General features: G+C 74.1%; 40 protein-coding genes and 1 pseudogene. 22 read left to right on the top strand and 19 right to left on the bottom strand.

Going from position 1 to position 42,528, the window contains the following annotated elements; all coding sequences use genetic code 11:
- Both ABD811_RS35320 and ABD811_RS35315 read right to left on the bottom strand, forming a co-directional pair.
- Positions 1-953, bottom strand: a 953-nt coding sequence (locus tag ABD811_RS35320) for an AAA family ATPase (protein WP_344956453.1), incomplete at its 3' end; no start/stop codon positions are given.
- A 116-nt stretch (positions 954-1,069) separates the two neighbouring features.
- Positions 1,070-2,224, bottom strand: a complete 1,155-nt coding sequence (locus tag ABD811_RS35315) for an exonuclease SbcCD subunit D (protein WP_344956452.1) — start codon at positions 2,222-2,224, stop codon at positions 1,070-1,072.
- Between the two features lie 134 nt (positions 2,225-2,358).
- Between ABD811_RS35315 and ABD811_RS35310 the strand changes: the two genes are divergently transcribed.
- From ABD811_RS35310 to ABD811_RS35270, 9 genes are all read left to right on the top strand, one after another.
- Positions 2,359-3,276 carry an MBL fold metallo-hydrolase gene (locus ABD811_RS35310; RefSeq protein ID WP_344956450.1) on the top strand — a complete coding sequence of 306 codons (918 nt, stop codon included), beginning with the start codon at positions 2,359-2,361 and terminating at the stop codon, positions 3,274-3,276.
- A gap of 69 nt (positions 3,277-3,345) precedes the next feature.
- Complete coding sequence (locus ABD811_RS35305) at positions 3,346-4,029, top strand: RibD family protein (RefSeq protein ID WP_344956448.1); 684 nt, start codon at positions 3,346-3,348, stop codon at positions 4,027-4,029.
- Positions 4,029-4,544 carry a cytidine/deoxycytidylate deaminase family protein gene (locus ABD811_RS35300; protein ID WP_344956446.1) on the top strand — a complete coding sequence of 172 codons (516 nt, stop codon included), beginning with the start codon at positions 4,029-4,031 and terminating at the stop codon, positions 4,542-4,544. The genes ABD811_RS35305 and ABD811_RS35300 overlap by 1 nt, the downstream gene beginning before the upstream one ends.
- Before the next feature lie 135 nt (positions 4,545-4,679).
- Positions 4,680-6,113 carry an aldehyde dehydrogenase gene (locus ABD811_RS35295; protein ID WP_344956444.1) on the top strand — a complete coding sequence of 478 codons (1,434 nt, stop codon included), beginning with the start codon at positions 4,680-4,682 and terminating at the stop codon, positions 6,111-6,113.
- Between the two features lie 61 nt (positions 6,114-6,174).
- Positions 6,175-7,380, top strand: a complete 1,206-nt coding sequence (locus tag ABD811_RS35290) for a hypothetical protein (protein ID WP_344956443.1) — start codon at positions 6,175-6,177, stop codon at positions 7,378-7,380.
- Positions 7,377-7,982 (top strand): hypothetical protein, encoded by a 606-nt coding sequence (locus ABD811_RS35285; RefSeq protein WP_344956441.1) that lies wholly within the window; start codon positions 7,377-7,379, stop codon positions 7,980-7,982. Before ABD811_RS35290 ends, ABD811_RS35285 begins: the two co-directional genes overlap by 4 nt.
- A complete protein-coding gene (locus tag ABD811_RS35280; RefSeq protein ID WP_344956439.1) occupies positions 7,975-8,697 on the top strand; it encodes a DprA-like winged helix domain-containing protein in 723 nt (240 codons plus the stop codon). The genes ABD811_RS35285 and ABD811_RS35280 overlap by 8 nt, the downstream gene beginning before the upstream one ends.
- Positions 8,694-11,831, top strand: coding sequence for a coiled-coil domain-containing protein (locus ABD811_RS35275; protein ID WP_344956437.1), 3,138 nt, complete (start codon positions 8,694-8,696; stop codon positions 11,829-11,831). Before ABD811_RS35280 ends, ABD811_RS35275 begins: the two co-directional genes overlap by 4 nt.
- An 88-nt stretch (positions 11,832-11,919) precedes the next feature.
- A complete protein-coding gene (locus ABD811_RS35270) occupies positions 11,920-13,551 on the top strand; it encodes a serine/threonine-protein kinase (RefSeq protein WP_344956435.1) in 1,632 nt (543 codons plus the stop codon).
- Here the strand turns inward: ABD811_RS35270 and ABD811_RS35265 are convergent.
- From ABD811_RS35265 to ABD811_RS35245, 5 genes are all read right to left on the bottom strand, one after another.
- Positions 13,487-15,412, bottom strand: a complete 1,926-nt coding sequence (locus ABD811_RS35265) for a bifunctional copper resistance protein CopD/cytochrome c oxidase assembly protein (RefSeq protein WP_344956433.1) — start codon at positions 15,410-15,412, stop codon at positions 13,487-13,489. The two genes, ABD811_RS35270 and ABD811_RS35265, sit on opposite strands and share 65 nt — an antisense overlap.
- A 79-nt stretch (positions 15,413-15,491) precedes the next feature.
- The gene (locus tag ABD811_RS35260) at positions 15,492-16,325 is read right to left on the bottom strand and encodes an ATP-binding cassette domain-containing protein (protein ID WP_344956431.1); all 834 of its coding nucleotides are present in this window, start codon (positions 16,323-16,325) and stop codon (positions 15,492-15,494) included.
- Complete coding sequence (locus ABD811_RS35255; RefSeq protein ID WP_344956429.1) at positions 16,322-17,377, bottom strand: ABC transporter permease; 1,056 nt, start codon at positions 17,375-17,377, stop codon at positions 16,322-16,324. The genes ABD811_RS35260 and ABD811_RS35255 overlap by 4 nt, the downstream gene beginning before the upstream one ends.
- Entirely contained in the window at positions 17,374-18,351 is a 978-nt protein-coding gene (locus tag ABD811_RS35250) for a substrate-binding domain-containing protein (protein WP_344956426.1), read from the bottom strand. The genes ABD811_RS35255 and ABD811_RS35250 overlap by 4 nt, the downstream gene beginning before the upstream one ends.
- 162 nt (positions 18,352-18,513) lie before the next feature.
- Positions 18,514-19,509: a Gfo/Idh/MocA family protein gene (locus ABD811_RS35245; RefSeq protein WP_344956424.1), complete on the bottom strand. Its 996-nt coding sequence runs from the start codon at positions 19,507-19,509 to the stop codon at positions 18,514-18,516.
- 142 nt (positions 19,510-19,651) lie between these two features.
- Between ABD811_RS35245 and ABD811_RS35240 the strand changes: the two genes are divergently transcribed.
- The gene (locus ABD811_RS35240; protein WP_344956422.1) at positions 19,652-21,157 is read left to right on the top strand and encodes a nitroreductase family deazaflavin-dependent oxidoreductase; all 1,506 of its coding nucleotides are present in this window, start codon (positions 19,652-19,654) and stop codon (positions 21,155-21,157) included.
- Positions 21,158-21,209: 52 nt separating this feature from the next.
- Here the strand turns inward: ABD811_RS35240 and lon are convergent, their stop codons facing one another.
- Complete coding sequence (lon, locus tag ABD811_RS35235; RefSeq protein ID WP_344956420.1) at positions 21,210-23,609, bottom strand: endopeptidase La; 2,400 nt, start codon at positions 23,607-23,609, stop codon at positions 21,210-21,212.
- Positions 23,610-23,738: 129 nt separating this feature from the next.
- Positions 23,739-24,014, bottom strand: a complete 276-nt coding sequence (locus ABD811_RS35230; protein WP_486303620.1) for a WYL domain-containing protein — start codon at positions 24,012-24,014, stop codon at positions 23,739-23,741.
- A 57-nt stretch (positions 24,015-24,071) separates the two neighbouring features.
- Between ABD811_RS35230 and ABD811_RS35225 the strand changes: the two are divergent.
- A pseudogene (locus tag ABD811_RS35225) lies at positions 24,072-24,533 on the top strand (epoxide hydrolase family protein); the annotation flags it as partial.
- Between the two features lie 37 nt (positions 24,534-24,570).
- The gene (locus ABD811_RS35220; protein WP_344956418.1) at positions 24,571-25,368 is read left to right on the top strand and encodes a methyltransferase domain-containing protein; all 798 of its coding nucleotides are present in this window, start codon (positions 24,571-24,573) and stop codon (positions 25,366-25,368) included.
- Positions 25,369-25,626: 258 nt separating this feature from the next.
- On the opposite strand, the gene ABD811_RS35215 is transcribed toward ABD811_RS35220, so the two are convergent.
- On the bottom strand, positions 25,627-26,808 hold the full coding sequence (locus ABD811_RS35215) for an MFS transporter (protein ID WP_344956416.1): 1,182 nt from the start codon (positions 26,806-26,808) through the stop codon (positions 25,627-25,629).
- A gap of 82 nt (positions 26,809-26,890) precedes the next feature.
- Here ABD811_RS35215 and ABD811_RS35210 point away from each other — a divergent pair, with 82 nt between their 5' ends.
- The 5 genes from ABD811_RS35210 (at position 26,891) to ABD811_RS35190 (ending at position 30,001) form a co-directional block, all read left to right on the top strand.
- Positions 26,891-27,331: a MarR family winged helix-turn-helix transcriptional regulator gene (locus ABD811_RS35210; protein ID WP_344956414.1), complete on the top strand. Its 441-nt coding sequence runs from the start codon at positions 26,891-26,893 to the stop codon at positions 27,329-27,331.
- Positions 27,332-27,475: 144 nt separating this feature from the next.
- Positions 27,476-28,378, top strand: coding sequence for a glycoside hydrolase family 5 protein (locus ABD811_RS35205; protein ID WP_344956413.1), 903 nt, complete (start codon positions 27,476-27,478; stop codon positions 28,376-28,378).
- Between the two features lie 70 nt (positions 28,379-28,448).
- The gene (locus ABD811_RS35200) at positions 28,449-29,330 is read left to right on the top strand and encodes an alpha/beta fold hydrolase (RefSeq protein WP_344956471.1); all 882 of its coding nucleotides are present in this window, start codon (positions 28,449-28,451) and stop codon (positions 29,328-29,330) included.
- A gap of 39 nt (positions 29,331-29,369) precedes the next feature.
- Positions 29,370-29,681 carry a hypothetical protein gene (locus ABD811_RS35195; protein ID WP_344956411.1) on the top strand — a complete coding sequence of 104 codons (312 nt, stop codon included), beginning with the start codon at positions 29,370-29,372 and terminating at the stop codon, positions 29,679-29,681.
- A gap of 131 nt (positions 29,682-29,812) precedes the next feature.
- Positions 29,813-30,001 carry a hypothetical protein gene (locus ABD811_RS35190; RefSeq protein ID WP_344956409.1) on the top strand — a complete coding sequence of 63 codons (189 nt, stop codon included), beginning with the start codon at positions 29,813-29,815 and terminating at the stop codon, positions 29,999-30,001.
- Between the two features lie 589 nt (positions 30,002-30,590).
- On the opposite strand, the gene ABD811_RS35185 is transcribed toward ABD811_RS35190, so the two are convergent.
- The 4 genes from ABD811_RS35185 to ABD811_RS35170 form a co-directional block, all read right to left on the bottom strand.
- A complete protein-coding gene (locus tag ABD811_RS35185; RefSeq protein WP_344956407.1) occupies positions 30,591-31,514 on the bottom strand; it encodes a bifunctional helix-turn-helix transcriptional regulator/GNAT family N-acetyltransferase in 924 nt (307 codons plus the stop codon).
- A gap of 86 nt (positions 31,515-31,600) precedes the next feature.
- Complete coding sequence (locus ABD811_RS35180; RefSeq protein ID WP_344956405.1) at positions 31,601-31,930, bottom strand: DUF3817 domain-containing protein; 330 nt, start codon at positions 31,928-31,930, stop codon at positions 31,601-31,603.
- Positions 31,931-32,043: 113 nt separating this feature from the next.
- Positions 32,044-32,406: a hypothetical protein gene (locus tag ABD811_RS35175; RefSeq protein ID WP_344956403.1), complete on the bottom strand. Its 363-nt coding sequence runs from the start codon at positions 32,404-32,406 to the stop codon at positions 32,044-32,046.
- A 61-nt stretch (positions 32,407-32,467) separates the two neighbouring features.
- The gene (locus ABD811_RS35170) at positions 32,468-33,739 is read right to left on the bottom strand and encodes a citrate/2-methylcitrate synthase (RefSeq protein WP_344956401.1); all 1,272 of its coding nucleotides are present in this window, start codon (positions 33,737-33,739) and stop codon (positions 32,468-32,470) included.
- A 144-nt stretch (positions 33,740-33,883) separates the two neighbouring features.
- Here ABD811_RS35170 and ABD811_RS35165 point away from each other — a divergent pair, with 144 nt between their 5' ends.
- The 4 genes from ABD811_RS35165 to ABD811_RS35150 all read left to right on the top strand — a co-directional run bounded on the left by ABD811_RS35165 (position 33,884) and on the right by ABD811_RS35150 (position 39,810).
- Positions 33,884-35,107, top strand: a complete 1,224-nt coding sequence (locus tag ABD811_RS35165; protein ID WP_344956399.1) for a homocitrate synthase/isopropylmalate synthase family protein — start codon at positions 33,884-33,886, stop codon at positions 35,105-35,107.
- A gap of 40 nt (positions 35,108-35,147) precedes the next feature.
- Positions 35,148-36,524 (top strand): SWIM zinc finger family protein, encoded by a 1,377-nt coding sequence (locus ABD811_RS35160; protein ID WP_344956397.1) that lies wholly within the window; start codon positions 35,148-35,150, stop codon positions 36,522-36,524.
- A complete protein-coding gene (locus ABD811_RS35155; RefSeq protein ID WP_344956396.1) occupies positions 36,521-39,169 on the top strand; it encodes a DUF7824 domain-containing protein in 2,649 nt (882 codons plus the stop codon). The genes ABD811_RS35160 and ABD811_RS35155 overlap by 4 nt, the downstream gene beginning before the upstream one ends.
- A gap of 98 nt (positions 39,170-39,267) precedes the next feature.
- Positions 39,268-39,810, top strand: coding sequence for a methylated-DNA--[protein]-cysteine S-methyltransferase (locus tag ABD811_RS35150; RefSeq protein WP_344956394.1), 543 nt, complete (start codon positions 39,268-39,270; stop codon positions 39,808-39,810).
- 15 nt (positions 39,811-39,825) lie between these two features.
- Here the strand turns inward: ABD811_RS35150 and ABD811_RS35145 are convergent, their stop codons facing one another.
- Entirely contained in the window at positions 39,826-40,110 is a 285-nt protein-coding gene (locus ABD811_RS35145) for a DUF3303 family protein (RefSeq protein ID WP_344956392.1), read from the bottom strand.
- A gap of 195 nt (positions 40,111-40,305) precedes the next feature.
- Here ABD811_RS35145 and ABD811_RS35140 point away from each other — a divergent pair, with 195 nt between their 5' ends.
- Positions 40,306-40,920, top strand: coding sequence for a TetR/AcrR family transcriptional regulator (locus ABD811_RS35140; RefSeq protein WP_344956390.1), 615 nt, complete (start codon positions 40,306-40,308; stop codon positions 40,918-40,920).
- Between the two features lie 49 nt (positions 40,921-40,969).
- On the opposite strand, the gene ABD811_RS35135 is transcribed toward ABD811_RS35140, so the two are convergent.
- The 4 genes from ABD811_RS35135 to ABD811_RS35120 all read right to left on the bottom strand — a co-directional run bounded on the left by ABD811_RS35135 (position 40,970) and on the right by ABD811_RS35120 (position 42,482).
- Positions 40,970-41,458, bottom strand: coding sequence for a glutathione peroxidase (locus ABD811_RS35135; RefSeq protein ID WP_344956388.1), 489 nt, complete (start codon positions 41,456-41,458; stop codon positions 40,970-40,972).
- Between the two features lie 134 nt (positions 41,459-41,592).
- Entirely contained in the window at positions 41,593-41,760 is a 168-nt protein-coding gene (locus ABD811_RS35130) for a hypothetical protein (protein WP_344956386.1), read from the bottom strand.
- A 178-nt stretch (positions 41,761-41,938) separates the two neighbouring features.
- A complete protein-coding gene (locus tag ABD811_RS35125) occupies positions 41,939-42,094 on the bottom strand; it encodes a hypothetical protein (RefSeq protein ID WP_344956384.1) in 156 nt (51 codons plus the stop codon).
- Positions 42,095-42,179: 85 nt separating this feature from the next.
- A complete protein-coding gene (locus ABD811_RS35120) occupies positions 42,180-42,482 on the bottom strand; it encodes a hypothetical protein (RefSeq protein ID WP_344956382.1) in 303 nt (100 codons plus the stop codon).
- Between the last annotated feature and the right edge of the window lie 46 nt (positions 42,483-42,528).

Genomic DNA, 42,528 nt, shown 5'->3' with positions numbered 1-42,528 from the left:
GCCTGCTCCTCCAGGGCGGCGCGGCGGCGCACCGCCTCGGCGTGCCGCTGCCGCAGCTCGTGCAGCGCATGGCCCCGGTCGGCGGCGGCGCGCGCGGCCGCCAGCCTCTCGCGGGTCTCGGCGAGCAGGCCCTCGGTGACCGCGAGCACGTCGCAGAGGTAGGCCTCCAGCTCGGCGGCCCACGCGGGCAGCATCTCGACGTCTTCGAGGGGCTCGGGGGCGGGTTCGCCCTGCCGGGGCGCGGGGACGATGGGACGCGCGGCCTGGCGCGGCGACGCCGAGCCGCTGATCTCGGCGACGCGGTCGGCGATCGACTCGGCGTCGGCGCGCAGGTCGGCGGCCTCGCGGTGGGTGTCGCGGCGGCGGTCGGCCAGCCACTTCTCCACCTGGGTGAAGACCTCGGCGGCGAACAGCCGTTCCAGCACCTCGCGGCGCTCGTCGGCCTTGGCGCGCAGGAACCCGGCGAACTCCCCCTGCGGCAGCATCGCCACCTGGCAGAACTGGTCGCGCGTCATGCCCAGCAGCCGCCCGATGAGGTCGCCCGCCTCGTCCAGCCGGGTGGACAGCGCCACCCACCGGCCCCGCTCGAACTCCTCCAGCGTGACCTTGGCCTGCTCGACCCGGGTGCCCTGGCCGCGCAGCTTGGGCCGCTCCCACCGGGGCGACCGGGTGACGCGCAGCCGCCGCCCCCGGATCGTGGTCTCCAGCACCACCTGCGGGGCCGTGCCGGGAGGGGCGTGGTCGCTGCGCAGGCCGGTGGCGTCGTTGCGGCTGCGGGCGCCGGGCACCTGCCCGTACAGCGCGAAGCACACCGCGTCCAGGATGCTGGTCTTGCCCGCGCCGGTCTGCCCCTGGATGAGGAACAGGCCCGCGTCCGACAGCGCGTCGAAGTCGATCCGCTCGGTGCCGGAGAACGGCCCGAACGCTGTGATCTCCAGCCGGTGCAGCCTCATGCCCCGCCCCCTTCGCTCACGCCGTGCCGTCCTCGCTCACGCCGTGCCCTCTTCGCTCACGCCGTGCCCTCTTCGCTCACGCCGTGCCCTCTTCGCTCACGCCGTGCCCTCTTCGCTCACGCCTGGGCCTCCTTCTGGCGGCAGGCTTCGAACGCCTCGTACAGCAGCGCGCGTTCGGCGTCGCCGGCCGGGGCGCCGGTCACCTCGGCCACGAAGTCGCCGGCGATGTCGGTCTCGGACTTCTCCCGCACCCGCTCGGACCAGGTGCGCTCGGGCCGCTCGTCGCCGCCCTCAGGGGCGTGGCCCAGCACCAGGACGTGCGGGAAGCGGCGGCGCAGCCGCTCCATGGCGGCGGCGGGGCGGTTCGGATCGGTGAGAGTGATCTGCAGCCAGTGGTCGCGGTAGGCGTCGTACCGCGGATCGGTCAGCAGGTCGTCGATGCGGGCGGGGGGCAGCCGCCTGAGGCGGCGCGGCACGGGCGCCTCGGCGAACTCGGCCGTCACCGTGCCGTCGTCGGCCAGGTCGACCAGCCAGGAGCCCTTGACGTGGTGCTCCTCGGAGAACGAGTAGGCCAGCGGCGAGCCGGAGTAGCGGACCCGCTCGGTCACCCGCTGCCGCCCGTGCAGGTGGCCCAGCGCCACGTAGTCGATGCCGTCGAACACCCCGGCCGGCACGTTCGCCGCGCCGCCCACCGAGATGTCGCGCTCGCTGTCGCTGGTCTCCGGTTCCGGGGCCTCGCCGCCGGTGACGAACGCGTGCGCCAGCACCACCGAGCGGGTGCCCGGCGCGCGCCCGGCCAGGTCGGCGCGGATGCGGCGCATCGCGGCGGTGAGCGCGGCGGCGTGCCCGCGCTCGTCCAGCTTCCAGTCGCCGCGCACCAGGTCGGGCTCCAGGTACGGGATGCCGTAGACCGCCACGCCGCCGATCAGCACCGGCTCGCCGACCGCCGCCGGGTCGGTCCGCAGGTGCACGCCGGCGGCGTCCATCAGCCCCGCGCCGAAGCCGAGCCGCCGCGCCGAGTCGTGGTTGCCGGAGATCAGCACCACGCGGGCGACCTCGCGCAGCCGCGACAGGGCCTCGTCGGCCAGCCGCACCGCGTCCACGGACGGCAGCGCGCGGTCGTAGACGTCGCCGGAGACCAGCACGGCGTCCACGCGTTCCGACCGCGCGGTCTCGACCAGGTGGTCGACGAACGTGCCCTGGGCGGCCAGCAGGTCCTCGCGGTGGAAGGATCTGCCCAGATGCCAGTCGGAGGTGTGGAGAAATCGCATGTCCCGGCCACCATAGGCGCCACCTCCGACACATCAGGCACAGAAACGCCGACAAACCCCAAAGGATCACCCCGTCACCGCCGGACGCGCGTAGCGTGGTCCCCGCGTGAGCCCGGCCTCGGCCCGAAGGAGCGATGATGCGCACGGCCCCGCCGCCCCGCCTGGAGGAGATCGCCGACCGGATCTACGCCTACCTGCAGCCGGACGGCACCTGGTGCCTGAACAACGCCGCGTTCCTCGTCGGGCCGGACGCGGTGACGCTGGTCGACACGGCCGCCACCGAGCGGCGCGCCCGCGGGCTGCGCGAGGCGATCGCCTCGGTGACCGCGCTGCCGCCGCGCACCGTCGTCAACACCCACCACCACGGCGACCACACCTACGGCAACGGGCTGTTCGCCCGGGACGCGGTGATCATCGGGCACGACGCGTGCCCCGCCGCCATGGGTGAGCAGGGGCTGCTGCTGACCCTGTTGTGGCCGCACGTCGAGTGGGGCGAGGTGGAGGTCACGCCCCCGACGGTGACGTTCCCCGACCGGCTGACCCTGCGGGTGGGCGAGCTGGAGGTCGAGCTGGTCTTCGTGGGGCCGGCGCACACCGACAACGACATCGTGGCGTGGGTGCCCGAGCACCGGCTGCTGCTGGCCGGGGACGTGGTGTTCAACGGCGGCACCCCGTTCGTGCTGTGGGGGTCGGTCGCGGGCAGCCTGGCCGCGCTGGACCGGCTGCGGGCGCTCGGCGCCGAGACCGTCCTGCCCGGGCACGGCCCCGTCGGCGGGCCGGAGCTGTTCGACCGCGCCGAGGCGTACCTGCGCTGGGTCCAGGGCGTGGCGCGGCGCGGCGCAGAGGCCGGGCTGTCGCCGCTGGAGGCCGCCCGCGAGACCGACCTGGGCGAGTTCGCCGGCCTGACCGACTCCGAACGGCTCGTCGGCAACCTGCACCGCGCCTACGCCGAGCGGCGCGGCGAACCGCCCGGCGCCCCCCTGGACACCATGACCGCCATGCTGGAGATGGTGGAGTACAACGACGGTCAGGCCCCCACCTGCCTGGCCTGACCGGCCGGGCGTCGCCGGGCGCGCCTCCGGTGGGCTCGGGGCCGCGGCGCCTGCCTTAGGGTTACCGGCGTGAGCGAGCGTCCCTACGTGCTGTTGAGCTGCGCGATGTCGGTGGACGGTTACATCGACGACGCGAGCCCGGACCGGCTGCGGCTGTCCACCGCCGCCGACTGGGACCGCGTGGACGCCGTGCGCGCCGGCTGCGACGCCATCATGGTCGGGGCGGGCACCGTGCGGCAGGACGACCCCCGGCTGCTCGTGCGCTCCGAGGCCCGGCGCGAGCAGCGGGTGCGGCGCGGCCTGCCGCCGGACCTGACCAAGGTCACGGTGACCGCCGGCGGCGACCTCGACCCGGACGCCCGGTTCTTCACCACCGGGGAGTCGCCCAAGCTGGTGTACGCGCCGTCAGGCATCGCGCCCGGGCTGGCCGAACGGCTGGCCGGACGCGCCGAGGTCGTCGACGCGGGCGACCCGGTGAGCCTCCCGGCCTTGCTGGGCGACCTGGCGCGGCGCGGCGTGCGGCGGCTGATGGTCGAGGGCGGGGGCGGCGTCCACACCCGTTTCCTGACCGCGGGGCTGGTGGACGAGCTGCAGCTGGTGGTGGCGCCGTTCTTCATCGGCGACCCGGCGGCGCCGCGGTTCGTCGGCGCCGGGGTGTACCCGCAGAGCCCGGCGGCGCCGATGCGGCTGGAGGAGGTCACCCGCATCGGCGACCTGGTGCTGCTGCGCTATCTGGCGGGCGGCGGCCGCTGATGGACGGCGCCGCTCCACCGGCCGCGCAGCCGCCCGCCACCCGGCGCGGGGACGACCTGCGCTGGCTGGCGCTGGCCTGCGACCTGGCCGCGCTGTGCCCGCCGTCGGCCACGGCGTTCTCGGTCGGCGCGGTGATCGTCGACGCGGACGGCCGGGAGCTGGCCCGGGGCTTCTCCCGGGAGGCCGACCCGCACGCGCACGCCGAGGAGACCGCCCTGGCCAAGCTCGGCGCCGATCCGTGGGCCGGGCCGCCCGCGCCGGTGAGGGCGCCGCTCGCCGGCGCGACCCTCTACAGCTCGCTGGAGCCGTGCGGGCGGCGCCGGTCCCGTCCCCGCACCTGCGCGGACCTGATCCTGGCGGCCGGGATCCCGCGGGTGGTGTTCGCCTGGCGCGAGCCGTCGCTGTTCGTCGAGGGCGAGGGCAGGGAGCTGCTGCGCGCGAAGGGCGTGCGGGTCGTCGAGTTGCCCGAGCTGGCCGGGCGCGCCCGCGAGCCGAACGCCCACCTGCTGCCGTAGCGCCCGCCATGACGCGGGCGTGAGTCGACGGGCGTGAGACGCGAGTCTCATCCGGCTCTTGCCAATCCCGGGGGGCGGCATGCGATGCTGTGACCAAGCAAGCATTCGGTCAACACCCCGCGGAGGTGCGGCGGCATGCGCGAGCACGATCGGCTGTTCATCGACGGCGACTGGGCCGCCCCGGCCGGCACCGGCACCATCGAGGTCGTCTCCCCGCACACCGAGGAGGTGGTCGGGCGGGTGCCCGAGGGCACCGAGGCCGACATCGACGCCGCCGTGGCCGCCGCCCGCCGCGCGTTCGACCACGGGCCCTGGCCGCGCATGACGCCCGCCGAACGCGCCGCGATCCTCGGCCGGCTGGCGGCGATCTACGCCGAGCGGCAGCAGGAGATGGCCGACCTGATCACCGAGGAGATGGGCTCGCCCATCCTGTTCTCGGTGTTCGGGCAGGCCGCCATGGCGCAGATGGTGCTGCAGTACTACGTGAACCTGGCCGACGGGTACGCCTGGGAGGACGAGCGCGCGGGCATGCTCGGCCCGGTCACGGTGACGCGCGAGCCGGTCGGCGTGGTCGCGGCGATCTACCCGTGGAACGTCCCGCAGTTCACGCTGATGCTGAAGCTGGCGCCCGCGCTGCTCGCGGGCTGCACCGTGGTGGCCAAGCCGTCCCCGGAGGCGCCGCTGGACGCCTACGTGCTGGCCGAGTGGATCAAGGAGGCGGGCGTCCCCGAGGGCGTGGTCAACATCGTCCCGGCGGGACGGGAGGTCGGCGCGTACCTGGTCGCGCACCTGGACGTCGACAAGGTGGCGTTCACCGGGTCCACCGCGGCCGGACGGCGGATCGGCGCGGTGTGCGGGGAGAACCTGCGGCGCGTCACGCTGGAGCTGGGCGGCAAGTCCGCGGCGATCATCCTGGAGGACGCCGACCTGGCCGCCACCGTCGAGGGCCTGAAGATGGCGTCGCTGATGAACAACGGCGAGGCGTGCGCGGCGCAGACCCGCATCCTGGCGCCGCGGAGCCGCTACGACGAGGTCGCCGACGCCCTGGCCGCCATGGTCGGCGGGCTGACCGTGGGCGACCCGGCCGACTACGGCACCGAGATCGGCCCGCTGGTGGCGCGGCGGCAGCAGGACCGGGTGGAGAACTACATCCGGATCGGCCAGGACGAGGGCGCCAAGATCATCACCGGCGGGCTGAACCGGCCGCACGACCGCGGCTGGTACGTGGCGCCCACGGTGTTCGCCGGCGTCCGCAACGACATGCGCATCGCCCAGGAGGAGATCTTCGGCCCGGTGCTGGCGCTGATCCCCTACGAGGACGAGGACGACGCCGTGCGCATCGCCAACGACAGCGCCTACGGCCTGGGCGGCTCGGTGTGGACGGCCGACGTCGACCACGGCGTCGAGGTCGCCCGCCGCATCCGCACGGGAAGCTGCGGCGTCAACCTCTACGTGCTCGACCCCAACACGCCGTTCGGCGGCTTCAAGGACAGCGGCCTGGGACGCGAGCTCGGCCCCGAGGGGCTGGAGGCGTACCTGGAGCACAAGGCCATCCCCCGGCCGTCCTGATTCCGGCGAGCCCGGCCGTCGATTCCACGTTCGGGGGACGGGGGCCGTACCGTAGTGCGCCGTGTCCCCCACCAACGATGCTCCGAGCCTGGACGACGTGCTCGTCGGCGAGGCGGTGCTGGGCGTCTACCGGCAGATGTTCGCCGCGCTGGCGCGTGACAGCGGCGCCGTCGTCGACGACCCCGAGATGGTGGACGTGGCGGAGACGCTCCTGGCCGCGTTCGCCGACGCCGGGGAAGAGGGGCTGAGCCGCGAGCAGATGCGGTACGTGTGCCGCCGCTACCCCACCGAGGTGTTCGAGAACCGGCTGCGCGTGCTCAAGGGCCTGGGCGCGATACGGGAGGTGTTCCCCAAGCCCAACCAGCTTCGCTACCGCGCGTCGTTCACCAGCGTGGTGGGGCTGATGTTCGTCCGGCGGATGATGCTGGACGGCGGCCAGAGCGAGATGCACCGGCTGCTGGCGCTGGAACAGCTCAACGTGGCCGACCCCCGGATGACGGCCGAACAGGCGCGCGCGGGGGCCGAGGGGCTGGCGCGCGCGTTCCGCCTGTGGAGCGTCGAGCTGGTCACGCTGACCAACGGGACCATCGAGGAACTGCGCGAGCAGGCGCCGAAGCTGTGGGGCACCGAGGAGATCCTGCAGCGGGCCGAGCGGCTGCACGGGGCGATCCTGCGGCGCTGGCCGCAGCTGGACCGCACCTGCACCGATCTGCGCGCCGCCATCTACGCCTACGGGGACGCCTCGCGACGCGCCGCGGCCCGGCTGTCGGATTCCGCGGGCACCACGCGCAACCTCACGCTGCTTCCGCCCGAGACGTGGCGGACGTTCGCGCGCACCGCCTCCCGTGAGGAGCTGGCGGCGGTGCTGAACGGATTCGTGTTCGACGCGCCGGCGCCCTGGCACGAGCCCGCCGCGGTGGTGACGGCCGTGGAGGACGGCCCCCGCACGACCCCGCCCCGTCCGGCGCCGCCCCGTCCGTCCGTGCCGGACCCGGGGCTGTCGGAGGACGCGGCGAGCGACGACGCCGCCGCCGAACGTCTTCGTGTCGTCGCCGAGCAGGTTCTGCGGGGACGCGAGCGGGTCGCCGTGGAGGAGGTGCTCGACCAGGACTGGACGGCCGCACGGCGTCTGCTGGCCGACCTGTCGTCGGCGCACCTGCACCCGGAGCTGCCCTACCGGCTGGTGTGGTCGGACGGGTTGGCGACGCGTCCGGACGGGTCGCCGACGTGGCTGTCCCCCGGCGTGTTCGAAAGGACAGGCCCGTGAACGCGCCCGTACCCCCGACCGTGCCCGCCGAGGTGCTCGCCCGGGCGCGGGCACGTCTGCTGGGCGCGCCCTCGATCGCGGTGTCGGACCCCACTCCGCCGGGGCTGGTCACGGCGGGCGACGGTTCGCGCGTGTGGCTGCTGCCCCCGTGGCCCGACGGCGCCACCCCGGCGCTGCTGGAGGAGTACGACATCGCGCCCATGCCGCTGGACCGTCCTGGCCAGGCGCGCCGTGTGCTGGCCGCCGCGTTGCGCTGCTGCTGGCCCCGCCTGGACGACGCGCCCTGGCCCGGTGAACGCGCCCCCGTCGGCGACGTGCTGGAGGTGTACGTGCGCATGTCGCGGGGCGACGCGGAACTGGCGCGCCGCTGGGCGACCGGTGAGCTGCGCCGCCTGCACGACACCGGGTGGCTGCTGCTGGACAAGGAGGCCGCGACCGTCCGGCCCGGCCCCCGCGTCGCCCTGTGGCCCGAGGGCTCGCTGGGCTCGTTGCGCGACCTGATCCGCCGTCTTCCCCAGCCGCCCGAGCCGCTGCCCCACGTCGACGAGCAGGCCGCCCCCGCGGGCGAGCCGGGCGAGCCCGTGGAGGATGCGGGTGAGTGAGCTGTTCGAGCCGCTGCTGCGTTCGTACGACGAGAAGCGGCGGGCGGAGCTGGTGGCCGCGTACATGGCGGTGGAGCACGCGGCCGAGCCGGTGCCCGAGGTGCGGTTCCCGGCGTTGCGCGAGCCCGCCCTGCGCCGCACCGTCGAGGAGATGCTCGCCCTGACCGGTCGCACGCTGGTGCGCACGGCCGTCAAGGGCGGCCCGTCGCGCTGGACGTCCGCCTACCGCGACGACGTCGCCGAGGCGCTGGCCGCCGACCCGGCGTGCGTGCCGCCGCCGGACGAACGCGCGGTCCTGACGCTGATCCTCATCCACTCCGTCGCGATCCCCCGCGCGACCGGCCTGCTGCCGGACGACTCGTGGCTGTCGCCGTACCCGACGCCGCTGGAGGAGCTGCGGCGCCGCTCGCAGCTCCCCATCGGCGAGCTGGAGGCCGCCCTGCGCCGCCTGCGCCTGGCGGGCCTGGTGTCGCAGGTGAAGGCGGGATCGGACGAGCAGGGCGGGTTCGTCCCGGGCCCGCAGTTCCACCGGCTCACCGAGGCCGCCCGCCGCCGCCTGCAGGAGGAGCTGATCCTGGCCGCGGGCCCCGACTCGCCGCTGGCCGCCACCATCCGCGCCCGCCGCCACAGCCGCGCCCGCGCCGCCTCGCAGCAGGCCGACGCCGCCCGGCAGGCCGGCGCCGCAGAACGAACGCATCAGGGGGAGAACGAATGACGGCCGTCCTCGAACCGTTGGTGCCCGGCCCCGCGCACGGGGCCGGGGACAACGAGAACGTCGTCGGGGACCGTGTGCTCATCGCCGTGCAGGCGGTGAACATCTCACGGCTGTCCACGCATCCGGTGCCGACCGTGCCGGGCACGCTGATCGTGGTGGCGGGGCAGGGCCCCAAGGACTCCAACGGCGCGGGCAAGTCGTCGTTCATCGCGGCCATCACCGCGCTGCTGGGCGACGAGCAGTGGCGGTTCGCGTCCGGCGCGCGCGCCGTGGCCGAGCTGCTGTTCAACGCCGAGCTGGCGGCGCAGGGCGAGAGCCAGTGGGCCAGCGCCGACCACGGCTACATCATCGGCGTGTTCGACCACGCCGACTCCCCCGAGGAGGACGGCGCGTCGGCGGTCACGGTGTGGCTGCGCGTCAACGCCGACGCCCCGCACCTGGAGATCCGGTGGCGGCGCGGGGTGCACCTGGCGTCGGCCCCGTCGGAGGCCGAGCGGGTGTCCATGGCCGACCGGCTGTGGGCGGGCCTGCCGCGCAGCGCGGGGCGCCGCGACTTCGTCGCCAAGGACCTGACCCGCGTGCTGTACGGCGGGCAGGTGCGGTGCGTGTCGTTCCTGTCCACGTCGGTGCGCTCCAAGGTCGCCACGAACCTGCTGTCGCAGCCGCTCAACGAGATCCCGCCGGAGCGGATCTTCAGCGCGATCGCCGCGCTGACCGGGCTGGACCGGGAGCTGGAGGCCGAGCGGGTGTCGCGGGCCGAGGAGCACCGGGAGCGGGCCAAGGCCGCCGAGGCGGCCGAGCGGCTGGCCGGCTGGGAGCGGGAGGCCGCGGCGCTGCTGAAGACCTTCGACCGCCGCGACCGGGCCCGCGAGCAGGTCGCGGCGGCGGTGCGGGACTGGCGGACGCGGCAGGCGCGGCTGCTGACCGACGCCGTGCGGACCGACGCGGCGCACGCCGCCGAGGTGGAGCGGCTGCACCGGGACGCCGCCGAGGCCGCCGAGGCGATCAAGGCGGCGGAGCGGGAGGTCGAGCAGCTCACCGGCGGCGCGCTGGACGCACAGCTGGCCGAGGCGGGCGCGGTGCTGGCCGACCTGAAGGGGCAGGCCGACACGCTCGGCGCGGACAAGGCGGTGGCCCGCAACGGGCTGGAGGAGCTGCGCCGCCAGGTGTCGGCGCTGGAGGACCGGCGCCGCGACGCCGACGGCCGCGACGCCGAGGCCGCGCGCCGCGAGCTGGCCGAGGCCGAGGCCCGGCGCGACGAGGCGCAGCAGGAGTTCGGCATGGCCCGGGGCGCGGTGTCGCGGGCCGAACGGGCGCTGGCCGAGGCCGAGGCCGGGGAGAGCAGCGCCCCGGCGCAGATCCGCGCGCTGGCGGCGGCGGGCGTCGCGGCGGTCGGGCTGCTGGACGCGGTGGAGCTGGCCGAGGACGTGCGCGAGCGCTGGGAGGCGGCGCTGTGGCCGTACCGGGAGGCCGTCGTGGTCGGCGCCGGCGACCTGGACGCCGCCATGAAGGCCCTGCGCGACCTGCCCGGGTCGATGATCGTCCCGGCGGACGGCGAACTGGAGGCGGACGCCGACGTCGCCCAGCGCGAGGGCCATCCGCCGGGGGTGCGGTGCGGCCTGCCGCTGGGGCGGTTCTTCTCCGCGCTCGACGACGGCGACGGCACGGGCGTGGTGATCGTCGGGGGGTTCCCCGAGCCGGTGACGGGGCGGGTGGCGCGCGTGCAGGCGGCGCGGGCGGCGCTGGAGGCGGCGCGGGCGGCCCTGGAGGCGGCCCGCGAGCGCACCGCGCAGGCCGCGGCGGACGTGGCGCAGGCGCAGCGGCGCCTGGCGGGCGCGCAGGCCGCCGCCGAGCTGGAGCTCGTCCGCGAGAAGATGACCGGGCTGCGCGAGCGCCTGGAGGAGCTGGCGGCCGGTGAGGCGCGGCTGGGGCCGCGGCTGGGCGCGGCCGAGCAGGCGCTGCGCCGCCTGCAGGCCAAGGCCGACACGCGCGCCCTGGAGGTGGACCGGCTGCGCGGCCGCCGCGAGGCGCACGAACGCACCCGCGACCAGATCCGCGCCAAGATCACCGAACTGGAGGGGCGCCGCGCCGCGCTGGGCGTGGCCGAGCTGGAGAAGGAGTGGGGCCAGTCGAGGGAGGCGGCGGCCGAGTGGCTGGACGCCCTCACCGACGACGAGCGGACCTGGACGCCCGACGAGTGGTGGCACACCGCCGAGAAGCACCTGTCGGAGGCGCTGCGCCTGGTGTTCCCCGACGGCGTGTCCGACGAGGACATGCCCGAGGAGATCCGTTTCCTGCTGCGTGAACGCGCCGAGGGCGAGGGCCGCCGCACCGAGCGCGAACGCTCGACGTTCCCCCGCCTCGTCCGGGCTCTGGAGACGTACCTGCGGCAGCAGGAGGACTACGAGCGGCACCAGCGGCGGCAGATCGAGGTGCAGATGGCCGCGCGCCGCGCCGACCTGGACAAGGCGCAGAAGGGCGCCGTGGAGGCGGCGGGCGCGGCCGAGGCGCACCGCACCGCGCTGACCGCCGCGATCCGCACGCGGCTGCAGCGCGTCGCCGAGGAGTTCGAGAAGCTGGACGTCGAGTACGGCGGGTACGGGGCGACGCTGGAGTTCCCCACGCCCGAGCCGCCCGCCGACCCCGAGCAGGAGTGGCGGTGGCGCGTCACGCCCAAGTGGCGGCGTTCGGACGGGCAGCGTTACGTCCCCTACAACCGGCGCGCCAACACCGCGCTGATGGACGAGAAGGCCGTCAAGCTGGTGTGCGCGGCGGCGCTGGCGTCGTCCGGCGGCGGCCGCCTGTGCCTGGTGCTGGACGAGCTGGGCCGCAACCTGGGCAAGGAGCACCGCAAGGAGGCCGTGGCGCTGTTCCGCGAGATCGGCGAGTCGCACGGCATCACGGTGATCGGCGCGCTGCAGGACGACATGGAGCCGTACGCGATCGACGCGTGCGGGCAGTACGTCAAGCTGCGCCGCTCGTCCGACACCATGCCGTACAACGAGCCGCCCGTCGTGGTCGGGTACGACCGGCACGAGGCGCGGGTGCGGGCGCTGGCCAAGCACGTCGCCGCGTCCCGTCCGCCCGCCGGTGAGCCCGACGCCGCCCGTGGCGCGGGCACGGCGTCCGAGTGAAGATCGACCAAACTTCCGCCGCGTCCGCCACGTCCAAATCCAGGACCGGGTGAGGCGTGGACAGCGGGACCGGGAGGAGCGGGCGGCCGTGACGCAGTGGCGGGTATCGGGCTTCGACGAGGTGCGCGAGCTAGGACGGGGCGCGCAGGGCCGGGTGGTCCTGGCGCGGCACTCCCGCGCGGGCACCCCCGTGGCGATCAAATATCTGGCCGCCGACGCCGACGCCCGCGTGCGCGAGCGGTTCCGGGAGGAGGCGCGCATGCTCGGCCGGGTCGACGACCCGCACGTGGCGCGGCTGTACCGGCTGGTCGAGACCGACGACGGCATCGCGATCATCATGGAGGCCGTCGACGGCGTCTCGTTCAAGGAGATCCTGGCGCGGCACGGGGCGCTGGCGCCGGAGGCGGCGCTGACCGCGCTGAAGGGCTCGCTGCTCGGGCTGGCCGCCGCGCACGACGCCGGGGTGGTGCACCGCGACTACAAGCCGGCCAACGTGATCGTCCCGGCGGACGGGCGCAGCAGGCTCGTCGACTTCGGCGTGGCGGTGCTCGCCGGGGAGTCCTCGGCCGCGGGCACGCCGCTGTACATGGCGCCCGAGCAGTGGCGCGGTGAGGGCGCCTCCCCCGCCACCGACGTGTACGCCGCGACGTGCGTGTTCTTCGAGGCGGTGACCGGGCGCCGCCCGTACCCGGCCGAGGGGCAGGCCGCGCTGCGGGCACGGCACCTGTCCGCGCCCGTCCCGGTCGAGGAGGTCCCCGGGCCGCTGCGGCCGCTCGTCGCGCGCGGCATGGCCAAGGACCCGGCCGACCGCCCCGCCGGCGCCCGCGCGTTCGTCGCCGAGCTGGACGCGGTGGCGCGCGCGGAGTACGGCCCGGAGTGGGAGTCGCGCGGCCTGCGCGTCCTGGCCGGGGCCGCCGTGGCGCTCGCCGCGCTGTTCCCGCTGGTCGCCGCCGGGCTGGCCCCGGCCGGCGCGGCCGTCGGCACGGCCGGTGCCGCCGGCGCTTCGGCGGCGTCGGCGGCGTCGGCGTCCGGCACGTCGGGTCTGCTGGCCGCGGTGGGCACCAAGACCGCCGTCGCCATCGCCGGGACGGCCGTGGTGGGCGCGGGGGTGGGCGGGGTCGGCGTCTACAAGGCGGTCGGCTCGGAGCCCGAGAAGCGTCCCGCCGCCGTGCGAAGCGCCGCGCCGACGCGGACGCTGACGCTCGGCGCGCTGCGCGTCAAGGCGCCGGTGGCCTGGAAGGCGCACCGTTACAACACCGAGGGCGCCAGCTACAAGGTCGAACTGCCGAACTCGTCCTGCACGCCGCTGGGCACCGCAAAGGATCCCCTGATGGTGGGGCGGGAGGACGAGTGCCCAGGGTTCGAGGTGCTCGACGAGTACGGCATGGGCTGGAAGCGCGAACGCGACGCCAGCTCCTATGTCCCCGGCCGGCCGTACATCCCGTCCAACGATCCCGGCCACGTATGCCCGCCCGCGCAGAAGAAGTACGCGATGGCCGTGCCCGCGGGCCGGAAGCAGCGGGTCGCGGCGAAGGTCGGAACGCGGGACGCCCAGCACGAGGAGTGGCGCTTCGAATGCATGGGCAATGACCTCAACGGCCACACCGGCGTCTTCTTCACGCAGCGGTTGTGGTACATCCCGCAGGCGAAGGTCCTCATTCTCGACGAGTGGGGGATGCCCGGCCTGGACCAGGTGCTGCGGGACGCGACCTGGCTCTGAGATGCCGGTAGGCGAGCACGGCCAGGAACAGCAGGGTCGCGGTCACTCCGAGCGTCCAGACGATCTCGCCGCCCGAGCGCTGGTCGTCGAGCGGGGAGACGCCCCAGGGCCGTCCCAGGCGGGTGAACCAGCCCGCGGCGAACGCGTCGTCGGAGCCCGTGAGGCGCAGCGCGAAGCCGGCGTGGAAGGGAAGGGACGCCGCCAGGAGCGCCATTCCGCGCAGGCACCGTCCGGGACTCGCGACGGCCCGCAGGTAGCAGTACCCGGCCGCCAGGAACACCGCCATGGCCAGCGAGTGGATCGCGTGGTTGCGCAGTGAGGACTCGAACAGCGACGTGAAATAGAAGCCGTAGAGGGTCGCGACGAACAGCGCCGGCGCCACGACGGGATGCGCGAGCAGCCGCGCGCCCCGGCTGTGCGCCGCCGCGTCGAGCAGTTCCCGGGGCCGCCCCTCGGGAAGCGCGCGCAGCGCCAGGGCGACGGGCGCGCCGAGCCACAGCATGACCGGCGCCAGCAGGGTCACCACCAGGTGCTGCACCAGGTGCGCGCTGAACAGCACCATGCTGTACCGGGCCAGCCCGCTGGACGTCGCGACCAGCACGATCGTCAGCCCCGCGTACCACGCGACGACGCGCGTCAGCGGCCAGGCGCCGCCGCGTCCGCGCAACCGCACGACGGCCGCCCCGTACAGGACGCCGCCGAGGACGACCAGCGTGCCGAACAGCGGGTCGGCCCACCAGTCCAGGGCGTAGGCGGACACGCTCGGCGGCCCGGGCAGCGGGAAGCCGAGCCGCAGCTCCACCGGGTCGAGCGTGTCGCTGACCGGTTCCGGCGGCGGCGTCCGCGACAGCCCGGTGGCCAGCGCCATGGCGGCGGCCATGACGGTGATCTCGACGGCGCCGACGCGCAGGAACGTCCCCGTGTCGCGCCGCGACCGCAGCCGCGGGATGCTCGCCCGCCGATGCCACCAGCCGAACCCGGCCAACGCCGCCAGCACGGCGATCTTGGCGGCGACCAGCGTGCCGTACCGGGAGCCCACGTCGAAGCCGCCCAGCCGGATCCACGCGTTGACCGCGCCGCTCACCGCGACCGCCGCGAAGCACACCAGCGCCACGGCGCTGTAGCGGGCGACGGCCTCGGCCGCGTGCTCCCCGTCCCACCGCGCCACCACGGCGAGCGCGACCAGCCCGCCCGCCCACACGGCCGCGCCGAGGACGTGCGCGGCCAGGCTGTAGACGGCCAGGGCGTGGAACGAGGCGTCCGCCGCGTGCCCGGTGAAGATCGGCGGCAGCAGCCCGGCCAGCGCCAGGACCAGCGGGTATCCGGCGGCCTGCGGCGTGCGGGCCAGGGGCGCGGTGACCGCGACGGTGGCGGCGGCCACCGCGACGGCGGCCAGGGCCCGTCCCTGCGGCAGGTCCAGCAGGAACGTGGCGAGCAGGTTCCCCGTGACGTGCCCGGCCGGGACGCCGAACAGGTCGCCCACCGAGAACGCGACCACGGCGAGAGTGGCCAGCGTCCAGGCCAGCGCGCTCAGCGACGCCGCCCGCAGGCACCGCTCCAGGTGACCGGACGCGGCGGGCAGCAGCACGGCGGCGAGCAGCAGCCATCCCACGGTGAGCGTCCCGGCGGCGTTCATCGCCAGCTCCGACAGGGCCAGGGCGCCCTTGGTGAACGCCCCCGCCTGGGTCAGCCCGGGCGCGGCCTGCTCGCTCATCGAGCCGCCGAACCGGACGACGACCGCCAGCACCACCAGCGCCGCGGCGACGGCGCCGAGCCCGGCCTGCGCGGGCCCGACCGCCGCCGGCCCCGGCGACGCCATCAGGACGGCCCGCCCGTCTCCGTGGGAATGCGCGCTGTTCACACCTTCCCTGTACGGCGCCGCGGCCCGCCCCGTTCAACCGAACCTTTCCGGGGCGGGCCGGGCCGTCAGCCGTGCCGCTCTAGGGGGCGCCTTTGTCCATCCCCCCGGGCCGGTCGGTGAGCTCCTCGGCGACGGAACGGGACGTCGACTCCAGCTCGTGCGCGAGCTGCCGGAGTTCGGCGCCGCCCGCCATGAGGGCGGTGAGATCCTCCCGGGTGATCTCGTCCTTGGTGTGGTAGGCCATGCCGCGGCCCCGGTTGAGGATCAGGAAGCGGTCCCCGACCGGGTAGGCGTGGTGCGGGTTGTGGGTGATGAACACCACGCCGAGGCCGCGCTCGCGGGCCTGGACGATGTAGCGCAGCACCACCCCGGCCTGCTTGACGCCCAGCGCCGCGGTCGGCTCGTCCAGCACCAGCACCTTGGCGCCGAAGTACACGGCGCGGGCGATCGCCACGCACTGCCGTTCGCCGCCCGACAGCGTGCCGATCGGCTGGTCGACGTCGCGCAGGTCGATGCCCATGCGCATCAGCTCGTCCTTGGTGGTGCGGCGCATGAAGTCCACGTCGAGCACGCCGAGCGCCCTGCGCTTCTCCGAGCCGAGGAAGAAGTTGCGCCAGACCGGCATCAGCGGCACGACCGCCAGGTCCTGGTAGACGGTGGCGATGCCGCGGTCGAGCGCGTCGCGCGGCGAGGCGAACGCCACCGGCTCGCCCTGGACCTCGTAGGTCCCGCTGTCGTGCCGGTGCAGCCCCGCGATGATCTTGATGAGGGTGGACTTGCCCGCCCCGTTGTCGCCGAGCACGCAGGCGACCTCCCCGGCGTGCACCTCCAGGGACACCTCGCGCAGGGCGATGATGTTGCCGTAGTTCTTGCCGACACCGTCCAGCCGCACCAGCGGCACCCGTTCGCTCATCGCGCCCGCTCCACCCTGCGCCGGACCACCAGGTTGACCACGGTGGCCACCAGCAGCATCGCGCCGAGGAAGAACTTGAACCAGTCGGGGTTCCACTCGGCGTACACGATGCCCTTGTTGGTCATGCCGAAGATGAACGCGCCGATGGCGGCGCCGACCGCCGAGCCGTACCCGCCCGTGAGCAGGCAGCCGCCGATCACCGCGCAGATGATGTAGAAGAACTCGTTGCCCACGCCCTCCCCCGACTGCACGGTGGCGAACGCGAACACCAGGTGCATGCCCGACAGCCAGGCGCAGAACGCCACCCCCATGAACAGCCCGATCCTGGTGCGGTCGACCGGGACGCCGACCGCTCGGGCGCTGGCCGGGGCACCGCCCACCGCGAAGATCCAGTTGCCGATCCGGGTGCGCAGCAGGATCCAGGTGGCGACGGCGACCAGCAGCAGCCACCAGAACACGGTGATGTTGACGTTGACCCCGGCGATGTCGACGTCCGAGGCGAACACCGCGCGCGCCGAGGAGAAGCCGTCCATGTCGCGCACCGAGTCGCTGGCCACGTTGCCGGTCACCGCCTTGGTGACGCCCAGGTTGCCCCCGGCCAGCATGAAGAACGTCGCCAGCGTGATGATGAAGCTGGGCAGCCCGGTCCTGACGTACAGCAGGCCGTTGAGGAACCCGAGCGCGAGGGTGACGACGAGGGACAGCGCCACGCCCACCCACAGGTTCAGCGTGAGCTGGTAGCTGACCAGCGCGGCCACCAGCGCGGAGGTCGTCACCATCACCCCGGCGGACAGGTCGAACTCGCCGCCGATCATCAGCAGCGACACCCCGACCGCCATGATCCCGAACGTCGACCCCGCGTACAGGACGGTGGAGAAGGAGTCGGCCCGCAGGAACGCGTCGGCCACCAGGGAGAAGAACACGAACACCGCCACGGCGCCGAGCAGCGCCCCCAGCTCGGGACGCGCCAGCAGGCGGCGCGCCCACGACCGCCGCGCCAGCCGTTCGTCGGCCGCCGGCGCGGGCGGCCCCGCCACCGCGTGCCCCGTCAACGCGTCCCCCGGTCGGCGTACGCCTCGATCCGCGCCGCGGCGTCCCTGGTGACGATGGCGGGCCCGGTCAGCACGGGGCGTCCGCCGCCGAGCACGTTGCCGTTGGTGCGGTACAGCCACACCTCGTCGACGGCCTCGTAACCCTGCAGGTAGGGCTGCTGGTCGACGGCGAACTGCACCGACCCCGCCTTCATCAGCCCGACCAGGTCCTTGTTGAGGTCGAACGTGGCGACCTTGGCCGGCGAGCCGCTCTCCTTGACCGAGTCGACGGCGGTCGCGGCGACCGCGGCGTTCAGCGTCAGCACGCCGTCGATGCCGTCGTCGGCCTGCAGCTTGGCGGTGATGGACGACTTGACCTGCGGCATGTTGGTGCCCTGGACGAACAGATCCTGCATCTGCCCGCCGAAGGTCTTCTTCGCCCCGGCGCAGCGGTCCTCCAGCCCGACGTTGCCCTGCTCGTGGATCACGCACAGGGCCTTCTTCGCGCCGATCCTGGCCAGCTCGCGCCCGGCGGCCTCGCCCGCGATCGTCTCGTCCTGCCCGAAGTGGGCGATCGCGCCGTACCGGGCGGACACGTCCGCCCCGGAGTTGATGGACACCACCGGGATCCTGGCGGCGACGGCCCGCGCCACCACGTCCCGGAGCGCGTCCGGCTTGGCGAAGGTGACGATGATGCCGTCCACCTTCTTGTCGATCGCCGACTGGACGAGCTGGGCCTGCTTGCCGCCGTCCGGGTCGGCCGAGTAGAGGAACTTGGCGTTGTGCTTGGCGGCGGCCGCCTGCGCGCCCTTCTGCACGATGTCCCAGAAGGCGTCGCCCGGGCCGGAGTGGGTGATCATCGCGATGGTGAGCGGCGGCCCGCCCGCGGTGGCCTTCTCCTCGGCCTTCTTGCCGCCCGACTCACTGCACGCCCCCAGCGCCAGTGCTGCCGCGGCGCCCAGGGCCACCAGGGCCATGGTCCGTGTGCGCTTCATCGGCGGTCTCCGTTCTCCCCGAGAGGGTGGGTGGGTTGCCCGTGCCGGCGTCCTCCAGACTCCGGATGATCGCGCAGATGTCAACGTTCCCGCGTCGCGGCGGCCGGTACACTCCCGTGCCGCGGCGCGGCGGCGGCCCCGTCCCCGCCCTGGTCCGCTACCTCATCGCCGCACCTCCGCCACGTCCACGATCCGGTTCTCCCGCCGGGCCAGGTCGCACGCCTCGGCCAGGTAGAGCGCCTCCAGCGCCTCCTCGGGCGGGCAGGGGTTGCCGTGCCGGCCCGCGACGAGGCCGATGAAGGCGCGCAGTTCGGCGTCGTAGGCGTCGGCGAAGCGGTCCAGGAAGCCGGTGTAGGGACGCCGGGGGGACGCGCCGTCGGGCAGCCCGGTGGCGGGGGTGCGCTCGTCCAGGCCGGCCACGACGCTGTCCTTGGAGCCGAACAGCTCCAGCCGCACGTCGTAGCCCGCGGCGTTGTAGCGGGTGGCGGCCAGCAGGCACAGCGTCCCGTCGTCGAGGGTCAGCAGGGCGGCGCCGGTGTCGACGTCGCCGTGGCGGCGGAAGACCTCCTCGCCCCTGTTGGCGCCGACGGCGGCCACCCGGACGACCTCCCGGCCGGTGACGTACCGGATCGAGTCCAGGTCGTGGATGGCGCAGTCGCGGAACAGGCCGCCGGAGCCCGGCACGTACGACGGCGGCGGCGGCGCGGGGTCGAAGCTGCAGGAGCGGACGGTGTGCAGCCAGCCGAGCCGCCCGCTCGCGACGGCCTCGCGCGCGGCGACGTACCCGGCGTCGAAGCGGCGCTGGAAGCCGACCTGCACGGGAACGCCCGCGGCGGCCGCGGACCGCACTGCCTGGAACGTTCCATCAAGGTCCGGGGCGAGGGGCTTCTCGCAGAACACCGGTACCCCGGCCGCCACGCCGCGGGCGACCAGGGCCGCGTGGGCCTCGGTGGCCGCGGCGACCACCAGGCCGTCCAGGCCGGCCTCGAACAGCTCCCGCACCGAGTCGGCGGCCCGCACTCCCAGGCCGGCGGCCAGGTCCCGCGCGCGTCCCGCGTCGGCGTCGGCCACCACCAGCGAGTCGACCTCGGGCATCTCCCGCAGCGCGGCGGCGTGGCGCGCCCCGATGCGCCCCGCGCCGGCAAGTCCGATCCTCATGCGTTCTCCCGGTCGGCGGTTGGGTGGGCCCCGAGTGTGCTGGAGCGTTCCACGAGCGTCAACGCCCCGGACTTCTCGCCGCGGCATATAAAGGTGTCCGAAACGAGACCACCGACGGGCTAGCAAGCGCTAGGTTGTCATCATGCGGGTCCTCGTCACCGGCGCGTCCGGGTTCGTCGGCTCCCACACCGTGCGCGCGCTGCTGGCGGCGGGCCACCGCCCGCGCGCGCTCGTGCGCGACCCGGGACGCGCCGCCAAGGTCCTGGCGGCGTTGGACGTGCCGGCCGAACGCGTCGAACTGGTCCCCGGCGACATGCTCGACGACACCTCGGTCGCCGAGGCGCTGGACGGCTGTGACGCCGCAGTCCACGCGGCCGCCGCGGTCGGCGTCACCGGCCCGCCGGCCGGCCTGGTCGACGTCAACGTGACCGGCACCCGCAACGTCGTCGGCGGTGCCGTCGCGCGCGGCCTGGACCCGGTGGTGTACGTGTCGACCGTCGCGGTGTTCGTCCCGCCCTCCGGCCCCGTCATCACGGCCGACGGCCCGCTGGCCGCGCCCCGCACCGACTACGGCCGCTCGAAGGTCGCCGCCGAACGCTACGTCCGCGAGCTGCAGGACGCGGGCGCGCCCGTCACCATCGTCTACCCGGGCGGAGTGTGCGGCCCGCACCAGCCCAGGCTGGACTCGCTCATGGAGGGCCTGGCCGGCGCGCTCGGCAAGCTGTGGCCGATACCGCCCGGCGGCGTGTCCGTGCTCGACGTGCGCGACCTGGCCAGGGTGCTGACCCGCGCCGTCGTGCCCGGCCAGGGCCCGCGCCGCTGGATGCTCGGCGGCCACTACCTCACCTGGCCGCAGCTGGCCGACCTGTGCGACGACCTCACCGGCGTGCGCTGCCGCCGCCTGCCCGTGCCGGCCGGCGTCATGCTCGGCCTCGGGGGCGCGCTGGACGCGGCCAAGCGCGTACGCCCCTTCGACTATCCGCTGACCAGGGACGCCGCCGAGTTCATGGTCACGCTCGTGCCGACCGACGACCGTCCCGCCCTCGACGCCCTCGGCCTCACCCTCCGCCCGCCCCGCGAGACGGTCGCCGACGCGCTGGCCTGGCTGGCCGGCTCCGGCCACCTGCCCGTCCGCCGGGCCGGGCGGCTCGCCCCCAGAAAGGATCAGCCGATGCCGGGTCTGACCCGCCGCACCGTCCAGCGCGTCTCGGGCTCCCCCTGGTTCGCCAAGGTCGGCCCCAAGATCGTCCCGCCGCTGGACAAGGCGCTGCACCGGCTGACCGGCGGCCGGTTCCTGCTCGGCCAGGCCATCGTGCCCAGCCTGGTGCTGACCACCACCGGCGCGGTGTCCGGCCTCCCCCGCCGGGCGCCGCTGGCCTGCATGCCCGAACCGGACGGCTCCTGGATCGTCGTCGGCTCCAACTTCGGCCGCGAGAAGCACCCCGCCTGGAGCGGCAACCTCCTGAAGAACCCCGACGCCGAGGTCAGCTTCCGCGGCCGCACCGTCCCCGTCACCGCGCACCTGCTCGACGACGCCGAACGCGCCGAGATCTGGCCCCGCCTGCTGAAGACCTGGCCCGTCTACGCCCGCTACGCCGACCGCGTCACCCGGCAGCTGCGCGTCTTCCGGCTCACCCCCCGCGCGTAGCGCGACGCCCGCGCCGGACGCTCTCCGGCGCGGGCGTCGGCAGGGGCCGTCGTCACGCGGCGACGGCGGTGCCGTTGGTGGCGGGTTCCAGGGCCAGTTCCAGGACCTCGCGGACGTCGCTGACGGCGAACACCGTCAGCTTCTCCAGCACCTCGGCCGGGACGTCCTCCAGGTCCGGCTCGTTGCGCTTGGGCACGATGGCCGTGGTGATGCCCTGCCGGTGGGCCGCCAGCAGCTTCTGCTTCAGGCCGCCGATGGGCAGCACCCGTCCGGTCAGCGACACCTCACCGGTCATCGCCACGTCCGCCCGCACCGGACGGCCCGACAGCAGCGACGCCAGCGCGGTGGTCATCGTGATGCCCGCGCTCGGCCCGTCCTTCGGGATCGCCCCGGCGGGCACGTGGATGTGCACGCCGCGGTCCTTCAGGTCGCCGACCGGCAGCTCCAGCTCGGCGCCGCGCGAGCGCAGGTAGCTGAGGGCGATCCGCGCCGACTCCTTCATCACCTCGCCCAGCTGGCCGGTCAGTGTCACGCCGGTGTCGCCGGTCTCCGGGTCGGCCAGCGACGCCTCGATGTAGAGCACGTCGCCGCCGGTGCCGGTGACCGCCAGCCCGGTGGCCACGCCGGGCACCGCGGTGCGCCGCTCGGAGCGGCTCAGCTCCACCTCGGGGGTGTGCCGGGGCCGTCCCAGGTACTGCTTCAGGTCGTCCGCGCCGACCGTGACCGGCAGCGTCTCGCGGCCCAGCGCCACGTTCGCGGCGACCTTGCGGAGCACCCGGGCGATCGAGCGGTCCAGCGACCGCACGCCCGCCTCCCGGGTGTACTCGGTCGCCAGCCGCCGCAGCGCCGCGTCGTCGAAGGCCACCTCGGACGCCTCCAGCCCGGCCTTGTCCAGCTGCCTGGGCAGCAGGTGGTCGCGGGCGATGGTCACCTTCTCGTGCTCGGTGTAGCCGTCGAGCCGCACCAGCTCCATGCGGTCCAGCAGCGGCCCGGGGATGGCCTCCACGACGTTGGCGGTGGCCAGGAACAGCACGTCGCTCAGGTCGAGCTCGACCTCCAGGTAGTGGTCGCGGAAGGTGTGGTTCTGCTCGGGGTCCAGCACCTCCAGCAGCGCCGCGGTCGGGTCGCCCCGGTAGTCGGCGCCGACCTTGTCGACCTCGTCCAGCAGCACCACCGGGTTCATCGAACCCGCCTCGCGGATGGCGCGCACGATGCGGCCCGGCAGCGCGCCGACGTAGGTGCGCCGGTGCCCGCGGATCTCCGCCTCGTCGCGCACGCCGCCCAGCGCGACCCGCACGAACTTGCGCCCCATGGCCCGCGCGACCGACTCGCCCAGCGAGGTCTTGCCGACCCCGGGCGGGCCGGTCAGCGCCAGCACCGCGCCGCTGCGCCGCCCGCCGACGACGCCGAGGCCGCGGTCGGCGCGCCGCTTGCGCACCGCCAGGTACTCGACGATGCGCTCCTTGACGTCGTCCAGGCCCGCGTGGTCCTCGTCCAGGACGGCGCGGGCGCCCGCGATGTCGTAGGCGTCCTCGGTGCGGGTGTTCCACGGGATGTCCAGCACCGTGTCCAGCCAGGTGCGGATCCAGCCGCCCTCCGGGGAGGCGTCGGACGCCCGCTCCAGCTTGTCGACCTCCTTCAGCGCGGCCTCCCGCACCTTCTCCGGCAGGTCGGCGGCCTCGATGCGGGCGCGGTAGTCGTCCTCCTCGCCCGCGGGCTCGCCGTTCAGCTCGGCCAGCTCCTTGCGGATGGCCTCCAGCTGCTGCCGCAGCAGGAACTCGCGCTGCGTCTTCTCCATGCCCTCCTGGACGTCCTTGCGGATCGTCTCCGCCACGTCCAGCTCGGCCAGGTGGTCGCGCGCCCAGCCGATGACCAGGGTGAGCCGCTCCACCACGTCGGTGGTCTCCAGCAGCTCGATCTTCTGCTCCTGCGACAGGTACGGCGCGTACCCGGCGTTGTCGGCCAGCGCCGACGGGTCGTCGATCCGCTGCACCACGTCCACGACCTGCCAGGCGCCCCGCTTCTGCAGGATCGCGCTCACCAGGCCCTTGTACTCCTTGGCCAGCTCCTGCGCGCGCCCGTTGGCGGGCGGCTCCTCGATCCGGGTGCCCTCGACCCACAGCGCCGCGCCCGGCCCGGTCGTCCCGGTGCCGATGCGCACCCGCGCCACACCGCGCACCACCGCGCCCGGCCCGCCGTCCGGCAGCCGTCCCTCCTGCTCCACCACGCCCAGCGTCCCGACCGCCGCGTACCGCCCCTCCAGCCGGGGCACCAGCAGCACCCGCGGCTTGGGCGCCGACCGTATGCCCGGCCCGGTCGTCCGCGCCGCGGCCCGCGCCGCCTCGACCGCCGCCCGCACCTCGTTCTCGGACAGGTCGAGGGGGACGACCATGCCGGGCAGAACGGCCCCGTCGTCCAGGGGCAGCACCGGCAGCGTCAGGGTCTCGCTCATGCTCCGCTCCAAGTCCATATCAGCGTCGGCCCCCGTCCCCCGGGAACCGCCCTGCGGGACCCAACAAGGTTGAGTCACTCTCACTCAAGAAAACGGAGCAAGATTTTGTTTCCTCTGCAACGTTCGCTCTCAGCGATCACCGCCCTGCCGCCCCGTCCGGGCGCCCCCTGGGGCCTGGGCGGCGCGGGTGGCACGGGCGCCCAGGGCGCGCAGATACGCCACCAGCTCTGGCGGCTCGTGCACCTCGAACTCGCAGCCGAGCATGAGCAGGCGTGACGCGGTCCACTCCAGGGTGTCGGCCGGTCCACGCAGGCGGCAACTGCGGTCGTCGATCGGTTCGATGTCTCCGGCGGCGGCGCCGAGCCGGCGCTCCACCTGGCCTGCCGGAAGCCGCAGAGTCGCCACCACCTCGTACGTGGGCGCGAGCGAGTACAGCTTGCCGGTGACGAACGCCGCCGCGTCCTGTTCGGGCGGTACGCGGGCGGGGACCCGTATCCCGGCGATGGCTGGAGCCGCGGCGTTCCCGTCGCCGACCTCCGGGAGCTCGCCGGCTACTGGCGCAACGAGTACGACTGGCGCCGGCACGAGGCGCGACTGAACGAATTCACGCAGTTCGTGACCGAGATCGACGGTCAGGAGATCCATTTCCTGCACGTACGCTCGGCCGAGCCCGACGCCCTGCCGCTCGTCCTCACGCACGGTTGGCCGAACTCGTTCGTGGAATTCGCCGATCTCATCGGCCGCCTCAACGATCCCCGCGCGCACGGCGGCGATCCCGCCCAGGCGTTCCACGTCGTCGTGCCCTCCGTACCGGGCTTCGGCTTCTCCGCACCGCCACGCGGCACCGGCTGGACCGCGGCACGCGTGGCACGAACCTGGACGGAGTTGATGCGCCGTCTCGGCTACGAGCGGTACGGGACGAAGCCCGCCCTGGGCAGCCGGGACATGCGACATTGGGAGCATGTCCCACGACCGTCGGCTGCGAACCACCTTCGACAGAGCGGCTGCCCTCTATCAAGGCGCGCGCCCCGGCTATCCGGCCGAGCTGTTCTCCGACCTGGTCGCGGTCACGGGGATCGAACCACCCGCGCACCTGCTCGAAGTCGGTTGCGGCCCGGGGACGGCCACGCTGCCGCTGGCGCGGATGGGCTTCAAGATCACCGCGGTCGAACTCGGCGCCGCCCTGGCGGCGGAGGCACGGGACAACCTCGCGGATTTCCCCGACGTCTCGGTGATCACGTCGTCCTTCGAGGGCTGGGAGCCACCGGCCGGCGTCCTCTTCGATCTCATCTACGCGGCCACCGCCTGGAAATGGGTGGACCCGGAAGTCAAGTACGCCAAGGCCGCCGCCCTCCTCGCCCCAGACGGCCACTTGGCCGTCTGGGGCGCCGGGCATGCCTTCCCCGAGGGCTTCGACCCGTTCTTCACCGAGATCCAACACGTCTACGACGAGATCGGCGAAGGCGACGGCGGCTCCTGGCCACCACCGCCACCCGAGGACCAGCCGGACGCCACCGCCACCGAGTTCGAGACGTCCGGCCACTTCTCACTCGTCGCGACGCGGCGCTACGTCTGGGCCCGGCGCTACACCGCGGACGAGTACATCGCGCTGCTCGACACCTTCTCCGGCCACATCGCGATGGAGGCCGCCAAACGCGAACACCTCTACCGCGAGATCCGCCGCCGCCTCGCCGCCCGCCCAGACGGACGACTCACCCGGCACTGGTCCGCCGTCCTAACGATCGGCCGACGCCTCTGACGACGGGGACAAGCGGGTCGCTCTGGTCGGCGCGGTGGGCGGTGGCGCGCGCCCGCGCGTTCGATGGCGGTGACCACGTCGCCGGCCTTGCCGGCGGAGGCGGTGTAGCTGATCGCCACTGCGGCGCCGTCTGCTGCCGGCGCGCGGGCGGTTGCCGTGCCGGTGTCGCGCGATCCGCCGGTGACCAGGGCGACCTTGCCGCTCAGCGGCCGTGCCGTCGTATCCATGGATTCCTCGTGTGATCGCCAGGGGTGGGCGTCAGGGGTGGGCGGCCGGTTCCTGGGGGGCGGGTGTGGCGGCGGGACGGCGGTCGCTTCGCAGCGCGTGGAGCGCGATGAGCAGGCCCGCGACGGTGAGGGCGGCGGCGACGGGGTAGATCGAGCGCGGTCCGGGGCCGTCGATGAGCCGTCCGCCGAGCCATCCGGCGAACGCGGCGGCGAGCTGGAAGCCGGAGGCGTTGACGGCGACGGCCAGGGTGGGGGCGGCCTGGGCGGTGGCCACCACGCGGGTCTGCATGCCCGGAATGATGGCGAACGCCAGGACACCCAGCAGGAACCACAGCACCGCGGCGGAGACCCGATGGCCACTGGCCGGCCAGCCCACCGCGAGCGCGCCCGCCAGGACGGTCAGCAGACCGGCCAGGGAGGGCATGAGCGCCTTGTCGGCCAGCCATCCGCCCAGGAAGTTGCCGAGGACGGCGCCGGTTCCGTACACCAGCAGCAGCAGCGGCACCGCCTCGTCGGAGAACCCGCTGACATCGGTGGCCAGTGGTGCCAGGAAACTGAAGACGGTGACGACCCCCAGGTTCCCCGCCGCGGTGAGGGCGATGGCCAGCATGACGTCCCGTCCGGTGAACACGCGCAGCTCGCCCACCAGCGAGCCGACGGCCGGGGCGGGCTGGTCGGGCATCGACCGCAGCACCAGGGCCAGGGCGGCGGCGCTGAACGCGGCGACCGCCGCGAAGGTCGCCCGCCAGCCGAGGTTGTGACCGATGAAGGTGCCCAGCGGAGTTCCGGCGACGATCCCCAGGTTCATGCCCAGCGTCAACCGCGCCACGGTGGAGGCCTGCCTGCCGGCGGGGGCGGTGGAGACGGCGGTGGAGATCGCGACGGCGAAGAAGGTGGCCACCACGAGACCCGCGAGGAAACGCGCGGCCAGCAGGACCGGGTAGGTGGGTGCGAGGGCCGAGGCGGTGTTCCCCACGATGGAGGTGGCGACGAGCCCCGCGATGAGCGGTCGGCGGGGCAGCCGCGCGGTCAGTGTGGTGACCACCGGCCCTCCGACGATCATGCCGAGGGCGTAGGCGCTGACCAGCAGTCCCGCCGCCGGAACGGACACCGACAGCTCGCGCGCCACGTCCGGCAGGATCCCGGCGATGACGAACTCCCCGGTGGTCAGGCCGAAGACCACCAGCATGAGAGAGAAGACCAGAAGCGGCATGGCATCGCCCCAATATAATTCGAACTCGTATGTTCCGAGTCATAACTATCATGACTCGAAACAGTCCGACTAGACTGACGGCATGGCGGAGCGACGTGACGCGGTGGCGGATCCGGTGGCGGAGGGGCAGATCGACCGGGACGTGTGCAAGCTCGTCCACCGGTTCACCCAGAAGCTGGACGTTCACGTGCGCGCCGTCGCCGACGAGCTGGGCCTGACCCCCACCCAGGTGATCGCGCTGCGAGAGCTGTCGGACCCGATCACGGCGCGGGAGCTGGCCAGGCGGATGGTCTGCGAGGCCTCCAACGCCACATTCGTTCTCGACCGGCTGGAGCACCAGGGTCTGATCGAGCGGCAGCCTCACCCGACCGACCGACGCGCCAAGCGGATCGTGCTCACACCCGCGGGCGAACGCCGCCGGGCCAACGTCCTGGAACGGCTGAACGCCCACTCGCCGCTGGCCGCGCTCAGCCCCGCGCAACAGGAATCCCTGCGCGACCTGCTCCAAGCCCTCGTCACCTGAACACGGCGGCCGACCCGCTCCCGCCAGGACGGGTGCAGCTTGCCCGCGGGGACCTCGCGAGCTGGGCGGGCGGCTCACTGCAAACGAACCGCGACCGGCCGCGGACTGGCCTGGTCCGCGCCCCCGACGGAAAGGCGGCAGCCCGTGCGCGGGATCAACTTCGGCAACGTCCTGGACCACCTCGGCGACGACTCACCGCGGCTGCCCCTGAGGGACGAGCACTTCGACTCGGTGCGCGCGGCCGGATTCGACACCGTCCGCCTGCCGGCGCGGTGGTCCGCGCACGCCGGACACGCCGCCCCCCACACGATCGAACCGGGTTTCTTCCGCCGCGTCGACCAAGCCGTGGACGCGGCTCTTCGGCGGGGCTTCACCGTCGTGCTGAACGTGCACCACTACCACGAGCTGCAGGAGGCTCCGCAGGAGCACGCGACGCGTTTCGTGGCCCTGTGGCGGCAGATCGCCGAACACTACGCCGGTCACGACGCGCGGCTGCTGTTCGAACTGCTCAACGAGCCGCGCGACGCGCTGACGGCCCGGCTGTGGAACCAGCTGCTGCGGGAGGGACTCGCTGCCGTACGCGCCCACGACCGGGAACGCACGGTGATCGTGGGGTCGGCCCGGATGAACGACGTCGACGCCCTCCCCGAACTCGCCCTGCCCGCCGACGAGCACCTGATGGCCACCGTCCACTACTACGCGCCGTTCGAGTTCACCCACCAGGGCGCGCCGTGGGTGCCCGGGGCCGCTCGTTGGCTGGGCACCACCTGGGGCGACGACGCCGACCGTCAGCGCGTGCGGGACGACCTGGAGAAGGCGGCGCGCTGGGCGGACGAGCAGGGCGTCTCCCTGTTCATCGGGGAGTTCGGCGCCTACATGGAGGCCGACGAGGAGTCCAGGGTGCGGTGGACGTCGTTCGTGCGCGCGGAGGCCGAACGGCTCGGATCGGGCTGGTGCTACTGGGACTTCGGCACCGACTTCGGGGCGTTCGACCCGCGCAGCGGCACCTGGCGCGAGCCGCTTCTGCGGGCCCTGCTCCCCTCGTGAGGCCTCGCCCAACGGACCACGCCGGCGGTGCCGTTTGCCTGGAGCGTCTGGGGGAATCCGGCATGTCATGATCTTCGAGGGTTTCACGCTGGAGCGGGTGGACGTCGGCGAGGCCGAGCTGCGGGTGCGGCACGGCGGCTCCGGGCCCGCCCTCCTGCTGCTGCACGGCCATCCGCGCACGCATGCGACCTGGCACAAGGTCGCGCCGCTGCTGGCCGAGCGGTACACCGTGGTGTGCCCGGACCTGCGCGGCTACGGCCGGTCGTCCAAACCGCCGACCACGCCCGACCACGCGCCGTACTCCAAGCGCGCGATGGCCGCCGACTGCGTGGCCCTCATGCGCGCCCTCGGCCACGAACGTTTCGCGGTGGCCGGGCACGACCGGGGCGCCTACGTGGCGACCCGTACCGCGCTGGACCATCCGGACGCCGTGTCGGCGCTGGTGGTGATGGACGCGGTGCCGATCGGGGAGGCGCTGGCGCGCTGCGACGCGAGGTTCGCCGCCTCCTGGTGGCACTGGTTCTTCTTCGGCCAGACCGCCAAACCCGCCGAGCAGGTCATCAACGCCGATCCCGACGCCTGGTACACCGCGACCGACGCGCACATGGAACCCGAGGCCTGGGCCGACTACAAGGCCGCGATCCACGACCCTGAGACGGTGCACGCGATGATGGAGGACTACCGCGCGGGCCTGGGGATCGACCGGGCCCACGACGACGCCGACCGCGCCGCGGGCCGCCGCGTCACCGCCCCGACCCTGGTGGTGTGGGCCGCCAAGGACGACATGGAGGAACTGTACGGCGACCCCCTCGCCATCTGGCGGGACTGGGCGACGGACGTGCGCGGAACGGTCATCGACTGCGGCCACCACATCGCCGAAGAGGCCCCGCACGACCTCGCCGCCGCCCTGACCGCATTCCTCGACGGCCGTCACCCCCTCCCCCGCCATTGACGGTTGCGGGATGGGGGCGGAGGGGGCAGGCTCGAAGGCATGGATCTTGGATTGGCGCCGCACACTGTCGTCATCGTCGTGGCGGTCGCGCTCGTCGGGATCGTGGGGTTCCTGCTGGCGATCCGGCAGGAGCAGGCCGAGCGCCGAGGTCAGCAACTGGTGTCCGCCGAGGTGGGAAGCCTGGAGCTTCCGGAGATACGGCGCCTGCTGCAGCAGAACCTCATGACGCCGCACCAGCAGTTCTGGCAGGTGATGGAGGAGGGCCTCGTCAGGTTCCGGCCCCGTGACCGCCAGGAGGAGCTCCAGCGGCAGAGGCTGCTCCAAGAAATCCGGCTGCGGCTGCTGCCGTGAGTCGCCGGCGCGGCTCCCGGCAGGGGGCGGCGCCTTGCGAGGACGAACCGGGCGCGGCGCGTGGGCGTAACGGGCTCGCCGCCGGCCCGTTCGGGTTCTGATCCGGCCTGTGCCGCGTCTTCTCATTCGGCATGCGCCGCGTCTTCTATTTCGGCCTGTGCCGCGTCGTCGTGCTGACCGCGTGCGCCCGGCGCGGCGTGGGCGAGCACGTCATCGCCGCCGCGCGCACGGCGGCGTCCGATCACAGATCTTCCCAGGGCGGCGTTTACGAGGCCATGACCTGGGGGTACGTACCGCAACGAGATCGTGACAGCGAGTGAAGGTCAACCCTCCGGGCCGGTAAAGGCCCGACCCGGTGGATCGAGGAGGGGTCACATGCCGCACACGGCGAGGGTCAGCGCACCCCTTCCGTCCGCCCCGTCGCACGACCTCGTCCGGACGGCCGAGGACCGTCCCGGCGCGTCGGCCCGCACCCGGCATCGCCCCCTTGCGCGTTCGGGTGCCCGCGGTGCCTGCGCCCGGCGGCACGCCTCGGGCCCTCGGCCGCTCCGGGCCGAAGGCGGGCCTGTCGCCGCAGGAGCGCGGTGCGGCGGCAGGCTCCCGGACGACGGGCGCCCGGCCCACGGCCGGGCGTTCCCCCGGGCGCCGGTGCCGTACGCCCCCGCGGCACCGGCGCCCCCCGTCCGCACCGACCATCACACGGGCGCGTCACGCGATCATGCGTGCGGCCGTTCCCCGCACGGCCGTACGGCCGTCCCCGAAGGGAGGTGAGTGGCACAGGCAAGCGATCAGCAGGGCGGTCCGGCACCCCTGTCCCGACCCCGTTCCCGGGCCGTCCGCACAGATGAATCGAGTACCGCTGCGGTACCAGGCCCGCGGAGACCGCCCGTCTCCGCGGGCCGTCCCGTGTCAGAGCCGGCGGCGCCAGTACTGGCCGTGGATGCGCGTGCCGAACCGCTCGACGGGCTCCTCCTCCAGCTCCAGCTCGAACCCGGCGCGCTCGTAGACGCGGCGGGCGGCCTTCTGCAGGGCCGTGGTCCACAGCATGATCTCCCGGTAGCCCGCGGCGGCGGCGAAGCGCAGGCACTCGTCCACCAGGGCCGTGCCGACGCCCATCCCGCGCGCGCTCGGCTCGACGTGCAGCAGCCGCAGCTGGGCCACGCGGTCGTCGCGGCGCACGCAGAACACGCTGCCGACCGGCTCGCCGTCGGCCTCGGCGATCCAGGCGTTCTCCCGTTCGGGGTCGTGGCCGTCGACGTAGTCGGCCACGACCTTGGCGACCAGCGCCTCGTAGGTGCGGTCCCAGCCGCACTCGGCGTCGTAGAGGGCGCCGTTGCGCTGCACCACCCAGCCCAGGTCGCCGGGACGCAGCGGGCGCAGCGCGACGGTGCGCGAGGGGGCCTCGCCGTCGAGGATGCCGCGGATCGTCCGCATGGCCGTGACGAGCCGCCCCCGCTCGTCGTCCGGGAGCCGCTCCAGCATGTCGCGGATCTCGGCGACGGACCGCTCGTCGAGCATGGCGAACACCTCGCGGCCCTGCCGGGTGAGCCGGACGATCTGGCGTCGGGCGTCACCCGGGGAGCGTTCGCGCAGCACCAGGCCGTCGCTTTCGAAGCGGGCCAGCATGCGGCTCAGGTACCCGGCGTCCAGGTCGAGGGTGCGGCGCAGGTCCAGCACCTCGGTGGCGTCCCGCTGGGCCAGCTCGAAGATCACCCTGGCCTCGGTCAGCGAGTACGGGGTGTGCATCAGCCCGTCGCCGAGCACCCCGATGACGCGGGTGTAGAAGCGGTTGAACGAGCGGACCGTCGACACGTCCTCCGCCGAGATCGTCATGCGCCACCTCCAGAACGTTTGACTCAGTCAAACATATCTGCGGGGGCGAGGTCCAGCCGGAGGGCGGCGCGGGCCGCGGCGCGGGCTCAGACCTCGGCGACCGGCTGCTCGGCGGCGCGCGCCACCGCCCGCGCCTCCCGGACGATCCGCCGCTCGATGAAGAAGGCCAGGAAGGGCACCAGCCCCGCCGACACCATGAGCACCATCTGCTTGAGCGGCCACTGCGCCCGGCGCCACAGGTCGTAGGCCATCGCCAGGTAGACGATGTACAGGGCGCCGTGGATCGGGGAGATGATCGACGACGGGGTGCCGTTGCCGCCGATGTACCGGATCGGCATGCCGACGAAGACGACCATCAGCAGCATCACGCCGACGACGATCGCCAGGATGCGGTACCGGTTGATGGCCGCTTCCACAGATCACACCTTTCTCAGCGAGTCCTGGTAGGACGACGCCGCCGCGGGTGCCGCGGCGGCGTGAGGGTGCCGGGCTCGGGGGTGCGCAGGCGGCGGACGGCTCCCGGTGACGGTCAGTCGGGGCGGCCCGCCTGCGCGTTCAGCCGCGCCAGGTAGCGGTTGTAGGCCGCCAGCTCCGGGTCCTCTTCCTCCTGCCGGCGGATGATCTCCTGCTTCACCTTGGCCTCGGCGGGCTCCTCGATGACCTTCGGCGCGCGGGTCGAGGGATCGCCCTTGAGCTCGTCGCGGATCATCTTGATCCACATGACGATCACGAAGCAGGCGAAGATCGGCCATTCGAAGGTGTAGGCCCAGCTGCGGTCGTTGCCCGCCTGGGCGCGGTCGAACTGCCACCACCCGAAGCCGAGGAAGGCCACGAACAGCACGATCGCCAGGGCGTGCAGCCCAAGCCATCCGGGGGTGAAGAACCTTCGCACGTCACCGAGCCTACCCCGGGGTCCGCCAAGGCCGTGACCGCCCCCGGTCATCGACGTTTCATCAGGTCGGGGGCGGTCCGGTGTAGACGGCGCGGGGCCGCAGGGGGCCGCTGCGCCCGTACTCCTCCAGCGCGTGCGCGATCCACCCGGCGGTGCGCGCCACCGCGAAGACGACCTCCCCCGCGCCCGGGACCATCCCGGCGACCGAGGTGAGGGCGGCCAGCGCCATGTCGCTGTTGGGGGCGGGCAGGCGCCGCCGTTCGGCCTCGGCGAGGACGGCGGCGACGACGTCGAGCCGGCGGTGGCCCGGCGCCGCGTCGCACACGAGCTCGTAGAGGCGGGTGAAGCGGGCGTCCCCCGCCTTGTAGACGCTGTGCCCGAGCCCGGGGATGCGCTGGCCTCCGCGCAGCCGCTCGCCTATCACCCGGGACGCCCGGCCCGGCTCGCCGATCTCGGCGAGCATCAGCTCGGCGCCGTAGGAGGCGCCCCCGTGCAACGGCCCGCTCAGCACGCCCAGCCCCGCGGCGACCACCGCGTACGGGTCGGCGCGGACGGAGGCCGCCACCCGTGCGGCGAGCGTGGAGGCGGCCAGTTCGTGGTCGGCCATCAGCACGAGCGCCGCCTGCAGCGCCCGCATCAGCCCCGGCGACGGCGGCGCGCCGCACAGCCGCCCCCACAGCCGCTCGGCGATCGTCCCCTCGCCCTCGCCTCCGGCGGGCGCGCCGCCCCCGCCGGCGGGCGGCGCGACGGACGGCGCGGCGGGCTCCACGCGGGGCAGCGCGTCGACGAGGCCGGCGATGAGGGCGCGGGCGGTGGCGATCACGCCGGGACGGTCCAGGTGGAAGCGCAGCGGGTCGGTGGCGGCGAGCGCCGTGGTGATCACCTGGAGGCGGTCGAGCGGGAGCAGGTCGGCGGGCAGGCCGGACTGGGCGGCGACCGCGGCGGCCAGGCCCTCGCGGGACGCCCGCCACCGCCCCGCCTCGCCGGACCCGGGCTCGCCCGTCCACAGCCAGGCGGCGACCGCCTCGAAGGGCCGTTCACCGGCCAGTTCGAGGGCGTCGCGGCCGCGGTAGTACGGGCGGTCGGCGCCCAGCGCGGTGACGGACGACTCGATGACCAGCTCGGCCGGGCCCGGCGGGCGGCGGGGCCGGCCGCGCCGCGCCAGCTCCTCGACCTCGGCGGCGTCGAACAGGCTGCGCCGCCCGTCCGGGTCGCGCCGCCGGCGCAGCACGCCGCGGCTGACGTAGGCGTACAACGTGGCGGGCTTCACACCGAGTCGGCGCGCGGCCGCCGCGGCGTCGATCCACTCCCCCGCCTGCGCGTTCTCCGCCATCCCTCGCCCCTCATGTTGATTTTCGTCAATATTGATACATGTGGACGGCAGTGTCAATCTGGGGCGACGGGCTCCCCCGGCGAGCGGCTCCCGGCGAGCGGCTCCCGGCGCAGCGATCCCCCGATGAGCGAAAGGCGGCGTGTCATGCCCCGGATCCACTTCCTCGACGTCACCAACCGGGACGGCGTGCAGACGGCCCGCACCGGGCTGTCGAAGTTCGGCAAGACGATGGTGAACTTCTACCTGGGACGTCTCGGCGTGGCGCAGTCGGAGATCGGCTTCCCGTTCCTGTTCCACGAGGCGCCGTACGTGCGCGCGCAGGTCGCGCTGGCCGAGGCGGGCGCGTTCGGCGGGCTGCGGCTGTCGGGCTGGTGCCGCGGGGTCGCCCGGGACGTCGAGCAGGCCCTGCCCCTCGGCCTGGCGCACTACAACCTGTCCATCTCGACGTCCGACTACATGATCGCCAACAAGTTCCGGGGACGCCTGGACCGCGCCGCGATCATCCGGGAGATGACCGAGGCGGTCCGCACCGCCAAGGCCGGCGGGGCGCGCACCGTCGGGGTGAACGCCGAGGACGGCTCGCGCACCGACGACGGCTTCCTCACCGAGTTCGCGCTGGCCGCCAAGGAGGCGGGCGCCGACCGCGTGCGCTACTGCGACACGATCGGCGGCGACACCCCCGACCGGATCCGGGAGCGGTTCGCCAAGCTGGCCGCCGCGACCGGGATGCCGGTCGAGACGCACTGCCACAACGACCTCGGCATGGCGGTGGCGAACTCGGTGTCGGGCGCACTGGGCGACCTGGAGGCGGGGCAGGACGCCTGGGTCAACACCTGTGTCAACGGGATCGGCGAGCGGGCCGGCAACGCCGACCTGCTGTCGACGATCCTGGCCTTCCGGCACGGCTTCGGGCTGGGCGGACGCGCCGAGATCGGCGATCCGCTCGACCTGTCGTGGGCGCGGCGGTTCGCGCTGTGGGCGAGCTACGCGCTCGGCCAGCCGCTGCCGTACAACCAGGTCGGCGTCGGGGCGAACGCGTTCGCGCACGAGTCGGGCATCCACGCCGACGGGGCCCTGAAGGACCACGGCAACTACGAGCTGTACGACGAGGAGACGCTCGGCCCCTTCCCCGAGGACTGGCACGCGCGGCGCGGGCGGGTCGTGCTGACCGGCGAGTACGGCGGCCGCGCCGGGTTCCGGCACGTGCTGGACGGGCTGGGCGTGGAACCCGCGGACGAGGAGACGGCGTTCAGGCTCGTCCAGTTGTGCAACGCGATGACGGGCCGTCCGCTGACCGACGACGAGCTGCGCCTGATCGCGACCTACCCGCACGAGCTCGCGCTGCTGTTCCCCGGCGGGCTGGACTGATCCGGCGGAAATTGTCGCATCCGCCGTCTAGGTTCCTGCCATGGCGATCACGGCGACGGCGGGACCGGCGCAGACATACAGCTACCGGCGGCCCTCGGGGCTGTCCGGCGGGCTGCTGGGGCTGTCCACCTCGGGCGGCACCACGGCGGCCGGGCCGCAGGCCCACCCGTACTTCTTCAGCGGGCTGCTGACGCAGGCGGCGCCCGCGGCGGCGGCCCTGCTGGGGCTGGCGGACGTGGCGCAGACCCGCTACCACCGTCCGATGCCGACGGCGTTCCGCGACCCGGTGGTGACGTGCAACGGCGACCGGCTGCGGCTGGAGTCGTTCTCGGCGTGCGGCGGCGTGTACGCGCGGCTGGACGTGCTGCAGCAGGCGCTGGACGGCGAGGTCCACGAACGCGGCACCACCAACGTCGACGTCAACGGGCCGTTGCGGGAGGCCCTGGCGCGCGTGGGCGGCGCCGACCCGCTGCATCTGGCGGTCGGCGCCGATGAACTGGCCGTCACCACGCTCGACGGCGCGGTGGTGGAGAAGAAGGTGCCGCTGCCCGACCGCTGGCTGCGGGGTTTCGCCGAACTGCAGGTCATCACCGCCGGGTTCGACCTGCGCGCCGAGCTCGCGAAGGCGGAGGCGGTGCGGTTCCTGCGCGGCCTGCCGCAGGCGGCGCGCGGCACGATGTGGGCGGTTCCGGCGGGGCGGGGGCTGCGCCTGACGTCCCGTCCCGCCCCGGGGGCGGTGTGCCTGTCCGGGCCGGACCGGTTGCGGACGATGCTGCCCCTGCTGCGTTTCGCCCGGGCACTGCGGGTGTACGGGCCCGCCGCCTCGCCCGGCGACGCGTCCCCGTTGTCGAGCGCGTGGGAGCTGGAGCTGCCCGGCATGCGGTACGTGCTGACGCTGTCGCCCGAGCCGTCCCGCGGTTTCTCCGGCGAGGGCGCGGTGCTGGACGCGCTGGCCACCGACCAGGCGGCCGACGACGCCGAGATCGTGGGCGCGCTGCTGGACTTCGAGCCGCGCGTCGAACCGGACCTGCTGGCCGACCGCGCGGGCCTGGACCTCGTACGGGTGCGGGCGGCGCTGACCCAGCTCGGCACCGCCGGACGCGTCGGGTACGACACGGCCGAGGCGGCGTTCTTCCACCGTGAACTGCCGTACGCCCCCGAACGCGTCACCGCCCTCAACCCCCGGCTGCGCGACGCGCGCGCTCTGGCGGACGGCGGGCACGTGCGGTTCACCGAACCGGGCGTCGCCGTCGTCACCACCGGCGGCGGGGAGCGCCGGGTCCGGTTCGCCGGCGACACGCAGGAGGCCTCCTGCACCTGCCCGTGGTGGGTGGAGTATCGCGGCGGCCGCGGCCCCTGCAAGCACGTGCTGGCCGCGCGGATGGTCCGCGACCGTCGGGCGGAGGCCGCGCGATGAGCGGGGAGACGATGAGCGGGGAGACCAGGGCCGACCGGGCGTGGCGGATCGTCAGCACGCAGATCCGCGAGGGCAATCCGGCGAACGTTGCCGCCAAGCTCGCGCTGCTCCGCGAGGACGAACGGCGGCTGGTCGGCGGGCGGCTGCCCGACCTGTTCAAGGAGATGCGGGGCGAGCGGTGGAACATCTGGGGCGCGGACGCCGCCCGGGCGAACGCCCTCAAGGTCGCGGGCGCCGGCTGCCTCGGCGGCGCGGCGGCGGTGGCGACCTGGCTGTGCCGCTCGGACCTGCGGACGTTCTCCTTCCACGCCTCCGCGGCGCCCGTCGTCGACCTGATCGCCGAGGTCGTCGCCGACCGTCCCGCCGCCTGGCGCGCCGAGGTGGCGCGCAGGATGGCCGCGCGGCTGCCCCTCAACGACAACGACAGGGGCGTCGCCTGGCGGATCACCGAGCGGCTCGCGCGCGACTCCGGCGAGCCGCCTCCGCTGGACGACGGTTTCGTGGCGGGCTGGATCAGGTGGACGTTCCCGGGGGAGATCGACCCCGGCGACCCGTTCTTCCGCGCTCTGCTGCCCGGGCTGTTCGAGATGGACGCGGCGGGCCGCCTGCTCGACCCCGGCGGCTGGAGCGTCGACGGCTGGGTCCACAGCCTCGTCCGCATGGCCGCCGCCGGGCAGGTCGACCGTTCGCTGTTGCTCGACGGATGCGTGCGCCGTCTCCTGCGCGGCGGCGCCGTCCAGGATCTGCGCTGGTACGGCGTGCTGCACGACGCGCTGGAGCCGACCGTCGCCGAGAGCACGGCGCGGCTGCGCGACTACCTGCGGCTGCTGCCCGCCGCCCCCGCGCGCGTCGCCGAACTGGCGCTGGAGCAGGTCCGCCGCGTCGACGAGGCGGGTGCGCTGGAGGAGGCCGCGTTCACCGAGGCCGCCGAGGCGCTGCTGTTCCGTCCGGAGAAGAAGCTGGTCCGGGCCGCGCTGACCTGGCTGGACCGCACCGCGCGTCCCCGCGACCGGGTCGACGCCGCGTTGACCGCGCTCACGGTCGCGTTCGGGCAGGAGGCCCTCGACCTCCAGGAACGCGCCGCCAGGATCGCGGCCAGGCATGCGGGCAGGGCCGGGGACGAGGCGCGCGAGGCCGTCCGGCAGGCGGCCGGCGCCCTGCACGGCCAGGCCCGCGACCTGCTCGCGGCGGCCGTCGGGCCGGTGGAGCCGCCCGACCCGCAGCCGTCCGTCCCGATCCCGCTCGCTCCCCCGGCGCCCGCCCCGCGTCCCCTGCCCCCGCCGATCGGGTCCCTCGCCGACCTGGAGGAGGCGGCGCGGACGGGGCTGCGCGGCGACGCGAACATGGCCGACGGCGAACGGTTCCTGGCGGGCGTGGTCGCCCTGGCCTACCGCGATCCTGAGGGGGCCCGCACCACGCTGCGCCGGGTGGCCTACGGCGTGGCGCCGTGGCTGGAGTTCCACTACAACATTCGGACCGGCCACCCGGTGACCTGGATCTCCTCCGCCATCCGGCCGCTGGTGCCGCCCCGCCACAAGGTCCGCGGCCATCGGGCGTCCGGCGCCTCGATCGACCGGTGGCCCGCCGCGAACCGCGTCCTGCTGCGACGCGCGCTGGAGACGGCCGAGGCGATCGGGCGGGTGCCGCTGCTGCTGGCGACCCCCACCGAAACGTCCGGCCACATCGACCCCGAGGTGCTGGTCGAGCGTCTCGAACGCCTTGAGAAGGAGAACCTGGAGCCAGGACCGGTCGACCTCGACCAGGCCCTGTTGAGGCTCCCCCGCCGGATCGACGCGGACGTCGTCTCCCGGGCCCGCCGCCTGACCTCCCCGGCCGGACGCGCCGCCGCGTCCCGCATGGCCGGCGGCCTTCCCGACCCGTCCGTGACCTGCACCGTCCACCACGCCCCCGACCGCGCGGTGTACTTCGAGAGTGCGCAGAGTTCCACGACCGACTTCCTGCTGTCGACCGTGTCGGCCCCGGACGCCGAGGGCCCGGTGGCCCGGCTCCTGCTGCGCCACTCCCCCCAGGAGGCCGTCGACTCGGTCTACGACGTGGCGTTGCTGTCCTGGTGGCCGTCCCTGCTGCCCTCGCACCGGGAGGTGGTCGCCGCGCACCTCCTCACCTACCTGGTCCTCATGACCGAGTCACGGGAGGGGCAGGGCGAGGTGCTGCTGGCGCTGGCCGAGGCGGACGGCCCGGCCGGAGCGGCCACCGCGTCCGCGCTGGCCCTGGGCCTGTCCATGCTCCCCAAGGAACGTGTCGGCGCGGTGGACGCCCTGCTCGCCCTGTGCGGCCGGCGCCGGCTCCCCGCGGCCGCCATGGGCGAGGCGATCGGCACCCTGGCAGGGCTCGGCCACATCAAGCTCAAGCGCGTCACCGACTCGCTGGCCGAAGCCGCACAGGCGGGCGCCCGCCAGGACGTCTTCGCCGTCCTGACCGCCGCCCTGCCCGGCCTTCTCCCGCCACCGGGCCGGCGCGCGCCCGTCGCCCTCCCCGACCTGATCGCCCTCGCCACGCAGACGGCCGAGACGATCGGCGCGAGGGCCGACATCCCCGGCCTGGCGGAGGTGGCCGCGCGCGGCGGCAGCAGCCGCCTGGTCCGCGAAGCGGCCCGCCTCCACCGCCTCCTGACCACCTCATGACCCGCGTCCCGAGAGGGTGCGCAGAGGCGAGACGATGGGGAGGTGCAGGTATTCGTCCATGGCGGTAGGGCCGCGGTGAGCGGAGAGATGGAGGGCCGATGACGCGGACACTGGCGTTCGGCGCGGTCGAGACCGTGCTCGGCACGCTGCTCGTCGGCGCGACCGAGGAGGGAGTCGTGCGCCTGGGCTGGCACGACTCCCCCGCCGAGCGCGCCCGTGTCGCGGCCGCGGTCGGCCTGCCCGTGGTGGACGACCCCGCCCGCACCGCCCCGGCGCTGGAACGGCTCGCCGCGTACTTCGCCGGTAAGACGGAACCGTTCGACCTGCCGGTCGACTGGCGGCTGACGTCGCGGCTGCAACGGCAGGTGCTCGCCACGCTGTACGAGTCGGTGCCGTACGGCTCGCTGGTGACCTACGGCGAACTCGGCGAGCGCAGCGGCACCGGGGTGCCCCCGCAGGCCATCGGGCAGGTCATGGGCAGCAACCCGATCCCGATCGTCGTGCCGTGTCACCGCGTGGTCGCGGCCAACGGCCTGGGCGGCTACAGCGGCGGCTCCGGCATCGAGGTCAAGCGCTGGCTGCTCACCCTTGAGGGCGCCCTGCCGGCCACGCTGGACTGGGATCTGGACCGGGGGCCCTGACGACCCGCCGCGCGGTCAGCGCTGCCGGCGGAAGTGGTCGATCATCTGCTCGTACGGCAGCTCGTACACCGCGTGCACGTCCCAGTTGACCACGTCCATGTACGGTTCGAGCATCTCGGTCAGCTCCTGCGGGTTCTCCGTCTCGAGGAGCATGAAGCCCGCGCCGCCGCCGGCCAGGTTGTACCAGCCGCGAATCTTCTCCGGATGGGTCAGGCCCTTGTCGTGCTGCTCCAGGACGCGGTGGCGGACGTCCTCAGCCCGTACGCCGGGCTGGTAGCGGAATCGGCAGTACCACATCATTGCTCGGCCTCCTCAGTCGACCAGTGGCGGTCCCCTTACCTGCACAAAGACCGTTAAACCCGACACGCCCGGGCGTTCCCCGGCAGCGTTCTTCACGGGTTCTTCTCGGGTTCTTTCCGCGTTCTCTCCGGGTTGTCTCCGGGTTCTCCGCTGCGTTCCCGCCGGGCGGTGACGGCGGCGAAAGTAGAATGAGGCGTGCCGAGAATCAGCGAGCCCACGGTCGCCCAGCACCGCGCGCGTCAGCTGCGCACGCTCCTGGACGCCGGGCGCGCGCTGGTGGCCGAGGAGGGGCCCGAACGGCTGTCGCTGGCCGCCCTGGCCCGGCGGGTGGGGCTGTCGCGGCCCAGCCTGTACGAGTACTTCCGGTCCAGGGACGACCTGGTCGCCGCGATCGTCGAGGACGAGCTGCCGCGCTGGGCCGCGGCGGTCGAGCAGGCCCTGGCCGGTCCGGCGGACCTGGTCGCCAAGGTCGAGGCGTACGTGCGGGCGCAGCTGGAGATGATGACCGACGGCCGCCACGCCGCGGCCGTCGCCCTGGCCGAGCACGCGCTCGCCGAACCCGCGCGCGAGCGCATCCGCGACGGCCACGCCCAGCTGCTGCGCCCGCTGGTCACCGCGCTCGCCGACGGCGGCGTCCCCGACCCGCGGCTGCGCGCCGCACTGGTGCAGGGCATCGTCGACGCCGCCGCCAGGGCCGCGCAGCGGCAGGCCGCCGACCCGGAGACCATCGTCCGCACCGCCGTCGCCCAGGCCGTCCACGGCCTGGCGGGGGTGGACACCGCCGGCGCCGGGAACGCTCCCGACACCTGAGAGCCGCCGTGGGCGGCGCCGCCGGGGCCGGCGGGCCGCGCCTTGCCGGTCAGCCGGGGAGGTTCGCCTCGATCGCGGCGGTGATCTCCTCGGACTCGGGCTCGGTCTGGGGGGCGAAGCGCGCGACGACGGTGCCGTCCGGGGCGAGCAGGAACTTCTCGAAGTTCCAGCGGATGTCGCCGGTGTAGCCCTCGGCGTCGGCGAAGCCGACGAGGTCGCGGTAGAGGGGGTGCCGCCCCTCGCCGTTGACCTCGACCTTCTCGGTGAGCGGGAAGGTGACGCCGTAGGTCGTCGAGCAGAACTCGGCGATCTCCTCCGGCGTGCCCGGTTCCTGGCCCATGAACTGGTTGCAGGGCACGCCGAGCACGGTGAACCCGCGTTCGGCGTACCGCTCCTGGAGTCGTTCCAGCCCGGCGTACTGGGGAGTCAGGCCGCACTTGGAGGCGACGTTGACGACGAGCACGGCCTTGCCCCGGTACTGCCGGAGGTCCGCGGAGCCTCCCCGCAGACCGCCGATCTCCACCTCGTAGACAGACATGGGGCCGATCTTAGGAGATGCCCCTCCGCCTCGTCCGCGACCTGCCGGCGGTCACGGGTGGGACGGAACACTCGCGGGGCGGGGCCCCTGGCGGCGCGTCGGGCTACCGCCGCGTGGAGCCCGCCCCGTGTTCGCTAACCCTGCCCCAGGTTGATCGAGGTCACGAACGACCCGAGCTGGGTACCGGCGTTCCCCAACTGCGCGATCGCGTTGTTGACGACACCTGCCGCGTCCTGCGGCGAGCTGAGCAAGTAGAAGATGACGAAGGCGATGGCCCCGTAGCGGAGATACTTCTTCAACATCCCGATGCCGTCCCTCTAGTAGCGCAGCGACACAATGACCCGATCCAATTGTGCCCGTCTGCGTCTGCCCGCAAAGCGCGAGTTTACTGTGACGGCACGGCAAGCGGATGATCCCCCGCGACGGAAGAATCACGTGTCCTTCCGGCGTCCCGGGGTTGCGTCCCGCCCCCGTCCCAGGTCAGGGGATGGCGCTGACGAACGTCGAGAACGACTCGGCGGCGCTGCCGAGGCCGCCCAGGCTCTGGTTGACCAGGCCGGCCGCCGCCTCCGGCCGGCTGACGATGTACCAGATGACGAAGGCGAGCCCCGCCATCTTGAACCACTTCTTGTTCACGTCCCCCACCTTCTGTAGCAGAAGCTCCACGCTCAGTGATTCCCGGTGGCGGCACCGAGCGGGCCAAGGGGGCGAAAAGACAACGTCAAGCGCGGTCGGCGGGCATGCCGTGGCGCGTCAGGTACTCGGTGTAGAGGGGACGCAGCGCCTCGGCCATCTCGCCCTCGCCCGCGTGGGTGAACTCCTCCAGCAGTGACAACCCGTGGAGCAGGTCGAACGTGGCGCGGTCCTGCTCGCCGAGGGCGGCCGCGGCCGCCGGGATCGCGCGCAGCAGCTCCCACAGGAAGCCGACGTCGCGCCGCTCCCTGGCGCGTGCGATCGCCCTGTCGTGCAGTTCCTTGGCCGGCAGCCGTTCCAGGCCGGCGGCGTCGGGCGTGGCATCGGACATGGGTCGACTCTATTGCGGCGGCATCTAATGCGGCGGCGCGGCCCGG

The organism is Actinomadura miaoliensis (genome assembly GCF_039536785.1).
GTDB lineage: Bacteria > Actinomycetota > Actinomycetes > Streptosporangiales > Streptosporangiaceae > Spirillospora > Spirillospora miaoliensis.
Note: the sequence above shows the minus strand (reverse complement) of the source record. Positions and strands in the feature narration are given on the sequence as shown.

Coding starts and splice junctions, on each gene's coding strand:
- ABD811_RS35210 (WP_344956414.1), top strand. CDS start 26,891: ATGGCGGAGCGACGTGACGCGGTGGCGGATCCGGTGGCGGAGGGGCAG.
- ABD811_RS35300 (WP_344956446.1), top strand. CDS start 4,029: ATGGACGGCGCCGCTCCACCGGCCGCGCAGCCGCCCGCCACCCGGCGC.
- ABD811_RS35315 (WP_344956452.1), bottom strand. CDS start 2,224: ATGCGATTTCTCCACACCTCCGACTGGCATCTGGGCAGATCCTTCCAC.
- ABD811_RS35135 (WP_344956388.1), bottom strand. CDS start 41,458: ATGTCTGTCTACGAGGTGGAGATCGGCGGTCTGCGGGGAGGCTCCGCG.
- ABD811_RS35240 (WP_344956422.1), top strand. CDS start 19,652: ATGCGGGTCCTCGTCACCGGCGCGTCCGGGTTCGTCGGCTCCCACACC.
- lon (WP_344956420.1), bottom strand. CDS start 23,609: ATGAGCGAGACCCTGACGCTGCCGGTGCTGCCCCTGGACGACGGGGCC.
- ABD811_RS35295 (WP_344956444.1), top strand. CDS start 4,680: ATGCGCGAGCACGATCGGCTGTTCATCGACGGCGACTGGGCCGCCCCG.
- ABD811_RS35195 (WP_344956411.1), top strand. CDS start 29,370: ATGGATCTTGGATTGGCGCCGCACACTGTCGTCATCGTCGTGGCGGTC.
- ABD811_RS35185 (WP_344956407.1), bottom strand. CDS start 31,514: ATGACGATCTCGGCGGAGGACGTGTCGACGGTCCGCTCGTTCAACCGC.
- ABD811_RS35170 (WP_344956401.1), bottom strand. CDS start 33,739: ATGGCGGAGAACGCGCAGGCGGGGGAGTGGATCGACGCCGCGGCGGCC.
- ABD811_RS35275 (WP_344956437.1), top strand. CDS start 8,694: ATGACGGCCGTCCTCGAACCGTTGGTGCCCGGCCCCGCGCACGGGGCC.
- ABD811_RS35250 (WP_344956426.1), bottom strand. CDS start 18,351: ATGAAGCGCACACGGACCATGGCCCTGGTGGCCCTGGGCGCCGCGGCA.
- ABD811_RS35130 (WP_344956386.1), bottom strand. CDS start 41,760: ATGTTGAAGAAGTATCTCCGCTACGGGGCCATCGCCTTCGTCATCTTC.
- ABD811_RS35145 (WP_344956392.1), bottom strand. CDS start 40,110: ATGATGTGGTACTGCCGATTCCGCTACCAGCCCGGCGTACGGGCTGAG.
- ABD811_RS35120 (WP_344956382.1), bottom strand. CDS start 42,482: ATGTCCGATGCCACGCCCGACGCCGCCGGCCTGGAACGGCTGCCGGCC.
- ABD811_RS35150 (WP_344956394.1), top strand. CDS start 39,268: ATGACGCGGACACTGGCGTTCGGCGCGGTCGAGACCGTGCTCGGCACG.
- ABD811_RS35215 (WP_344956416.1), bottom strand. CDS start 26,808: ATGCCGCTTCTGGTCTTCTCTCTCATGCTGGTGGTCTTCGGCCTGACC.
- ABD811_RS35310 (WP_344956450.1), top strand. CDS start 2,359: ATGATGCGCACGGCCCCGCCGCCCCGCCTGGAGGAGATCGCCGACCGG.
- ABD811_RS35260 (WP_344956431.1), bottom strand. CDS start 16,325: ATGAGCGAACGGGTGCCGCTGGTGCGGCTGGACGGTGTCGGCAAGAAC.
- ABD811_RS35160 (WP_344956397.1), top strand. CDS start 35,148: ATGGCGATCACGGCGACGGCGGGACCGGCGCAGACATACAGCTACCGG.
- ABD811_RS35155 (WP_344956396.1), top strand. CDS start 36,521: ATGAGCGGGGAGACGATGAGCGGGGAGACCAGGGCCGACCGGGCGTGG.
- ABD811_RS35190 (WP_344956409.1), top strand. CDS start 29,813: ATGCGCCGCGTCTTCTATTTCGGCCTGTGCCGCGTCGTCGTGCTGACC.
- ABD811_RS35165 (WP_344956399.1), top strand. CDS start 33,884: ATGCCCCGGATCCACTTCCTCGACGTCACCAACCGGGACGGCGTGCAG.
- ABD811_RS35220 (WP_344956418.1), top strand. CDS start 24,571: ATGTCCCACGACCGTCGGCTGCGAACCACCTTCGACAGAGCGGCTGCC.
- ABD811_RS35245 (WP_344956424.1), bottom strand. CDS start 19,509: ATGAGGATCGGACTTGCCGGCGCGGGGCGCATCGGGGCGCGCCACGCC.